The sequence below is a fragment of the Actinomadura sp. WAC 06369 genome (genome assembly GCF_003947565.1).
GTDB lineage: Bacteria > Actinomycetota > Actinomycetes > Streptosporangiales > Streptosporangiaceae > Spirillospora > Spirillospora rifamycini.
Genome location: NZ_QHJN01000010.1, coordinates 57,086 through 104,526, shown reverse-complemented (window position 1 = coordinate 104,526; position 47,441 = coordinate 57,086). Strand labels below are relative to the sequence as shown.

Below are 47,441 nucleotides of genomic sequence, written 5' to 3'. Positions count from 1 at the left end.
GGCGGGGGCCGAATATTCTTCGGGGGCAACGGCTCTCGGGCGTGGATGCGCGTGCGAGGGTTCGGCATCGGACCAGGGAACGAGGGATGCGACATGGACGCGGTCGACCAGGCGATCCTGCGGCGCCTGCAGCGGGACGGACGGCAGACGAACCGGGAGCTCGCCGAGGCGGTGGGGGTCGCGCCGTCGACGGCGCTCGAGCGGACGCGGGCGCTGCGCTCGCGGGGCGTCATCACCGGGGTCCACGCGGCGGCCGACCTGGAGCGGCTCGGCCGGGGCGTGCAGGCGCTCATCTCGATCCGGATCCGGCCGCAGTCGCGGGAGGCGATCGAGTCCGCGCGGGACGGGATGGCGGCGATGCCCGAGGCGGTCGGGGTGTTCGTCGTGACCGGGAACGAGGACCTGCTCGTCCACGTGGCGGTGCCCAGCACCGCGTACCTGCGCGACTTCGTGCTCGACCGGCTGGCGCGGCGCAAGGAGTTCGTGGACGTGCGCACCACCGTGGTCTACGACTACGTCCAGCCCGTCGAGCAGTCCGAACTTCCGGCGGCTGGCGAGCGTGCGCGCCGAACGTCGTACGCGTGACGGCGACCGGGTGGGGATCTCGCCGAATAGGTAGCGGACGGTGATGGCACAACCGAATGAATGACTGGTCGCTGTGCGCTATCGCCGTATGAGCTTCTAGCTTCGTCCGCATGTACCGGTGGAATGGCATGTCGGGGACGTTGCCGGTGCTGGCCGCGGGCGTCCTGTGGGGGACGGTCGGGCCGGCGCAGGTGCTCGCGGCGGCGGACGCGAGCCCCGTGGCGGTCGGGGGCGCGCGGATCCTGTTCGGCGGGGCGATCCTGGCCCTGTTCACCCTCGTGGCCGATCGCGGTGCGTTCGCGGTCCGGCGGGACGCGTGGCGGCCGGTGCTCGCGGCCGCGGCGGCCACCGGGACCTTCCAGGCGGCGTTCTTCAGCGCGGTGGACCGGACCGGCGCGGCCGTCGCGACGGCCGTGGTGTTCGGGCTGGTGCCGGTGTCGACGGGGGTGTGCGAGCGGCTGGTGCTCGGTGCCCGCCCGGGGCGCGGCTGGTGGGCCGGGACGGCGTGCGCGGTCGGCGGTGTCGCCCTGCTGGCGCTGCCGCAGGGCGCGGTGCGCGTCGACCCGGCGGGCGTCGCGCTGAGCCTGGCGGCGGGGTGCTGCTTCGGCGTCTACACGGTCGCGGCCAAGCGGATGGCCGGGAGCGGCGCGGGCACGGCGGCGGCCGTGTCGGTGACGCTGCTGGCCGGCGGGGCGGTCCTGGCGCCCTGGACGATCGCGGCCCTGCCGGCGCTCGCGGAGCCGCGCGCGGCGGCGCTGGTCGGCTGGCTGGGCGTCGCGGCGACGGCGGTGGCCTACATGTGCTTCGTCACCGGGCTGGGACGGGTCGGCGCCGCGACCGCGGGGACCCTGAGCCTCGTGGAGCCGCTGGTCGCGGTCGTCCTCGCCGTGCTCGTGCTGGGCGAGTCCATGTCCGGCCCGGTGGCCGCCGGGACGGCGCTGCTGCTCGGCGGGCTCGCCGTCGTGTCGGTGCCCGCGCCGCGCCGGCGGGCCGGTCGGTATGATGACGTCCACGCGACTGGCGCAGTCAAGGTGGAGACGACCACCGGGGAGCGACCGTAGTCCGCGCACCGCGCGCCTGGGTGTTCGGGCCCCCTTCACCGGGGCGCCCTGCCGCCCCGGCCGACAGCGCGGAGAGCGACATGCACGAACCCGCCGTACCCCATCTGCGCGGCAGCGACCCCGACATCGCCCGGCTCGTCGAGGACGAGGCGCGCCGCCAGTTCGAGAAGATCCGGCTGATCGCGTCCGAGAACTACGTCTCGCCCGCGGTGCTCGAGGCTACCGGGTCCGTCCTGACGAACAAGTACTCCGAGGGCTATGCGGGCCGCCGCTACTACGAGGGCCAGCAGAACATCGACCCGCTGGAGGAACTGGCGGTCGACCGGGCGAAGTCGCTGTTCGGCGTCGAGCACGCGAACGTCCAGCCGTACTCCGGGTCGCCCGCGAACCTCGCCGTGTACATGGCGTTCCTGCGGCCGGGCGACACGGTGATGGGCCTGTCGCTGCCGATGGGCGGCCACCTGACGCACGGCTGGTCGGTGTCGGCGACCGGCGCCTGGTTCCGGCCCGTCCGGTACGAGGTGCGGGCCGACACCGGGCGGATCGACATGGACCAGGTGCGCGACCTCGCCCTGAAGGAGCGGCCGAAGCTGATCTGGTGCGGCGGGACGGCCGTGCCCCGGACGATCGACTTCCCGGCGTTCGCGGAGATCGCCCGGGAGGCCGGCGCGGTGCTGGCGGCGGACGTCGCGCACATCGCGGGGCTGATCGCGGGCGGCGCGCACCCCTCGCCGGTCGGGCACGCCGACGTCGTCACCACGACCACGCACAAGACGCTGCGGGGACCGCGGGGCGCGATGGTCATGTCGACGGCCGAGCACGCGAAGGCGATCGACAAGGCCGTCTTCCCGGGGCTGCAGGGCGGCCCGCACAACCACACGACGGCGGCGATCGCGGTCGCGCTGCGGGAGGCCGCGCAGCCCGGCTTCGCCGGCTACGCCCGGCAGATCGTCGCGAACGCGAAGGCGCTCGCCGCCGCGCTGGTCGAGCGCGGGTACGACCTGGTGTCCGGCGGCACCGACAACCACCTGATCCTGATCGACCTGACGAACAAGGGCGTCGCGGGCAAGCCCGCGGCGAAGGCCCTCGACCGGGCGGGCATCGAACTGAACCACAACGCCGTCCCGTTCGACCCGCGCAAGCCGTTCGACCCGTCGGGGCTGCGCCTCGGCACCGCCGCGATCACCACGCGCGGCCTCACCGAGGAGCGGATGCCGCAGGTCGCGGCGTGGCTCGACGAGGTCGTGCAGGCCGTGGCGAAGGACGACGCGGACGCGGTCGTCGAGCGGGTCGCGGCCGAGATCCGCGAGTTGCTCGCCGGCTACCCGATGCCCGGCTGGGCGCCCGCGGGCTGACCGGCCCGCAGGATCGTGATCATGCGCCAGGCTTCGGGGTCGGTGAGGGCGACCGCGTCCGCGCCGTCCCCGAAGTCGCCGTACCGCGCGACGGCCGTGAGGCCGCCCGCGAGGCGGATCGCGGCGTCGAGCTCCCCGGCCGTCCAGAACCGGTAGGGGACGACGTCGCGGACGGTGCGGGCGCCGCCCGGCTCCTCGATCGCCACCGTGACGCGGTCGTCGGCGATCTGGGTGACGGGGTCGAGCCGGTCGCCGGGCTCGCCCCACCGGACGGACGCGCGCACGCCGTCGCGCTCGACCGTCCACGCGGTGCCGACGCTCGGGTCGTCGTCGCCCAGCCGGTCCCGGGGGTGCGACATCTCGACGATGTACAGGCCGCCGGGCGCCAGGTGGGCGGCGACGCGGCGCAGGTGCGCGACGAACGCGTCGAGCGTCATCAGGTGCGACGTCGAGTCGAGCATGGTGACGACGAGGTCGAACCGGCGGCCCAGGTCGAACGCGGTCATGTCGGCGCGGACGACGTCGAGGCCGACGCCGTCCCGCGCGGCCGACTTCGCCGCGTACCCGCACATCGCGGCGTTCAGGTCGAGCGCGGTCGCGGCGAGGCCGCGCCGGGCGAACCCGCGGGCGTGCTCGGCGGGCCCGGCGGCGAGCTCCAGGACGGTCCGGACGGGCGGGGCCCCCGGCGCGCGGTGCCGGGCGCACCACGCGAGCAGGACGTCGACCTCCGCGGCGACGTCGCGGAACGAGCACGCCAGCTCGTAGGCCCAGGGGTCGTCGTAGATGCCGGTCACCCGTCCATCCTGCCAGCGCGGGCCCCTGCCGTGATCGACAGGTCGGCACCGCGTCACGGTTCCATATTGCGGACGGGTCTTGAGCGGCCCGCGCCGACCGCCTACCGTGCGGTACGTGATCGACCCCGTGAGCGGTGAGCACGTCGCCGACCGCCAGCGCCGCGAGCCGTCCGCGTCGCGGCTGCCCCTGCTGCCGCCCGGCGCGCTCGCCGACGAGCAGCGGGCCGTGTACGAGGCGGTGACGGGCGGGCCGCGCTCCGGCCGGTCGCCCGCGTTCCGCTTGACCGACGAGGACGGGCGGCTGCTCGGCCCGTTCAACGCGATGCTGTACAGCCCGTCGGTCGGCCTCCCCCTGCAGGACCTCGGCGCCGCGCTGCGGTTCCGCACCGCGTTCACCAAGCGGGAGCGGGAGATCGCGACGCTGGTCGTCGCGGCGCACCTGCGCTCGGACTTCGAGTGGTACGCGCACGAGCGGATCGGGCTGCGCGCGGGACTGGACCAGGAGGAGATCGACGCCCTGCGCGAGGGGCGCGCGCCGATGCTCGGCGACGTCCGGGAGCGGGTGGTGTACGAGGCGGTGCGGCAGCTCGCCGCCGAGCAGGACGTGTCGGACGCGGTGTACGCCGAGGCGGTCGCGACGCTCGGCCGCTCCGCGGTGGTCGAGCTGGTCACGCTCGTCGGGTACTACACGGCGCTGGCGATGCAGCTGCGCGTGTTCCGGGTCGGGGTGCCGGAGGGGGAGCCCGCGCCGGAGTGGCCGCAGGACGGGGACGGGCATGCGTGAACTGCTGCGCACCGAGCGGCTGGCGCTGCGACCGGTCAGCATGCGCGACCACCGGCCGCTGCTGGCGCACTGGACGCGGCCGCCGGTCCGCCGCCACCTGTTCGGCGACGCGGCGGTGTCGGCCGTGCAGGTCACCGAGATCATCGCGGCGAGCCGGCGGGACTTCGCCGCGCTCGGCTACGGGCTGTGGACGCTGCGCCCCGCGCGGCCGGCGGACGAGCCGCTGATCGGCGTCGCGGGGCTGACCGGCCGGGACGGGCCGGGCGCCGGCGTCGAGATCGTCTACAGCCTGGAGCCGGAGCGGTGGGGCGAGGGCCTGGCCGCCGAGGCGTCCCGCGCGGTGCTCGACTACGCGTTCGGCGTGGTGGGGCTGCGCCGCGTCGCCGCCGAGATCGACCCGGACAGCGCGGTGTCGGTGCGGGTCGCGGAGCGGCTCGGGATGCGCCCGGTGCCCGACGGCCCGGCCGGGCCGGACGGCGCGTCGTTCTACGCGGCCGACCGGTCCGGCTGGACCGCCGCGCGGATCCCGGCGGACGGCGTGGACGCCGTCCGCCCGGTCACGCCAGCAGCGACGTCAGCGGGGTGAGGTCGTCCAGGCGGGCGAGCCCGTAGACGAGCTCGGTGATCCGCCCGGCGCGCTCGGCCGGGACGGCCCGGGACGCGTTCAGCCGAAACTTCGTCGCCAGCTCGTCGGCCGACAGCGGGTTGCCGGGGCCGCCGCGGTTGGCGTCGACGCGCTCCTCCAGGACGGCGCCGCCGCGGGTGCGGACGCGCAGCACCGCGGGGAACTGGTGCGGGAAGATCTCGTCGCAGCGCGGGTCGGGGACGCACCGCACCTTCGCCGCCAGGGCGAGCCGCGCCGGGTCGGCGGCGGCCTCGTCGGTGAAGTCCTCGTGGAAGACGCCGAGCCCGCCGCCGCCGAGCAGCGCCGCCGCGACCGTGTACGGGCCGGAGAACGCCGCGTGGTACCCGGACTTCGGACGGATCTTGTCCTCGTGGGGTTCGCCGATCGTGCGGAGCACCGGCGCGGGGGCGCCCAGCTCGATCCCGTCGACGTCGGACGGGTCGAGCCCCCGCGCGCGCAGCGCCAGCGCGGCGTCGACGCCCGCGTGGGTGAAGTGGTTGCACGGGTACGGCTTGAAGAAGATCCCCGGCAGTTCCCAGTGCTCCCCGAGCCGGTCGGTGAGCGCGTCGAGGTCGACCCGGTCGCCGCAGAACGCCTGCAGCAGCCCGAACCGCCCCTCCAGGACGGTCGGCGGGCCGGTGAGGCCGGCGCGGGCGAGCCCGGCGGCGGTCACGGCGGCGTGCGCCGCCCAGCCGCAGTGCACCCGCTTGACGGTGCCGCCGGTGCGGTTGGCCTCCAGGATCCCCGACCCCATGCTGGCGGCGATGCCCATCGCGTCGGCGATCCCGGCGGCGTCCAGGCCGGACAGCATCGCGGCGGACGCGGCGGCGCCGACGGCCCCGCAGATGGCCGTGGCGTGCTGGCCGCGCTCGAAGAACACCGAGTTGCCGAGCTCCCGGTCGTACCCGGCCATGCCGATCCGGACGGTGATCTCGACGCCGACGGCGATCGCGTCGAGCAGCCGCGCGCCGGACGCGCCGTGCGCCTCGGCGGCGGCGAGCGCGGCGGGCACGACGGACGCCGACGGGTGCAGCACCGACGGCAGGTGGGTGTCGTCGAAGTCGAGGGAGTGCGCGAGGGTGCCGTTGAGCAGCGCGGCGCTCGGCTCGGGCAGCCGGGCGGCGGTGCCGATCCCGGTGGCGCGGCCCGCGCCGCCCCACTCGGCGACGAGCTGCCCGACGGCGCGGGCCGGGGGCTCCCCGGTGGCGGCGAGGCTGTTGCCGAGCGCGTCCAGCACCCGGCGGGCGGCGTCGTCGCGCAGTTCGGCGGGCAGGCCCTCGGCCCGCACGCGGTCGGCGAGGGCGGCGAGCCGCTGGACGGGCGTCGCCGCGGTCCGCGTCGTGGTCACGCCGACTCCTCCCCGCGCGGCGCCGTCCCCGCGGAGACCGCGGCGAGCGGCCGCACCGGGGAGCCGGTGCCGCCCTTGATCCGCAGCGGGGCCAGCACGAACACGAACTCGTGCCGTCCCTCGGCGGCCAGGGCCTCCAGGTTCAGGTGCTCCATGATGAAGATGCCCGACTCGACGAGCAGGACCCGGTGGACGGGCAGGACGGCGTGGCCCGCGCCCGCCGCGATCTGCTCGTAGGCGGTGGTGTCGGCGCCGGTCGCGACGATCCGGCGGTCGGCGAGCCAGCGGGCCGCCTCGGGCGTCGCGCCGGGCACGCCGGTCTCCTTGCCCAGGTAGGCGGTGGTGTCGCCGAAGTTGCGCGCCCATCCGGTGCGGATCAGCGCGACGTCGCCCGCGCCGGGCTCGGCGCCCGCCCGCTTCGCGGCCAGGTCGAGGTCCTCGGCGGTCACGCCGTAGCCGGGCGGCAGGACGTCCACGCCGTGCACGGCGGCGACGTCCAGCAGCACGCCGCGGCGCAGCAGGCCGGGCAGGTTCTCGGCGCCGTGGCTGGTGAAGGCGCCGCCGCGCTGCGCCTCCGCCGCGTCGATCCCGCCGTGCAGCTCGCCGTCGTGGCTGACGTGCGACAGCGCGTCGATGTGGGTGCCGACGTGCCCGCCGGTCACGATGATCTCGTTGGCGGCGGAGCCGCCGTCGGGGCGCATCATGTCGCCGTGCCGCCGGATCAGCGTCATCCGGAAGCCGGGGTGGTTCGGCGAGCACGGCATGCCGGTGAAGAACGGCTGGCCCAGCTCGATCAGCCGGACGCCGCCGGCGACCGCGGCGAGCAGCGGGTCGGGGGAGCTCATGGACGTGTTCCTTCCTTGGGGGCTGTTCCGGCGGCGGCTTTCGCGGCCTCGAGAATGGCGAAGGCGCGTTCCACGACGGCCTTGTCGACGAACCGGCCGTCCGCGTCGAGCCACGCGGCGTCCGCGTCCGGCGCGTCGCCGCGCTCGGCGAGGCGGCCGGTCAGGTCGCGCGCCCAGGCGACGTCCGCCGGGTCGGGCGCGCACGCCTCGTGCACGACGGGGATCTGCGCGGGGTGGATCACCGACCGGCCGAAGAATCCGGCGCGCTGCCCGGCGCGGGTGTCGGCGGCCAGGCCGTCCAGGTCGCGGACGGCCGTCCAGACGCTCTGCGGCGGGCTCGGCAGCCCGGCGGCGCGGGCCGCCACGACGATCCGGGAGCGCGGCCACGCGAGCGCGTCCCCGCCCGCCCGCAGGTCGGCCGACAGGTCGGCCTCGCCGAGCGAGATGCCCGCGACCAGCGGGTGCGCGGTGGCGAGCGCGAACGCCCGCTCGACGCCGAGGGCCGACTCGACGACGGGCAGGACGGGCGCCCCGAGGGCGTCGGCGACGCGGCGCAGCCCGTCCGGGTCCTCGCACTTGGGGATGCGGACGCCCGCGAGCGCGCCGGGCGACGCGGCGAGGGCCCGGACGTCCGCGTCGCCGTCGGCGGTCCCGGGCGCGTTGATCCGGACGTACGCCGGGCGGCCCTCGGCGAGGACGCCGACGACGGTGCGGCGCGCGTCCGCCTTCGCGGCGGGCGCCACGGCGTCCTCGAGGTCGAGGATCACCGTGTCGGCGGCGGAGCCGAGGGCCTTGGCGACGCGGTCGGGCCGGTCGCCGGGCACGTACAGCCACGTGCGGGGCGTCACCTGACGACGCCCTTCGCGCGCAGCTCGTCCAGCTCCGCCTCGCCGACCCCGTAGCGGCCGAGGATCTCGGCGGTGTGCGCGCCGAGCGGCGGGCCCGCCGACTCGATGCGGCCGGGCGTCCGCGACAGCCGGAACAGCACGTTCTGCATCTTCACCGGGCCGAGCTCGTCGTCGGGGACGGTCGCGATGGTGCCGAGCGCGTCGAACTGCGGGTCGGTCATCACGTCGGCGGCGGTGTAGATCGGCGCGACGGCGGCCTCGGCCTCCTCGAACGCCCGGACGACCTCGTCGCGGTCGCGTTCGGCGATCCACGAGCCGACGGCCTCGTCCAGCTCGTCCGCGTGCTTCGCGCGCTCGGCGCCGGACGCGAACCACGGCTCGTCGATGAACTCGGGGCGTCCGACGAGGCGCATCACCCGCTCGGCGATCGACTGGGCGCTGGTGGAGATCGCGACCCAGCCGCCGTCGCGGGTGCGGTAGGTGTTGCGCGGCGCGTTGTTGTGCGACCGGTTGCCGGTGCGGGCCTGCAGCTCGCCGAGCTGGTCGTAGGTGATGATCTGCGGACCGAGCAGGGTGAGGATCGGCTCGATGATCGCCAGGTCGACGACCTGGCCCTCGCCGGTGGCCTCGCGCGCCCGAAGCGCCGTCATCACCGCATACGCTGTGGTCAGGGCGGCGATTCCGTCGGCGAGGCCGAACGGCGGCAGCGTCGGCGGCCCGTCCGGCTCACCGGTGATCGCGGCGAACCCGCTCATCGCCTCGGCGAGCGTCCCGAACCCGGGCCGCCGCGCGTACGGGCCGGTCTGCCCGAATCCCGTGACGCGGGCCAGCACGAGCCCGGGGTTGATCTTCTTCAGCTCGTCGTAGCCCAGGCCCCACCGCTCCAGCGTCCCGGGCCGGAAGTTCTCGATCACCACGTCGGCGTCGGCGGCGAGCCGGCGGAACAGCTCCTGCCCCTCGGGGGACCCGAGGTAGAGCGTGACCGCCTTCTTGTTGCGGCCGAGCATCTTCCACCACAGCCCGACGCCGTCGCGCTGCGCGCCGTGGCTGCGCACGGGGTCGCCCTTCGGGTGCTCGATCTTGACGACCTCGGCCCCGAAGTCGGCGAGCAGCGTCGCCGCGAGCGGCCCGGCGAAGAGCGTGGCCGCGTCGAGCACGCGGACTCCGGACAGGGCGTCGGTCATGGGCTACCGCCTTCGGTCGGATTGTTTCCGGTGTGTTTCGCTTAGAGGAACGATAGTCGATGTGCGATCGAGATGACCCTCGGTTCCGATGCTCACAAGTTGGCACCGGCCATCGAGTTCAGTCAAGTTTCACCTAGATATTGACCCGATTGCGTGACGGGTGCCACCATGACGCATCGGTTGTCCGGCGTTTCTCCAAGCGGAACAAGAAAGATCGCGGGGGGCGAACGGCGCCGGACACGTTGGGCGGGAGAGGTGAATGTCGGCTCGAAAGCTCGTCGCCGGGCTCGGCGCCTGCGCGGTCCTGCTGGCCGCCGCGGGCTGCGGCGGCTCGGCGCCTTCCGGCGCCGCCGGAGCGGCGGCCGGACGCGACCGGGGACCCGTCAAGATCGGTGCGCTGCATCCGGTCAGCGGCGCCTACGCGGTCGACGGCCAGCAGATGCGGCGCGGCGCCCGGATGGCGGTGGAGGCGATCAACGCGAACGGGGGGATCAAGTCCCTCGGCGGCCGCAATGTCGAACTGGTCACCGGGGACACCCAGGGCAAGGCCGAGGTCGGCCAGAGCGAGGCCCAGCGGGTGATCTCCGAGGGCGCCGTCGGGCTCGTCGGCACCTACCAGAGCGCCGTCAGCACGAACGTCGCGGTCGTCGCCGAGCGCAACGAGGTCCCGTTCGTCATGGACGTCACCGCGTCCGACGAGATCTTCGCGCACGGCTACGACCACTCGTTCCGCGTGCAGCCCGGCAGCGAGGTCATCTCGGTGGCCGCCGCGAAGTACCTCAAGGAGGTCTCGGAGCAGGCCGGCGAGCCGGTGAAGAAGGTCGCGTTCCTGCACGAGCAGAGCGACTTCGGCAGCGGCGCCGCCGAGGCGTTCGCCGCCGCGGCCGAGGGCCTCGGGATCGAGGTCGACCCGGTCATCAGCTACGACGCGGCGACCGTCTCCGACCTCACCGCGCAGGTCACGCAGGTCAAGGCGTCCGGCGCGGACGTGCTGGCGGTCGCCGGCTACTACCGCGACGGGCTGCTCGCCGCGAAGGCGATCAACGCGGTCAAGCCGGACCTGAACGCCGTCTGGGGCGTCTCGAACGGCGCGTTCGACCAGCCCAAGTTCGTCACCGACGTCGGCGCCCTCGGCGAGCGGTACTTCAGCACCAACTACCACTTCGACGCGCAGGACCGGGAGACGCGGAAGCTGCGCGCCGAGTACGAGCGGCGCTACGGCGCCCCCATGCGCACGGGCGCGGTCCTCGCCTACGACGCGGTCCAGGTGATCGCGGCGGGCGTCGAGCGCGCGGGCGGAACCGACCCGGAGAAGGTCCGCGACGCCATCGCGGCCTCTGAGGTCGAGCCCCTCACGGTCGGGTCCGGCCCGATCTCCTTCGCCCCCAACGGAGACAACGAGAACGCCCTCCCGGTTCTCATGCAGGTGCAGAACGGCAAGGTCGTGCAGGTCTATCCGCAGGAGAAGGCCGAGGCCGAGCCCAACTACTCGGTGACGTGGCGGTCATGAGCGACATCAAGAACGGCGGGGCGGCACCCGCCCTGAACCCCGCAACCCCCGAATCGGCATCGGCGCTCCGGCGCCTCGCCCGCTCCGACGGGACCGGCGCCCTGCTGCGGCGCGCCGGCGTCGTCGGCGGACTGGCGGCGGTCGCGATCGCGATCGCGCTGCTCAAGTCCGGCAGCGGCCTGGTCGTCTGGCAGTCGGTCGTCACCGGCCTGCTGATGGGCGGGCTGTACGGGCTCATCGCGATGGGCCTCACGCTGATCTTCGGCGTGCTGGACATCGTCAACTTCGCGCACGGCGCCCTGCTGGCCATCGCGATGTTCATCGCGTTCGGCGTCGTCCAGGGCACCGGGCTCCACCCCTACCTCACGCTGCTGGTGGCGGTGCCGGCGCTCTTCCTCATCGGCGCCGCGGTCCACCGCGGCCTGCTGTCCGGGACGGGCGGCGCGTCGCTGGAGAACCAGCTGCTGATCACCCTCGGGCTCTCGCTGCTGCTGGAGAACGGCCTGCTGATGTTCTTCGGCGCCGAGCCCAAGAACGTCTCGCTGCCCGGCGACTTCCAGTTCTCCCTCTTCGGCGCGGTCGTCGCCGGGGGCCGGCTGTACGCGTTCCTCGGGGCGCTGCTCATCGGCGGGCTGCTGTTCTGGCTGCTGCGCCGCACCCGGTTCGGGACGGCGATCCGCGCGGTCGCCGCGAACGGGCAGGGCGCGGAGCTCGTCGGGCTGAACGTCCGGCGCATCCACACCCTCACGTTCGCGATCGGGACGGCCTGCGCCGGCGCCGCCGCCGTCCTGGCCGCGCCGCTCGTCACCGTGACGCCCACGCTCGGCGAGCAGTTCAACATCACCGCGTTCGTCGTGGTGGTGCTCGGCGGCATGGGCAACGTCGCGGGCGCGCTCGTCGGCGGCCTGCTCATCGGGCTCGTCGAGCAGCTCACCACGATCTACATGGACGGCCAGAGCTCGCTGCTCGGCGTGTTCGCCGTCTTCCTGGTCGTGCTGTTCCTGCGGCCCCAGGGTCTGTTCGGGAGGCGCGCATGACCGGCATCACCATCACCGGGGGGCGGGACGCGGCCGCCGCCCGCTCCGCCAAGGCGCCGCCGCTGCGGCCGCAGTACCGGCAGCTCGCCGTGCTCGGGGTGCTGCTGCTCGCCGCGATCCCGCTGCCGCTGCTGCTGCCGTCCGCGCAGGGCGCCGTCGCCGTCCGCATCCTGATCTTCGCGATCATGGCGATCGGCTGGAACACCATGAGCGGCTTCGGCGGCATGTTCAGCTTCGGGCACGCCGCGTTCTTCGGCCTCGGCGCCTACACCAGCGCCTACCTGCTGGTGAACCACGGCGTCTCGCCCTGGATCGGGATGCTCGCGGGAATGGCCGTCGCCGCGACCGCCGCGGTGGTCATCGGCTACTTCGCGTTCCGGTACAAGCTGCAGGGCGCCTACTTCGCGCTGGCGACGTTCGCGTTCGCCGAGATGCTGCGGCTCATCGTCACCACCAGCGAGTTCACCAACAAGGCCGTCGGGTTCTCGATCCCGCTGATCGACGGCTCCTCGCTGTGGAAGATCCAGTTCCCCGCGGACTCGCCCGCCTACTTCTGGGTCGCGCTCGCCCTCGCCGGCGTCGCCGCGCTGGTCAGCATCCTGTTCCTGCACTCGCGGACCGGGCGGTACGTCACCGCGATCCGCGACGACGAACTGGCGGCCGCGTCCCTCGGCACCCCCGTCATGCGCTACAAGCTGATCACCGTGGCGCTGTCCGCCGCGATCACCGCGGTCGCCGGGGCGTTCTACACGCAGTACTACCTGTTCGTGAACCCCGAGCTGGCGTTCGGCTCGTCGGTGTCGGTCCAGGCGATCGCCACCGTCGTGATCGGCGGGATCGGGACGATCTGGGGCCCGGTCGTCGGCGCGGTCATCGTCGGCTCCCTGTCCGACGTCACCGCGACGCTGCTGCGCACCCCGCCGGAGTTCCTGAGCTTCCTGCAGGGCCGCAGCGGCCTCGACGTCGCGCTGTACGCGGTCCTGCTGATCGTGATCGTCCGGGTGCTGCCCAAGGGCATCGTCGGCACGCTGACCTCGAAGATCTCGGCGAGGAGGAGACGATGACCATTCTCGAGGCGACCGGCGTCGGCAAGGACTTCCGGGGCCTGCGGGCCCTCTCCGACGTGGACTTCCGCGTGGAGCAGGGCGAGATCCTCGGCATCATCGGCCCCAACGGCGCCGGCAAGACCACCCTGTTCAACGTCGTGTGCGGCGCCCTCGCGCCCGACACCGGCAGCGTCAAGCTGAGCGGCGCGGACATCACCGGCGCGAAGCCGCACCGCATCGCCCGCGCCGGCATGGTCCGGACGTTCCAGCTCATGCGGCCGTTCGCGAGCATGACCGTGCAGGAGAACGTCGCCCTCGCCGCCCAGCACCGGCGCCTGTCCGCCCGCCGGCTCCGCGACGCGTCCATGGAGATCGCCGAGCGGGTCGGCCTCGGCGACTGGGCGCACCGGCCCGCGACCGAGCTGCCCACGGCCGGGCTCAAGCGCCTCGAACTCGCCCGCGCCCTCGCGATGAGGCCGCGCGTGCTGCTCCTGGACGAGGTGCTCGCGGGGCTCGTCCCGTCCGAACGCGAACCCGTCCTGGACCTCCTGGCGGACCTGCGCGAGAAGGACGGCACGACCCTGCTGTTCATCGAGCACATCATGGCCGCGGTGATGCGGCTGTCGGACCGCGTCCTCGTCCTCGACCAGGGCACGGTGCTCGCCACCGGGTCGGCCGAGGAGGTCACCTCCGACCCCCGCGTGATCGAGGCGTACCTCGGAGAGGAGCCCGGCGATGCTGAAGCTTGAGCGGGTCTGCTGCGGCTACGGCCGCATGCAGATCCTGCACGACGTCGACCTGCGCCTGGACGAGGGCGAGATCGTCGCGCTCGTCGGCGCGAACGGCGCGGGCAAGACCACCACCCTGCGCGCCGTCTGCGGGCAGCTCCGCCCCGGCTCCGGGACGATCACGTTCGACGGGAAGTCGACCCTCGGGCGCCGCCCCGACGAGCTCGTCCGGGACGGACTCGTGCACGTCCCCGAGGACCGCGCCCTGTTCGGCACCCTCACGGTCGAGGAGAACCTCCGCATGGGCGCCTGGACCCGCACCTCCGAGGAGTGCGAGGAGTCCATGCGCGAGGTGTTCGACCTCTTCCCCGTCCTGGCCGAGCGGCGCCACCAGGTCGCGCAGACCTTCAGCGGCGGCCAGCAGCAGATGCTCGCGATCGCCCGCGCGCTGATGGCCCGCCCCCGGCTGCTCATGCTGGACGAGCCGTCCACGGGCCTGTCGCCGAAGCTGACGTGGACGATGCTCGACGCGGTCAAGCGCATCCGCGACACCGGCGTCGCGGTCCTGCTGGTGGAGCAGAACGCCAAGCAGGCGCTCGGCATCGCCGACCGCGCGTACGTGATGGAGAGCGGCGCCACCGTCCTGCACGGCACCGGCGCCGAGCTGGCCGGCTCGGCCGAGGTCCGGAAGGCGTACCTGGGGCTGTGACGGACGTGAACACCGGTCAGGGCACGGACACCAAGGCCCGCGCGCGGGAGGGCACCGCGCGGCTGGGGGAGTGGGTCGCCGGGCTCGACGTCGCGGACGTCCCGGCGCCGGTCGCGGCGCGGCTGTCGCTCGTCCTGCTCGACACGCTGGGCGTCACCGCGCTGGGCGCCGCGCTGGACGAGCAGCGGGCGCTGCGCGCCGCCTGGAACGCCCCCGACGGGCCCGCCCCGCTGATCGGCGGCGGCCGGTCGGCGACCGTGGACGCCGCCGCCTGGCTGAACGCGAACGCGCTGGTCGCGCTCGAACTGGACGAGGGCAACAAGTACGCCAAGGGGCATCCGGCGGCGCACGGCTTCCCGGCCGTCCTGGCGCTGGCCGCCGAACGGGACGCGTCCGGCGCCGACACGGCCGCCGCGCTGCTGGCGGCCTACGAGGTCGCCGCCCGGTTCGGCCGCGCCGCCCGGCTCCGCGCGGGCGCCCACCCGCACGGCAACTGGGGCGTGGCGGGCGCCGCCGCCGGCTGCGCGCGGCTGCTCGGCCTGGACGCGGGCGCGGCGGCGGCCGCGATCGACGCGGGCGCGGGCATGCCGATCGCCGGGCACTTCGCGTCCGCGACCGACGGGAACCCGGTGCGGAACGCGTGGATGGGCGCGTCGAACGTTGCGGGCCTCGCGGCGGCCCGCATGGCGGCGGCCGGGATCGCCCGCAACACCGGCACGGCCGCCCTGACGCTCGGCGACCTGCTCGGCGAGCTCGACCCCGGCGAACTGACCGGCGGGCTCGGCGAGCGCTGGGACGTGACCCGCGGCTACTTCAAGCGGCACGCGTCCTGCTCGTTCACCCATCCGGCCGCCGACGCCGCCCTCGACCTGCGCGGCGACCTCGACCCGTCCCGCGTCGCGGCGGTCCTGGTGGAGACGCACGCGCTCGGCGCGGGCCTCGCGTCCGCCGAGTGGGACAACCGGCTGTCGGCGATGTTCTCCACCCCGTTCGCCGTCGCCGCCGCGCTGCTCGACGGCGAGGTCGGCCCCGGCGCGTCCGGCCCGGACCGGCTCGCCGACCCGGCGCTGCGCGGGCTCGCCCGCCGCGTCCGGGTGGTGGCCGCCGACGATCTGACCGCGCGCCTCCCCGACGAGCGCCCCGCCCGCGTCACCGTCGAGCTGGACGACGGCACGCGGATCGTCCGCGAGGCGCCGAACCCCGTCGGGGACGCCGACCACCGCCCCCTGGACGAGCGCGACGTCGTGCGGCTGCTGCACCGGTGGCTGCCCGGCGGGTCCGCGCTGATCGACCGGGCCGCCGGGTTCGCCCGCGACCTGCCCGCCCTGCCGCGCGTCGGCGCGCCCCTGCGCGGGCTCGCCGGCGCGCCCGACGGCACCGAGAAGTGAAGTGAGGAGATGAGCGGATGCGCGCCCTCGCGGTGACGCCGATCCATCTGCCGCCGGACGAGGTCCGGCGGCGGCAGGCCCGCTACGACCGGCTGGCCCCGCCCGGCCTGACGGTCGAGCTGCGCGACGTCGGCCCCGCCGCGCCCCCGTCGCTGGAGGACGAGGCGGCCGTGCGGGCGTCCGAGAGCGCGGTGGCGGCCGCCCTCGCCGAGGCGGGGGACGGCTTCGACCTCGCCTTCCCCGACTGCGTGCTCGACCCGGCCGTCCCGGACGGCGCGGCGGCCCCGGGCGGCGGCGTGCCGGTGAACGGCCTGCTCAAGCTGAGTAGTATGCACCTCTCTGCGCTGAACGTCCGGTTCGGTGCGGTGGTGCGGAACGAGGCGATCGCCGCGGAGCTGGACCGGCGCCTGCGGGCCTACGGCCTCGCCGGGAACCTCGCCGGGATCGCGATCCTCGCGCTGCCGTTCGACGCGATCGCCGACACGGCCGCGTGGAACGCCGCGCTCGGCGACGCCGTCGCCGTCCTGGCGGAGGCCGGGGCGACCGCGGTGATCAACGGCTGCTCGGCCGTGGACGTCGAGGACGCGGCCCTGGCCGCCGCCGTCGTCGACCCGACGGCCCTCGCGCTGCGGCTCCTCGTCGCCCGCGCCGAGGCGGACGCGGCGGTCACCGGAAAGAAGGACGCATGAGCGACGGACCCGACCTCGTCGTCGCGGGTGCCGGCGGCGGCCTCGCCGGAGCCCTGCGCGCCGCCGAACTCGGCCTCGACGTGCTCGTGGTCGAGGCCGACGAGCACTTCCGGCGCGGCAACAACACCTCGATGTCGACCGCGATGTTCCCCGGCGCCGGCTCGCGCTGGCAGCGGGACGCGGGCATCGACGACTCCCCGGACCGGTTCGTCGCCGACATCGACGCCAAAACCGGCGGGACGGCCGACGCGCGGCTCGCCCGCACCCTCGCCGACGTCAGCGCGCCGCTCGTCGAGTGGCTCGCCGACTCGGTGGAGCTGCCGCTGTCGCTGGTCACCGACTTCAACTACCCGGGCCACGCGGTCCCGCGCTGCCACTCCGTCCCCGGACGGCACGGCTCCACCGTGATCGACCACCTGGCCCGCCGCGTCCGCGCGCACCCGGGCATCGACCTGCTCGTCCCGGCCCGCCTCGCCGACGTCGCGACCGGCCCGGACGGCGCCGTCCGCGCGGCGGTCGTCCAGTACCCGGACGGGACGCGCGAGGAGATCCCGACCCGTGCGGTGCTGCTCGCGACCAACGGGTTCGGCGCCGACCGCGACCTCGTGGCCGAGCACCTCCCGGAGATCGCGGGCGCCCTCTACCACGGCGGCGAGCACTCGCGCGGGGACGCGTTGCGGATCGGCGGCGGCCTCGGCGCGGCCACCGGCTACCTGGACGCCTACCAGGGCCACGGGGCCGTCGCGCCCGGCGCGGGCACCCTCGTCGGCTGGGCGACGATCATCCACGGCGGGTTCATCGTGGACGCCGGCGGGCGCCGGTTCGGCAACGAGACCCGCGGCTACTCCGAGTACGCCGCCGAACTCGCCGCCCGGCCGGGCGCCACCGGCTGGATCGTCCTCGACAAGACCGTCCACGACCAGTGCAGCGCGTTCCAGGACTTCCGCGACACCGTCGAGTCGGGCGTGCTGGTGTGGGCCGACGACGCGGCGGGGCTCGCCGAAGCCGCGGGCCTCCCCGCGGACGCCCTCGCCGACGAGATCGCCCGCACGGCCGCCGTCGCGCGCGGCGAGACCCCCGACGCGCACGGGCGCACGAACTGGGAGCGCCCGCTCGAACCCCCGTACGCCGCCGTCCGCGTCGTCCCGGCCCTGTTCCACACCCAGGGCGGCCTCATCGTGAACGAGGACGCGGCCGTCGTCCGTCCGGACGGCACCCCCGTCCCGGGCCTGTACGCGTCGGGCGGCGCGGCGGCCGGGATCTCCGGGCACGGCGCCGCCGGCTACCTGCCCGGCAACGGCCTGCTGCCCGCGTTCGGGCTCGCGTACCTGGCGGCCGGCGCCGCCGCGCGCGGGCGCACCGCTCCCACCCCGCACACCGAAGGAGAATGAGATGGCCACGACCGAACTGCTGATCAAGAACGTGCGGGTGGTCCGTCCCGACGCCGCCGACGGCACCGAGCCCGAGGCTCTGGACATCGCCGTCAACGACGGCAAGATCGTCCGCCTCGCCCCGGACCTGCCGGACGACGACGCCGCGACCGTGGTCGACGGCGGCGGCCTGCTGGCGTTCCCCGGCGTGGTGGACGCCCACCAGCACTGGGGCATCTACAACGAGCTGGCCACCGACACCCGCACCGAGAGCCGCGCGAGCGCGCAGGGCGGCGTCACCACGTCGCTGACCTACATGCGGACCGGCCAGTACTACCTGAACAAGGGCGGCCCCTACCGCGAGTTCTTCCCCGAGGTGCTGGCGGCCTCGCAGGGCAACGCCTACGTCGACTACGCGTTCCACCTGGCGCCGATGATGGCGCAGCACATCGACGAGATCCCCTACCTCGTCGAGGAGCACGGCGTCACCTCCTTCAAGATCTTCATGTTCTACGGCAGCCACGGGCTGCACGGCCGCTCCACCGGCCAGAGCGACTTCCTGATGACGCCGCCGGACGAGCGCTACGACATCGCGCACTTCGAGTTCGTCATGCGCGGGATCCAGAAGGCCCGCGAGGAGCTGTCCGACTACGCCGACCACATCTCCCTCTCGCTGCACTGCGAGACCGCCGAGATCATGACGGCGTACACCAAGCTCGTCGAGCAGGACGGCTCCCTCACCGGCCTGCGCGCCTACAGCGCGTCCCGCCCGCCGCACTCCGAGGGCCTCGCGGTCACGATCGCGTCCTACCTCGCGCACGAGACGGGCCTGCCGAACATCAACCTGCTGCACCTGTCGTCGGAGAAGGCGCTGTCGGCCGCCCTCACCATGAAGGCCGCCTTCCCGCACGTCGACTTCCGCCGCGAGGTCACCATCGGGCACCTGCTCGCCGACGTCGACACCGCGCACGGCCTCGGCGGCAAGGTCAACCCGCCGCTGCGCGACCGCGACGACGTCGAGGCCCTCTGGCGGCACGTCCTGGCGGGCGAGGTCGACTGGGTGGTCAGCGACCACGCCTGCTGCCGCGACGAGATGAAGTTCGGCGCCGACCGCGACGACATCTTCCTCGCCAAGTCCGGCTTCGGCGGCGCCGAGTACCTGCTGCCCGGCCTCGTCGGCGAGGGCACCAAGCGGGGCCTGTCCCTCCAGCAGGTCGCGCGTCTCACCTCGTGGAACCCGGCCCGCCGGTACGGCCTGGTCGGCAAGGGCGCGATCGCGGAGGGCTTCGACGCCGACATCGTCCTCGTCGACCCCGACGCGTCCTGGACGGTCCGCGCCGCCGACTCCGAGTCCACCCAGGAGTACACGCCGTTCGAGGGCTTCGCGATGTCGGCGAAGGTCACCGACACGTTCGTCCGCGGCAACCGCGTCTACACGGGCGGAAAGGTCGTCGGCGACCCCGTCGGCCGGTACGTCCCGCGCGGCCGATGAGGTTCCCTAGGATCTTCGCGTGACCAACCAGACCGCCGCACCGCCCGCCGGCGGCACCGAGGTGGCGGGGCGCGTCGCCGACGTCCTGCTGCTGTTCGCCGGCGGGCCCGAGTACCTCGGCGTCAGCGCGATCAGCCGGGAGCTCGGCATCTCCAAGGCCGTGGTGCACCGCATCCTGCAGTCGCTGCTGTCGCGGGAGATGCTGGAGACCGACCCGGGCACCGCCCGGTACCGGCTCGGCCCCGCCGCCGTCGCGCTGGGCGTGAGCGCGCTCCGCCGCTTCAACATCCGCAACGCCGCGGCGCCCGCGCTGCGCAGGCTGCGGGACGAGACGGGCGAGACGACGACGCTGTCGGGGCTCGTCGGCGACGAGCGGGTCTACCTCGACCAGTTCGAGAGCCCGTACGAGGTCAAGATGACGGTCGAGGTCGGGCGCCGGTTCCCGCTGCACGCGGGGTCGTCGAGCCGGGTGATCCTGGCGTTCCTGCCCGAGGAGCGGCGCGAGGCGATCCTCGGCCGCCCCCTCGCCGCCCTCACCGACCGCACGGTCACCGACGGGGCGGTCCTGCGCGACCGCCTCGCCGAGGCCGCCCGCGAGGGCGTCGCGGTCTCCCTCGGGGAACGCCAGGCCGACGCCGGCTCGGTCGCGGCGCCGCTGTTCGGCCCGGACGGCGAGGTGCACGGCGCGATCAGCGTCTGCGGCCCCCGCCACCGCTTCACCCCCGAGGCCGTCGACCGCTACCGCGTCCTCGTCCGCGACGCCGCCGACGAGATCACCCGCAACTGGACGACGCGGCGCTAGAACGTCCGGAAGTGGGTGGTGAGGCGCCCGCCGTCGAGGACGTGCAGGGCCGCGCCCGGCGGCGCGGCGGGGTCGATCACCTCGGCGCGCTCGGCGGGCAGCCGCAGCGTGGACGCGACGCCGGGCGCCACCGCGAGGGGGCGCCCGGCGAACGCCGTCGCCGCCGCGGTGTGCGCGTGCCCGGTCAGGACGGCCACGACCCGCGGATGCCGCGCCAGCAGTTCGGCGAGCCCGTCCTCGCCGGACGACCGGATCTCGTCCACGTACGGGATCCCCAGCGGGGCGGGCGGGTGGTGCATGCACACGACCGCCGGCCCGGTCTCCCCGCCGAGCACCCGCTCGAGCCACGCGAGCGTCGCCGCGTCCAGCCGGCCGTGGTGCTTCCCGGGGACGGTCGAGTCGCACATCGCGACCAGGACGCCCCCGGCGCGCCCGACCCGGTTGATCGGCCCGCCGGCCGGCTCCTCGCCGAGCAGCGCCTCCCGGTAGGTCTCCCGCACGTCGTGGTTCCCGGGGCACATCAGCACCGGGTGCGGCGACCTCAGCACCTTACGCGCCTGCGCGTACTCGGCCGGATCGCCGTGGTCGGCGATGTCGCCGGTGACGAGGACGGCGTCGAGCGGCATCGCGTTCAGGTGCTCCATCACCCGCCGCGCACGTTCCAGGCGGTGCCCCCCGCCGTCGAGGTGCAGATCGCTGAGCTGGGCGAGAACGGTCATGCCGCCGAACCTAGCGATGCCCGGGATCCCCGGTAAGAGCCGCTTGCGCGCCGAAAACCCGCAAGGGTGGCCCGGTCGCGCCCGGCGAAGGGGGAGAGGGCCGGACGGCCGGCGGCGGCGTCCGGCGGGCCGGTGAGCGGGCCGCCGCCGTGCCCGGCCCGTGCGCTCAGGGGGCGGTCGGCCCGTGCGCCCGGACGAGGGCCCGGCGGGTCAGGTCGGCCATCGTCCGTCCGGCCGTGCGGACGGGCTCGGGGGCGCGGGCGGCGCGGGCGAGGACGAACGCGCCCTCCAAGATCATGATCATCGAGTACGCCAGTTCGCGGGCGCGGGCCCGGTCGGGCACGTGGCGGGCGAACCACTCGGTGCCGGAGGCGATCCACGCGTCGAACACCTCGGCCGTGGCCGCCCGCAGCACCTCGTCGGTGCTCGCGACCTCCAGGGCGATCGTGGCGATCGGGCACGCGTCGGCGTAGCCGGTCGCGGACAGCTGCACCGCGGCGACATCGAAGGCGTGCTCGACGGCTTCGACCGGGTCGTCCGCGCTCTCCAGCAGGGCCAGGACCATCCGCATGTACTCGGGTCCCGATGTGCGGATCGTCTCCTCCGCCAGTTGCCGCTTCCCGCCGGGGAAGAAGTGGTAGATCGACCCGAACGGGGCCTGCGAGGCGGCCGCGATGGCCTTGAGGCCGGTGCCCGGGTACCCGTTCCGGCGGAACAGGGTCCCGGCCGCCTCCCGGATCCTGCGCCGGGTGTCCGGCTGCTCGGCCATCGTCGCGTCCCTTCCGCCGCGGGGGACATTGCCCGGTCGGCGACCCCGGGCTAGCCTACATTAGAACGATCTATCTAGAGGGGGCGGCGATGCCGCGGCTCGAACTCTCCGCCGGCCCGATCGACTACCAGGACACCGGCGGGGACGGTCCGGTGCTGGTGTTCGGGCACGGCCTGCCGATGAACGGGAAGCAGTGGCGCAAGGTGGTGCCGCTGCTGCCGGGGTACCGGTGCGTGCTGCCCACCCTGCCGATGGGCGCGCACCGCAGCCCCATGAACCCCGACGCGGACCTGTCGCAGACCGGCATGGCGCTGCTGCTGGGCGAGTTCATCGACCGGCTCGGCCTGGACGACGTCACCCTGGTGCTCAACGACTGGGGCGGCGGCCAGTTCCTGGTCTCCGAGGGGCGCGCCCAGCGGATCGGACGGATGGTCCTGGTCGCCTGCGAGGCGTTCGACAACTTCCCGCCCGGGGCGGCCAAGGCGATGGTCCCGCTCCTGAAGGTCCCCGGCGGTGCCCGGCTGGCCCTGCGGATGATGGTGCTGAGCAGCCGCACCCGCGGCGGCTACGGGGCGATGAGCCGCCGCGGCCTCCCCAGGGAACTCATGGACGAGTGGGTCGCCCCGGCCGTCCGCGACAAGGCCGTCCGCCGGGACTTCGTCAAGTTCGCGACGGGAGCGCCCGACCGCAAGACCCTCCTGGCCTACAGTGAGCGGCTGCGCGACTTCGACCGTCCGGTCCTGGTCGTCTGGGCCGCCCACGACAAGCTGATGCCGCGGGAGCACGGCCCGCGGCTGGCCGAGCTGTACCCGCGGGGCCGGCTGGTCGAGATGGCCGACTCGTCCACGCTCGTTCCGGAAGACCAGCCCGAACGGCTCGTCGAGGTCATGACCGGGTTCCTCGCCGCGACCGGCGTGCGGCCGGCCTGACCCGCGCGGACGCTCGCGGTGGTCGCGAGCGCCCGCACGGGGGGAACGGGACGGTCAGTGCTCCGGGCGCTCCAGCGCGACCCTGGGCAGGACGCGGGCGAGGGGAGCGGGGAGCCACCAGGCGCGGTCGCCCAGCAGGCGCATGACCGCCGGGACGATCAGGCAGCGGATCACGACCGCGTCGAGCAGGACGGCGACGGCGAGGCCGAGGCCGAACTGCTGGAGCATCCGGTCGGGGCTGAGGATGAACGCGCCGAACACGACGATCATGATGGCGCCGGCGGCCGTGATGACCTTGCCCGTGGCGGCGAGGCCCTCGCGGACCGCGTGCGCCGAGTCGCGGGTGCGCTCCCACTCCTCGTGCATGCGGGACACGAGGAACACCTCGTAGTCCATCGACAGCCCGAACACGATCGCGAAGATCATCACCGGGATGAAGGACTCGATCGGGCCCGGCGGGACGCCGAACCGGCCGTCCTGGAAGACGAGGGCGATCGCGCCGAGCGCGGCGGCGATCGACAGCAGGTTCAGCGCCGCCGCCTTGAGCGGGATCAGCAGCGACCGGAACACCACCATGAGCAGCAGCGCCGACAGCCCGACGACGACGGCGACGAACAGCGGCATCCGGTCGGCGACGGAGTCGGCGAAGTCCTGCGCGGCGGCCGTCGGGCCGCCGACGAGGTACTCGGCGCCGGTGCGGTCCGCCAGGGACGGCAGGACGCCGTCGCGGAGGTCGTGGACCAGGTCGGCCGTCCGCTCGTCCTGCGGGGACGTCTCCGGGTAGGCGATCACGGTGTGCGCCCCGCCGTCGGCCGAGGGGAACGCCGGGCTCGCCGAGGCGATGCCGGGGGCGTCGCGCAGCGTCTCGCTCAGGTCCGCGGGCGAGCCCTCGGTGACCACGATCAGCGGCCCGTTGAAGCCCGGCCCGAAGCCCTCGGCGAGCAGGCCGTACGCCTGGCGGCTGGTGCTCGAGGCGGCGCCGTTGCCCGCGTCGGCGAAGCCGAGCCGCAGGTCGAGCGCGGGCGCCGACAGCCCCAGCAGCAGGACGACCGGGATCAGCAGCGCGGGCCACGGGCGGCGCTGCACCGCCGCGCCGAGCCGCCGCCACCGCTCGTCCCGCACCTTGTGCGCCCGCTTGCGGACGTGCCGCCGGATGCGGCCGCCGAACACGGCGAGCAGCGCGGGCAGCATCGTCAGCGCGGCCGCCATCGTCATCAGGACGGTCAGCGCGACGGCGAGCGCCACGCCCTGCAGGGCGCCGAGGCCGAGCACGATCAGGCCGAGCAGCGCGATGATCACGGTGCAGCCGGCGAAGAAGACGGTGCGCCCGGCGGCGTCGAGGGCGGTGCGGGTCGCGGCGGCGGGGTCGGCGCCGCGGATCAGCTCGTGCCGGAACCGGTAGAAGATCAGCAGCGCGTAGTCGACGCCGACGCCGAGCCCGATCAGCATCATGATCGGCGGGGTGAAGTCGGCGACGGTGAACACGTGCGAGGCCAGCGCGATCAGCCCGACCGCGCCGCCGACCGCGAACAGCGCCGTGGCCAGCGGCAGCGCCGCCGCGACGAGGGAGCCGAACAGGAACACGAGGATCACCAGGGCGGCGAGCATCCCGGCGCCCTCGGCGGCGCCGCCCCCGCCCTCCTCGGCACCCCGCACCGGGTCGCCGCCGAGCTCGATCCGCAGCCCGTCGCCCGCGGCGCCCTGCGCCGTCTCCATGATCTCGGTGACGTGCTCCTTCGGGACGTCCTCGGCCGACCCGTCGAGGGTGACGGCCGCGTACCCGATCGTCCCGTCCTCGCTGAGGCCCCCGCCGCCGCCGCGCGGGTCGAACGGGCCGCCGACCTCGGCGACGCCCGGCAGTTGCCGGACCTCGTCGAGCATCGGCTCGACGACCGCCCGGTCGCCGCGCAGTCCCGCGGCGTCCTGCATGACGATCTGGACGGTCGCGCCCGCCTGCACGGACCCGTGCCGCTCCATCAGGTCCGACGCGGCCTGCGAATCCGTCCCCGGGAGCGAGAAGTCGTTGTGGTAGGCGCTGCCCGCGGCCTGCGAGCCGGCGGTGATCCCGGCGACGACCACGACCCAGAGCAGCAGGGCCGTCCAGCGGTGCCGCTGCGACCAGGACGCCAGCCGCCCGAAGACGCCCGGACGCGCGTCCTGCGACCCCGCGCGGGCCGATTCGGCGGTGTTCGCGCTCATCCGGCTCACCGCCCCGCCCCGCCGCGGCCCGCGACCCGGGCGCCGACGACCGCGCCCGCGACGGCGCCGGCGAGCGGCAGACCGGCGAACAGGGCGAGCAGGGCGGCGTCGCCCTCGACGTCGAGGGTGGTGTCCAGCACGAAGTGGAAGAAGATGGCGATGGTCTCGGTCAGGACGAAGCCGACCGCCCCGCCGACGAGGAAGCCGACGAGCGCGGCGCCGGCCTTCTTGCTCGCAGTCGATGTCATGCCCCCACGGTGGAGGCGCGGAGTCCCCCGCGGCATCGGCCTGCGGACGGCATCGGCGCTACCGCCCCGGTTGCGCGGGGCCCGCCGCGGCTACCGCCCCGGTTGCTGCCCGCTCATCCAGCGGGGGCTGACCATCGCCGACTCGTAGGCCATGACGACGAGCTGCGACCGGTCCCGCACGTCCAGCTTCGACATGATCCGGCTGACGTGCGTCTTGGCCGTCGCGGGGCTCAGCACGAGCTTCGCGGCGATCTCGTCGTTGCTCAGCCCGGCCGCGACCAGCAGCATCACCTCGCGCTCCCGGTCGGTGAGCGCGTTCAGCCGCGGGCCGGGCGCGGGCGCGGTGACCCGCCCGGCGAACTCCGCGATCAGCCGCCGGGTGACCGACGGGGTGATCAGCGCGTCGCCGCGCGCCGCGACCCGGACGGCGTGGATCAGCTCCTCGGGCTCGGTGTCCTTGAGCAGGAACCCGGCGGCGCCCGCGCGCAGCGCCCCGTACACGTACTCGTCGAGGTCGAAGGTGGTGAGGATGACGACGCGGACGTCGTCCAGCCGCCGGTCCCGCGCGATCCGCCGGGCCGCCTCGAGGCCGTCCATGCCCGGCATCCGGATGTCCATCAGGACCACGTCCGGGCGCAGCTCGCGGCACGCGGCGAGGGCCCGCTCCCCGTCGGCGGCCTCGCCGACGACGGTGATGTCCTCCTCGTCGTCGAGGATGGAGCCGAACCCGGCCCGCACCAGCCGCTGGTCGTCCGCCAGCAGGACCTTGATCATCGTTCGTCTCCGTTCCGGTACGGGAGGCGGGCGCGGACCAGGTGGCCGCCGTCCGGCCCCGGGCCCGCGGTGAGGTCGCCGCCGAGCGCGCGGGCGCGCTCGCGCATCCCCAGGATGCCGCTGCCGGGGACCGCGGCGTCCGCGTCGGCGGGGGCGGCGCCGCGGCCGTCGTCGGCGACCTCGACCAGCACCTCCCGGGCGCCCCGCTCCACGCGGACGGTCACGTGCGCGGCGCCCGCGTGCCGCACCACGTTCGTGAGGGACTCCTGGACGATGCGGTAGGCGGCCAGCCCGACCTCGGTGGGCACCGGGCGGTCCGCGCCGTCGACGCGGGTGCGGACGTCCAGGCCCGCGGCCCGCGCGGGCTCGACCAGCTCGCCGATCCGGTCCAGGCCGGGGAGGGGCGCGGTGGGCGCGTCCTCGTCGGCCTGCCGCAGCACGCCGAGCGTCGCGCGCAGCTCCCGCAGCGCCTCCCGGCTCGTCTCCTTGATCGCCGCCAGCGCCGCCTCGGCCTGCGCCGGGTCGCGGTGGAAGCGGTGCAGCGCGGTGCCCGCCTGCACGTTGATCAGCGAGATGTGGTGCCCCGTGACGTCGTGCAGCTCCCGGGCGATGCGCAGCCGCTCGTCGCCCGCCGCCCGCCGCTCGGCCTCGGCCAGGAAGACGCGGCGGCTGTGCCGCACCCAGCCGAGCGCCACCATCGCCACCACCCAGCCCGCCAGCATGAACAGCGCGACACCGTTGACGTCGCCGTTGCCGGACAGCGTACCGAGCGCGGTGCCGATGACGATCAGTGCCGCGATGCCCGACGCCGCCTGCAGCCGTCCCCGGGACGCCAGCAGGTACAGCGCCAGGACCGGCGCGATCATCAGCGGCCCGTCGTAGGTGCTGACGACGTAGTAGACGCCCGTCGCGACGGTCGACACGATCGCCGCGGCGAGTCGCGCCCGCCGGGCGAACAGGACCCCGCAGGCGATGTAGATCAGCACCCAGCCGGCCGCGGTCTGCGCCCACGGCTCCTCGCGCGCGCCGATGAGCGACCGCATGCTGCCGACGGCGACCACCACCAGCACCGCGACGGCGAGCGCCTCGTCCGTCACACGCCATCGAGCACGCATGCGGCCAGCCTAGACGGCCGGACGGCCGCGGCGGCTCGGCGCGAAGATGCGACCCGCCATGCGACCGGCGGTGTACGCGCGCCCCGCCGCCCGCAACTCGCGCGGTAGGGCCGCGCCCGATAGTTAGCCTTTGCGTTAACCATCGCCTGCCTGTAATACTTAGCTTCGTGGCACAGTATTCGGCACAACTGGACGGGGTGTTCGCGGCGCTCGCGGACCCGACCCGGCGCGCCGTCGTCCGGCGCCTCGGCCGCGGGCCCGCGAGCGTCGGCGACCTCGCCGGCGAGTTCCCGATGACCCTTCCCTCGTTCATGAAGCACGTGCGGACGCTCGAGGCGAACGGGCTGATCCGCACGATCAAGACCGGCCGGGTGCGCACGTGCGTGCTCGACCGCGAACGGCTCGCCCTGATCGACGACTGGCTCGCGGAGCAGCGTCGGCTGTGGGAGGAGCGCACCGACCGCCTCGAGCGGTTCGTCACCGACCCGGAGGAGGACCCGAAGTGAATCCCGATCTCGATCTCGGCCTGGAGCGGATCATCCGCGCCCCCCGCGCCGCCGTGTGGCGGGCGTGGACCGACCCGTCCCGGCTCGAACGGTGGTGGGTCCCGGCGCCGGCACGCTGCCGGGTGGAGCGCTTGGACCCGCGGCCCGGCGGCGCGTTCGTCACGCGCTACAGCGACGACGGGGCGGCGTTCGTCCCGCACATGGACGCGTGCTTCCTCGCCGCGGAGGAACACGAGCGCCTCGTGTTCACCAACGCGGTCGACAGCACGTGGGCGCCCGTGACTCCCGAGCCGGTCGCGATGACCGCGACGATCACGCTGGCCGACCACCCGGACGGCACGGCCTACCGGATCGTCGTCCGGCACGGCGACCCGGAGGCCCGCGCCCTGCACGAGAAACTCGGCTTCGCCGAAGGCTGGGGCACCGTCGCCGCCCAGCTCGCCGCGTTCGCGGAGGGCACCCGATGAGACTCGCCCTCACCCAGTTCCTCACGCTCGACGGCGTCGGCCAGGGCCCCGGCTCGCCGGACGAGGACCCCTCGGACGGGTTCGCCGGCGGCGGCTGGCTCGTCCCGCACATGGACGGCGCGTTCGCCCGGCGGGCGTCCGAATGGCTCGACCTCGCCGACGGACTGCTGTTCGGACGGCGGACCTACGAGGCGTTCGCGCGCGACTGGCCGCGGATCACCGACCCGGCCGACCCGTTCGCCGAGCGGATGAACTCCCTGCCGAAGTACGTCGTGACCGGCACCCTCACCGAGGGGTCCTGGCACCCCACGACCGTTCTCGGGGGCGACCCGGTCCGGACGGTGGCCGAGCTCAAGGCGCGGCCGGGCCGGGAACTCCAGATCCACGGCAGCGCCCGCCTCGGCGACGCGCTGCTGGCGGCGGGCCTGGTCGACACGCTCCGCCTGGTGGTCGCCCCGGTCGTCCTGCGGTCCGGTCGGCGGCTGGTGTCCGGCGCGGGCGAGTCGTCCGGGCTGCGCCTGCTCCGCCACGAGGCCACGCCGAACGGCCTGCTGCTCCTGGAGTACGAGGTGGCCGGCCGTGCGCGCCGGGGCGCGTACGAGGGCGTCGCCGCGCTCGTCTAGGACCGGAGGCGGCCGGGGGAGGCGCGACTCCGGTCGCCGTAGCCGTCGACGAAGCGGGCCGGGAGGCGGGCGGACCCGGCGCGTTCGGCGTCGGTGGCCGGCCGCCGCCGGCGCGCCCCGTCAGAGGCGCGACTCCACCTTCGCCAGGATGGCGAGGATCGCCGTGCGGGCGTCCTCGGCGACGTCGTCCAGGGCCTCCCGGGCGAGGTCGAGGTGCTCGCGCGCCAGTTCCATGGTCCGGTCCAGGCCGCCGGACGACTCGATGAGCGCGCGCACGGCCGGCAGGTCGCCGGCGGTGAAGGACGGCGACAGCAGGAGTTCGGCGAGCGCGCCCGAATCGTCGGCGGCGAGCGCCGACAGCGTCGGCGCGCCGAAGAGACCCAGCATGTGGTCGGTTCCGACGGACTTGTCGAGGTCGCCCGGGGTGAGGTCGAGGCAGTCGTCGAGCATCTGGAAGGCGATCCCGAACTCGCGGCCGAACAGCGAGAGCGCCCGGACCTCCCGTTCGGCGCGGGCGGCCTCCGCGGCGCCCAGCAGGCAGGTCATCTGGAAGAGGACGCCGGTCTTGCGCTCGGTGAGCTCGAGGTAGTCCTGGAGCGCGTAGGTGGTGTCGAAGGTCCGCTCGATGTCGAGGAGCTGGCCGTGGGCGAGCTCGCTCAGCGTGCGGCTGACCAGCATGGCGACCCCGGCGCCGAGGTCGGCCGATTCGGTGCCGGCCAGCGCGAACGCGGCCAGTCCGGCGAGGGAGGCCCGTTCGGGGCCGACGAGCGTGTGCGCGGTCGGTTGCCCGCGCCGCAGCGCCGCCCGGTCGACCACGTCGTCGTGGATCAGCGACGCCAGGTGGACGAGCTCCACCAGGGCGCCGAGCCTGACCAGCCGCGCCGGGTCCACCGGGACGTCGCCCACGCATGCCGCCAGCAGACCCGAGCGCAGGCTCTTGCCCGGGTTGGCGGCCAGTGCGGCCACCGGGCCCCGCAGGGACGGCCCGAGCCCCGCGGCGAGCTCGTCCACCCTCGCCAGGACCCGCGCGGAATAGCCCAGCTCCGCGCCGGGGGCCGGGCTCTGGACGGCGGTCATTCGGTCGGCTCCGGTTCCATGTGCTTGAACGGCGCGTTCATCTCGATGTCGGGGGCCGCCGCCACGGCGTCGTGAACCTGGCCGTACACCGCGGGATTGTTCATGTAGGCGTGCACTTCCCGCCTGTTCATCCCCAGTGTGGGTACGAGCGAATCCCGGTACAGCGTGAGGGCGAGCTTGGATTCGTCGGCGGTCAGAACGGTCTGTACGAGGCCGGTGATGATGAAGGACGCGTCGTCGAGGTGTTCCTGGGTGACGACCTCGGGCGAATCGGGATCGTCGAGCACGCCCGCCATGAAGTCGCGGTACTTGGTGTAGTACTGGTTCGCGTACGCGACTTCGTCCGCCCTGCCCTGCCGGTCTTTCAAGCGATCCACGAGTGACTGGGAGTTCACGTAGGTGAGTTCGACCAGCAGCTTTCCGGTCAGGCTCTCCAGGAAGAACTCGTCGCGCACTTTGTCCGCGAGCGGGTTTTCCTCCCTGAGCGGAAGGCGGTAGTAGTCCGACAGCGACCCCAGTACGACGCATTCGAGCATGACCCCGCCCGGAACTTGGGTCTTCCCGTCGCCGCCCACGAAAACGACCGACCCGGAGTCGCCGGCGCTGCTGAAGAACTCGGTGTAGATCAGGTCCTGGTACATGACGGTCCCGATCGGTGTGCTCACGGGCGCCTGGACTCCGATCGCCACGATCGTGCTGGAGGTGTACCCGGTCGTCCGCCCGACCTTCTCGATCGCCATCCCCGGCTGGGGGTCGGCGATCCCCGTCCCCGGCCCCGCGCACGGCAGGGCGGCGGCGGACGTGGACGCGGACGCCTGGCCGATCGGGAGGCGCACGTCGAGGGCGTCGAGCGTCAGGTCCATCCGGGTCAGCAGGCAGGCGCCGAACGAGTCGCCCGCGGCGACCATGCCGACGACCGGGTGGTCGGCCGAGACCGGGGGCATCAGGTCCTGCGCCACCTCCAGGGTGTAGGCGTCCTGGTCGGTCAGCTGCGCGATGGCCCCGTCGACCTTCGTCCCCGCCGCGGGCATGGGGGCCCAGCGCTTCAGGGTCGCGATTTTGTCGCGCGATGTGCCGCCGTCGTAGGCGCCGGGCTGGATGATCGCCTCGCCCACCTTGCCGCGCCCCATCCGCGCGATCACGTGGTTGCAGGTCAGCACGCAAACCGTGTCGTCGGTGTTGTCGACCACGAAGAGGCCGAGCGTGCCGGCCGTCACGCCGTCGACGGGGTTGGAGACGCTGGCGCCCTGCCGCGGCGGGCGCATCCGCTCGGTGATCTCCTGCCCGGCCGCCGCCCGCGCCGGCGCGAGGGCCGTCTGCGCCCCCGACGAGAACGGGCCGGCCTGGATCACGTCGACCTGGTACGTCGTGGAGTCGACCTCGACCGTGCGCGGCAGCAGCCGGCGGCGCGATACCAGGGCCTCGCGGCGCTTCTTGGCGACCAGGACGACGACGGCGGGCTCTCCCGTCGTGACGCCGGCCCGGCGGCGGAAGCCGATCCCGACCCCGGTGACGTTCGGGTCCGAGCCGTAAGCGTCGTAGATCTGCTGCCTGGCGCGTTCCAGCTTGCTTTGGTCGTCCCCGCAGTAGTTCATGGTCCTCCGTCGTCAGTTCAAAGGGGGAATCGGCTGCGGCTGGCGGCCGCGACGCTGCAGGTCGCTGAGCCCGCCGAGCCAGATCTCCGCCACATGGTCGTCGGCGGGGTCGAAATGGGGGGACAGGGTCGCGACGCCGAGCGCGACGAACGCCAGCAGGTCCCGCTTCCCGTCGGCGTCGGCCTGCGCCGCCTGCCGTCCGATGCCCGCCAGCATCCTGCCCTGCGCCGCGCCCAGCAGGCCCAGCGCGATCAGCGCGTCGGCGCCCGCCCAGGCCCGCGCCAGGCGCTCGGGGTCGAGCCTGCGCTCGGCCGCCCGCAGGCGGGCCGGCGTGGCGCGCTCCGCTCCCTCGGCGGACTCCCCGAAGCCGCGGAACTCCACCGGATAGACGGCGCCGACCCGCGCGACCTGGAGCAGCATCTCCCGCCGCCGGGAGAGCGGTGCCGCGGCGGCGCCGGACCGCCCGCCCGAGGCCCCGGCGTCCGGTGCCCCCGCGGCGGCCGTCGGGTCCGCCTGGGCGGAGCCGGACCCGCCCAGCATCGTGGCGGTCACGGCCGTGACCGAGCCGGCGACGGCCGTCTTCCCGAGGAATCCGCGTCGGGAGACCTGGGGGGATCGCTTTCCGTAATCGGGTCGTGCGGTATTTTCAGCAGAAGTCATCGGACCACCGTTTCGTAGCTGAACGATCCGCAGAGTTGATCACCAGCGGCACGTTAGCCCGAAGCCCGGTAAACGCTCGAAAAATGGCCGCATCCGGCCAGGGGTCTTTGGAACCGGGCCTGATCTAACGGAACTCGCCAATTCAGGACCGGCGGTTCCGGCCGTTTCTGCCAATCGCGCTTCGGAGCATTGACACCAAGATCGTCGCGTGTTGCGATCATGGCGATCAACGTCCGGGGGCGTTCGCATACCACGTGTGCGGACGCCCTTCTCCTGGGTGGGGAAGTGAAATGCGACAACGCGGCCTTTTCATCGCGGGAACCTGCTTCACCGTTCTCGCGGCCTCGTCGGCGGTGGCGCCGGCGGCACCGGCCGCGGCGCCGGGCCGGTGGGTCGCGATGGGCGACTCCTACCAGGCCGGCGTCGGCGCGGCCGACTACTACCCCGACAGCGGCGACTGCCACCGGTCGCAGTACTCGCACCCGGCGCTGCTCGACGCCGACGGCGTGCTCGGCGGCGACTTCACCTTCGTCGCCTGCAGCGGCGCCACCACCCAGGACGTCCACGACGGCAAGTCGGGCGAGCCGTCGCAGTTCGAGGCGCTCGGCACCGACGTCTCCCACGTGACCCTCGGCATCTCCGGCAACGACATGGGGTTCGCCGACGTCGTCACGGCCTGCGTCAAGGCATCCGCGCTGAAGACCTGCGAGGGCGATCAGGACGCCAAGCTCCAGACCGCCTTCGACAGGCTCAACGAGGGCACCACGGCGAACACCAACCGTGTGCAGGAGATCTTCAAGGAGATCATGCGGCGCGCTCCCCAGGCGCGGATCTTCGTGCCGACCTATCCGAAGTTCTTCCCCGACGAGGGCGGGAGGGACGGCACGTCGAACGTGCCGTGGCCCACCCAGCGCTGCCAGATGATCCGGCTCACCGACCAGTTGTGGATGAACAGCTGGGTCCAGCGGCTCGACAACTACCTCGTCACCTCGGCCACCATCGCCGGGGCCGTGCCGATCGACCTCTACGACTCGAGCGACGGCCACGAGATCTGCCCCCCGCAGGGCGCGGAGCGGTTCCTCAACGGAATCGTGCCCACCAAGCGCGAGGAGTCCTTCCACCCGACCCGGGCCGGCTACGCCAACACCGCGTGCATCGTCCGGGAGGCGTTCCTGCGGCCGGCCCCGGCCGCCCGGGTGGCCGGCGACGCCGGGGTGACCCGGAAGGCGAACGATGTCACGGTCCAGCCGGGCCAGACGGTCCAGGTCCCGGTCGCGCTGGCGGGCGGCGGTCTCGGCGCGGGGTTCGGCGCGACCTGGCAGGAGGGGGACGTCACGATGCGGGTGGTGTCGCCGAACGGCGAGCGGACGTCCGAAGCGCGGCACCGCCGGAACGGCACCAAGCGGGCCTCCTACGACAGCGTGTACGTGCCCGGCGCCGCGGCCGGAGGCTGGAAGGTGGAGCTGACCGGCGGCGACCGGCCGACGCGGGTCCGCGTCACCACGACCGAGCTCGCGCGGCCCAAGAGCCCGCCGAAGGCCGAGATCACCATGAAGCGGACCGGCCCCAACACCGTGGTTTTGGACGCCTCCAAGTCGACCGGCTCGGGTGGCGGCGAGGTCGAGAAGTACCTGTGGGAGTTCGCCGACGGGACGCTGGCCACCGGTGCGAAGGTCACCCACACCTACGCCGAGCCCGGCACCTACACCGTCAGCCTCGCCATCACCGGCGACGACGGCCAGATGGGATTCGGCGCGGCCGAGCCCGTCACCGTCACCGAATGATCCGCGCCGAAGGAGACGGGACGTGGGCGTGCCGGCGAGGCCGATGGCGCTGACGGTGCCCGGCTGCGTGCTGGTGGTCGTCGGAGCAGTGCTGCTGCTCAAGGGCCTGTACGACTGGTCCGGCCGCACCGACCTCGCCGCCGCGCGGCCGCTGCAGGGCGAACGCGTCGCGGTGTTCCCGGCCGCCGCGCTCGTCGCCGCGGGCGCGTTGCCACTGCACCTGGCCGGCGAACGCGGGCCCGCCCTGGTGGTCCTGGTCACCGCGCTCGTCCCCGTGCTCCTGGTCATACCGGGGATCTCCGGGGGCTCCATGGCCCTCTATGCGTGCCTGGCCACGGTGCCGGTCGGCGCGGCGCTGGCGCTGCGCGCGGTACTGGCGCCGAAGACGCCGGTCACCGTCCTCGCGATGCTGGTGTTCGCCCTGGTCGCCGTGGCCGGGAGCCTCCTGCTGGCCGGTCTTGCGGACGCCGTGCCGTTCATGGCGGCGTTCAGCGAGGAGGAGGCGCGCCGGGCGGCGGCCGGACGCCTGACGGCGGGGCTGGCGGGCCTGGCCCTGGCGGCGGCGCCGGTGCTGCTGCTGCTCGCCGACCGCAAGGTCGCCGCGGGGCTCGCCGCGCCGTTCGCGCTGGTGGCGCTCATCGTCGTCCTGGACTCCCAGACCCTGGCGGCGTGGGCGGCCTACCTCGTCGCCGGGCCGCTCGCCATGGGCACCTCGGTCCACCTCCTGTTCACCGACCGATGACGACCGACCACACTTTGGAGACGCCCGTGACCGAGCAGGTCGATGTCCTCGTCGTCGGCGGCGGCCCCGCCGGCACCGCGGCGGCCGCCGCCCTCGCCCGCCGGGGCCTGCGGACGGCGCTCTGCGACGACCCGCCGGGGGGAACGTTCCACGACGTCATCGTCAGCGGCCCCGCCCGCCATGCCCTGGGGACGCTCGGCGGATGGGACGAGGCGTCCACGCGTCCGATCGAGACGCTCGACCTGTGGTTCGGCGCCCGCACCCGGCGCGTGATCGACGACGCGGGGATGGCCGTGTGCGACGGCGCCCGCCTGACCGCGTCGCTCCGCGGTGCCGCCGCCGAGGCGGGGGCCGTGCCGCTGGGCGGACGGGTGACCGGCCTGGACCGCACCGGCGACGGCCACCGCGCGACACTGGCGGACGGCTCGGTCGTCACCGCCGCGCACGTCGTCCTCGCCACCGGAGCCGCCTCGAGCCGCCGGCATGCCGGCGGCGATGCCGGCGCCGCCGGCGCGCGGTCGCAGTGCGCGCGCCGCTTCACCGGTGTCGAGGCCGATGACCGGATCCTGCTCCAGCTGGTCACTCCCGACGCCGCCGACCCCAAGGCCCAGCCGTCCTGCGTCTGGGTGCTGCCCGCCTCCGGCGGCGGGGTCACGATCAGCGTCACCGGAGGCGGCCGGGACCCGGAGGCCCTGATGGCCGGGGCCCTCCAGGGGCTCGCCGAGGCCGATCCGCGGTTCGCCGGAGCACGCCCGGACGGCCCGCTCTCGTGGGGCCCGGTCGACAGCGGCTTCGCCCCCGAGCAGGCGGTGGACGACGGCCGCCTGGTGGTCGGCGACGCCGCCGGCCTCGTCAACCCGTTCACGGGCGAGGGGCTGAGCTACGCGGTGCAGAGCGGGCTGCTGGCCGCCGAGTCCATCGCCCGCCACCCCGGCGACCCCGAGGCGGCGGCGCGCTCCTACGGCAGGGCGCTCGCCCGGGCGTTCGTCGGCTACTTCGAGACGGCCCGGCACGCCGCCCGGCGCTACCACCTCGCCTGGCGGGTGCTCGCGGCGACCGCCGAGAGCGACCACCCGTTCTTCTCCAAGGGCCGCCGGGCGGTGCTGCTGCCCGAGGGCATCGCGGGCGTGACCGCCGCCGAGCCCTTCGACGCGGGCGCGGAGGAGTCGCTGCTGCTGCAGCCCTTCCTCGCCGGCTGCGACGAGGTGTCGGTCGCGGCCGTCCGGCGGGAGTGGCCGTTCATCGCGCGGATGCTCATCACCGGCGGCGGGCCCACCCACCGCAGCCTCCGGCCGGCGGTGCTGCTGTGCGCCGGCCTCATGAGCGCCGGCGCGTTCCCCGACATCGGACGCGTCACGACCGGCTCGGCCATCGAGCTGGCCTCGCTCGGCGGGCTGGCCTTCCTCGGCCCGGCGGCGCCCGCGCTGCCCGGCGGCCGGGGCGTCGACTGGTCGTCGGCCACCACGGTCCTCGCCGGGGACTTCCTCCTCGCCCAGGCGTGCACGCTGGTCGCCAAGCACGCACCCGAGCTGTCGTGGTCGTTCTCCGACTGGCTCGCGGAGCTGACGGTGCTGCGGGCCCGGTACCTGGACGCCGCCCCGGGCACCTCGGCCACCGACGTGTTCGCCGCGATGTTCGAGTATCCGCTCCGGGCGGGGGCGCTGCTCGCGGACGCGCCCTCCGGGGCCGTCGCCCCGCTCCGCGAGTTCGGCCGGCACTGCGGCCGCGCCTTCGTGCACGCCGAGGACCTCCTCGCGCTGCGCGGGGAGCGCACCCGCCTGGACACCTCCCTGGCGGCGCTGCTCGACGGGCGGGTCTCGGCCCTCCCGGAGCTGCTCGACGAGCCCGGACTCACCGCCGCGCGGCTCGCCGCCGACGCCGGGCTGCGCGATGCGGCGCTCGCCGCGGCGGCCGCCGCCTGCCTGGAGGAGCGCGGCCTCGCGCGGAAGGCCGCCGCCGAGCTGACGGAGGACCTGCCCGCGCGTGTCCTGCTCGGCTTCGCCGACGCGGTGGCCGCGCCCGCCGCCGCGTCCGGAGGGCACCGGTGAGGGACGCTTTCGAGGTGCTGCACGCCCTGTGCGTGAAGGGGACGGCGGGAACCGCGCACCTGACGCTGATGACCGGCCGCCCCGAGCCCGCCGTCCGGCGCGCCGCGCAGGACCACGCCGCCGCGGGCACGGCGGTCTTCGTGGCCGCCCGCGAGGCGTGGCGGGTCACCGCCCGGGGACGGTCGCTGCACGCGGCGGAGCTGCGCGCGGACCTCGCGCCCGATGCCGCCGGGGTGCTGCGCGCCTGCCACGAGCGGTTCCTGCCGCTCGACCACCGCGTCAAGGACCTGTGCACCCGCCGGCAACTCGGGGAGACGGCCGAGGCGGCCGCCCGCGCGGAACTGGCGGAGCTGCACCGGGACCTGCTCGCGGTGGCGGAGCGGATGGCCGGCGCACGGCCCCGCTACGCCAGGTACGCGAGCCGCCTCACCGCCGCGCGCGACCGCTTCGAGTCCGGGGACTCCACCGCGCTGACCGGCGTGCTCTGCGACTCCTACCACGAGGTCTGGATGGAACTGCACCGCGACCTGCGGCTCACCCTGGAGCTGCCGTGACCGCCGGGCTCCTGGAATGGCTCGACGCGCCGTCGGCGTCCGAAGGACTGCGGTACCTGACCGACGACGGCACCTGGGAGTCCGTCCCGTACACGCGGCTCGCCGGGCTCGTCCGCGCGACCGCCCGCGACGTGCGCGACCACGGGCTCACCACCGGGCAGGCCGTCGCCGTCCTGCACCGGACCGGGCCCGGGTTCGCCGCCGCGTTCTTCGGGGTCCTCGCGGCCGGCGGCACCCCGGCGCCGCTCGCCCCGCCCGCCGCCCTCGGCGACACCCGGCGGTGGCGTGCGCACGCGGCGCACGTGATCGAGGAGTGCGGCGCCGCCCTGGTCCTCGCGGAACGGGACCTGGCCGAGGTCGCGGCCGACGTCGCCGGGCCGTCCCGCGCGGTCCTCCCGCCCCCGGACGCGCGCGACGCCGAGCCCGGACCGTGGGCGCCGGCGGAGACGGCCCTCCTGCAGTTCACCTCGGGTTCGCGCGGCAGGGCCCGCGGCGTCAGGGTGAGCCGGGGCAACCTGGAGGCCAACATCGCGATGATCGGGCAGCGCTGGGCCGACCGGGCGGCGGGCACCGGCGTGTCCTGGCTGCCGCTGTACCACGACCTCGGTCTGATCTTCGGGTTGCTCACCCCGGTGGTCCGGGGGGAGTCCGTCGGGCTGATGCGGCCCGAGCAGTTCGTCCAGCAGCCGCTGCGCTGGCTGCGCGAGCACCACGGCCGGCCGGGCACGGTCATGCTGGTGCCCAACTTCGGCCTGGAGTACGTCGTGCGGCGCGTCCGGCCCGACCGGCTCGGCGGGCTGGACCTGTCGGGGGTCGAGGCGATCGTCACCGGCGCCGAACGGGTCCGCCTGGACGCGGCCGCCGCGTTCCTGGAGCTGCTGGGCCCCTGCGGCCTGCGCCCGTCGGCGCTGAGACCCGCCTACGGGCTGGCGGAGGCCACGCTCGGCGTCTCCTGCGCACCGCTGGGCCGGGTCGCGAGAGCCGTCGCGGTCGCCCCCGGACCCGTCCGGATGGGCGAGCCGCTGCCGCTGGTCGGCTCGGCGACGGTCTCGCGCCGCCCGCCCGCCGGACCCGGGACCTGGCACGTGGGCTGCGGGACTCCGCTCGACGGGCTCACGGTGCGGATCGTCGACGACGCCGGCCGCGCTCTCCCGGACGGGAGCCTCGGAGAGATCGCCGTGCGCGGGCCGTCGGTGGCGCTGGGCCACACCAGCGAACAGGAGGACCGGGCCACCCGGTTCGAGGACGGCGAGCTGTTCACCGGCGACGCGGGCTTCCTGCTCGACGGGGAGCTGTACGTGGTGGGCCGCATCGGCGACAGCCTCCAGGTGCGCGGGCGCAACGTGTACGTGGAGGACCTCGAAGCGGCGCTCGCGGAGGAAGGGCTGCTCACCCGGCAGCGGACCGCCGTGCTCGCCGGGTATCTGGGTGACGAGCCGACCGTGTGCGTGCTCACGGCGGCGCCGTCCGCGGAGAACGTCGTCGCCTGCCTCGCCCCGCTGGTGGGTCCGGACGTGACCGTCCGCGTCGTGCGGGTGAAGGCGGGCGTGATCGCGCTGACCTCCAGCGGCAAGCCCCGCCGCCGCACGATGTGGCGGCGGCTGCTGGCGGGGGAGATCGACGGCCCGCTGCTGGCCTCGTCCGAGCACGCGGGGGCCCGGCCGTGACGCCGCCGCTGTACGGGGCCGGCCTCACCGGCCCGCACGTGGACGCCTTCCGCGACCGGGTCCGCGCCGCCGTGGACGACGGGATCATGCCGCTGGTGCCGGCGGCGGAGGAGGCGGGCGAGTTCCCCCGCGCGGCGCTCGCCGCGCTGGGCCGCACCGGGCTGGTCCGGGAACGCTGGACGCCGGGTCCGGGCGGCGATCCGGGGCGCGCCGCGATCCTGGCGGAGGAACTGGCCCGGGCGGGCGGTGTCGGCATCGGCGTCGGCATCGTGGTGGAGACCGTGGCCGCGGCCCTCACCCGGTACGGCCGGTCGGACCTGCTCGCGGGCACGCTGGAGGGCGTGCTGAGCGGCGATCTGGTCGGCTGCTTCGGCGCTTCCGAGCCCACCGGCGGCTCGGATCTGAACGGCATCGCGACCACGGCGGTCCGGGACGGGACGGGCTGGCGGGTGCGCGGTGAGAAGAAGTTCCTGTCGCTGGGGCGTGCCGCCGACTTCGCCCTGCTCCTGTGCCGTACGGGCGACTCGGGCCTCGCCGCCCTCAGCCTGGTCCAGGTCCCCGCCGAGGGCCTGCGCGAGGTCCGCAGGCTGACCAAGCTGGGCACCGCGTCGCTGGACACCACCTGGACGGCGGTCGACACGTGGGTCCCCGGCGAGGCGATGGTGGGCCGCCCCGGGCTCGGCCTGACCGTGGCGACGTGGGCGCTGAGCCACGAGCGGATGGCCGTCGCGGCGCACGCGGTCGGGGTGTGCGAGCTGGCGATCGGGCTGGCCTGCGCGCACCTGCACCGCCGCGAGCAGTTCGGCCGGCCGCTGATCGAGCACCAGGCGCTCCGCCTGCGGCTGGCGCGGCTCCAGGCCGAACTGGTCGTGCTGCGCTCCGGGGTGCACGGCGCGGCCGCGACGGCGTTCCAGCCGGGCGGCGCGGGCGCGCGGGAGGCGGCCGCGCTGAAGGTCACCGCCGTCCGGTTCGCGGAGAAGACGGTCACCGAATGCATGCACCTGTTCGGCGGCGCCGGATACCTGGAGGACGAGACACCCATGGCGAGGATGTGGCGGGACGTCCGGATCGGCCGGGTCGGCGGCGGGACGGACGAGATGATGTGGGAGATGGTGGCGTCCGGGCTCGTCCCCGACTTCGCCGCCTACGACGCCACCGTCGGGACCGGCGAATGAGGCTCCTGGTGGCGGGCGCCACCGGTCAGCTCGGCGCCGGCCTGCTGGAGACGATGGGCGAGGCGGGCTGCACGATGATCCCGCTGCTGCGCGTCCCGGAGCCGGGACGCCGGACGGCGGGGCGGCTGCGGCCGCCCGATCCGGCGCTGGTCGGCGAACCCGTGCGGGGCGATGTGCGGGTGCACCGCTGGGGCCTGGACGAGGCCGCGGTCCGGCGGCTCGCGGACGAGGCCGACGCCGTCGTGAACCTCGCCGGCCAGACCAACTGGGCCGGACGCGGCAGCGACATCTACGCCACGCACGTGCTGGGCGCCGAGCACGGGTACCTCCTGGCCCGGGAGCTCACCGCGCTGTCCGGGCGCCGCATCCCCTACCTGTACGCCGGGTCGGTCTACGCGGCGGGGGGCGCGGTCGGCGCGGTCGCCGAACAGCCGTACCCGCGCCGTGCCGACCGGACGGTCTACGAGCAGGCCAAGCTGCTGGCGGAGCGGCGCCTGACGGCGCTGGCCGGCGAGGACTCCCCGCTGCTGATCCTCCGGCTGTGCGCGCTGGTGGGCAACAGCGCGACGGGGCGGACGCTCCGCCGCAACTCCCTCTACATGCTCGCGGACCGCTGGGACGACCTGCCCGGCGGGGTGCTGCCCGCGATGCCCGCCGCGCGGGTGGACGCGCTCCCCAGGGACGTGGCCGCGCGCACGCTGCTGCGGGCGGTGCGCCGGCTGGCGGGGCTGCCGGGCACCGAGGCGCTGATCTGCCATCTCGGCTTGGGCGAGACGGCTCCCAGCGTCCGCGGCCTGCTGGACGCGGCGTTCACCGCCGATCCGGAGCGGTTCCGGCGCGCGCCCCGCGTCGTCTCCGCGTCGGCCCGCCAGATCGTCTGGACGAGCCAGAACGCCCACCGGTTCCTGCCGCTGACGCCGACGGCGCACAACGCGCTCATCGGGCTGCGCTACGTCGGGCTGGACCGCGTCTTCGACCGGTCGCGGCTGGCGGCCCTGCTCGGCGGCGGGCTCCCGGAAGCCGGCCTCGGCCTGCTCGCCGGGCTGCTGTTCGGGCCGCCGCGGCGGCCCGACGCCGTGGCCGCCGGCGGCTCGATGGCGAGGTTCCCCGGATGAAGGTCCTCGTCGTGGGCGCCTCGGGCTACCTGGGCGGCGCGGTGTGCGCCCGCCTGGAGCGGGCCGGCCACGAGGTGATCGGCCTCAGCCGCTCCGGCGGCGGACCCGCGCGGCGCACCCTGCGGGGCGACGTGACCCGGCCGGCGCTCGCGCTGGCGGGCGCGGCGCTCGAGGAGGTCAGGGCCGAGGTGACCCACATCGTGACCGCCTTCGGCAGCGTCGACTGGGACTGCGGGCCGGACACGGCCCTGGACCTGCACGCCGCGGGGATCCGCAGCGTGCTCGGCCTGGCCCGCACGTGCGACCGGTTCACCGGGCTCGTCCACGTCTCGTCGCTGCTCGCGCTCGGACGCGCGTCCGGCCGGGTCGGGAACCGCGAGCTGTACGTCGGCCAGACGTTCCGGAACTGGTACGAGTACGGCAAGTACGTCGCCGAGAGTCTCGTGCGGGCGGCCCGTGACGTGCCGTCCACGAGCGTGCGGTTCGGCCCGCTCCTGGGCGTCCCCCCGGCGGCGGGCGCCCTGTCGGCGCGGCACGGCCTGCTCGCCGTCCTGCCGCCGCTGCTCCAGGGATACCCGGTCCACCTGCGCGAGGGCGGGGACTTCCCGTGCTACGCGGGCGAGGTGACGGGTGCGGCGGAGGTGGTGCACCGCGCGGTCGAGACGCCCGCCTCGGGACGCACCTGGACCTGGTTCGACCCCGCGGACCCCACGCTCGCGGAGGTGCTGCGGGCGCTGTGCCGCCCCCTCGGCCGCGTCCCGCGCATCGTCGACAGCGCGACGGTGGGCCGCCTGCAGCGCCTCCTCGCGTCCCGCACCGGGACGCCGGACGCCCTCCTCGGCTACGCGGAGCCGTGGTTCGACCTGGACCCGTCCGTCCTGGACGCCGTCCCGGGCGGTCCGCCGCGCTGCCCGGCCGGATACCTCGAGGCGACGGGCCGGGAGGTCTTCGCATGAACCCGCGCTTCCCGCCGATCGACGTCGACCCGAACCCGGCGTTCCCCGTCTACAGCGCCGGGAACTTCGGGGAGGTCGCGCCGGACCGGATCTCGCCCGTGTCCTGGTCGCTGGTCGGCACGCCCATGGAACGGGCCACCCGGCGCCTGGTCCGGCGCTGCTGGGGGGAGCGCCCCTGGGCCCAGGGCGGCCACTACGTCTTCGTCGGCTACTTCGCGTGCAAGCCCTACCACAACCTGTCCGCCTACACGCGGCTGGCGAGCCGGTTGCCCATGGTGAGCCCCGAGGACGTCACCGCCGCCTACTTCGAGGGGACCCGCCCGCCGCGGCTCGGGAAGGCGCGGGAGGGCGGGCTGCGGCAGGCCGCCGCGCTGCCGCGGCTGATCCGCGAGCTGACCCGGCTCGGCCCGTCGCTGCTGCGGCTGGAGGAGGAGGTCGCCGACCTGGAGATGCTCGCCCGTACCGCCGTGTCGCTGCGCAGCGAGGCGGGCATGGTGGAGGTCCTCACGCGCGCCGCGCCGATCCTGGACGACGCCTGGGACGCCCACATCGTCGCCGCCACGGGGCTGGTGCCGCTCGCCGTCGTGCAACGGCGGGTGAACGGCCTGATGGTCCCGCACGCCGAGACCGTCACCCCGTGGCTCAACCGGCCCGGGGAACTGGTGTGGGACCGGCTGCACGCCTTCACCGGCGACCTCGCGCCCGGCGAGTTCCTGGGCACCTCGTTCTACGAGGTGGCCGAGGGGCGGGAGCCGTGGTCCCGGTTCGCCGTCCGGCGGGGCACCGGACCCGGCTCCGAGCCCGGCGGCGGCCCCGGCACCGATCCCGTCGTCGACCCGGCCGAGGCCGCGATCGGCATGCTGAGCCGGCGGCGCCGTCGCCCGGTCGGCGCGCTCGCCCGGATCATGGCGGAGATGATGGCCTCCAGGGAGCACTCGAAATCCCTGGTCATGCGGACGCTCCACGTTCACCGCAGGGTGCTGCCGGAGCTGGCCCGCCACTGGTCGCTGGACGATACGGAATGGCCCTACCTCACGATCGAGGAGCTCCGCCGCGTCCACCTCGCTCCCGGCCTCGCCGACCGCGCGGCCGACCGCGCGGCCGCCTGCGCCGAGGCGGTCGGGACGCCGATGCCCGACCGCCTCGACTTCTCCGGCGGGGCGGGGCCGGTGCGGCCCGGCGCGGCCCGCGCCCGGGGAGTGTCGCCCGGCCGCGTGACGGGCGTGGTGGTGCACCCGCCCGCCGACGACGTCCCCGAGGACGGGGCCGCGATCCTGGTCTGCGAGTCGGCGGACGCCGATGCCGCGCCCCTGCTGGGCCTGGTCGGCGGGGTCGTCACGGGGCGGGGCAGCGCGATGTCCCACATCGCCATCCTGGCCCGCGAGCACCGGCTGCCCGCCGTGGTCGGCCACCCCGACGTCTCCGCGCTGCGCCCGGGGGATCTGATCACCATCGACGGAACGACGGGAGAGGTCCATGTCGAGTCGGCCTTCGCTGGATGAGTTCCTCACCGTCCTGGAGGACGCCTACGAGACCGCCAAGCGGATCCGGCGCACGATCCGCCCGGAGGACGATATCGCGCGCGGACTGGGGCTCGACTCCCTCGACGCCCTGGAGCTGCTCGTCGTCCTGGAGCTGACCTACGGCACGTCGCTGATCGATGTGCCCGCCATCGTCGACGTGGAGACCGTGGGGGACCTGTACGAATTGCTCATCGCCCAGTCACCCTGACGACGCCGGCGCCCCCGTCGACCGTGACGCGCGTTCCGTCGCCCAGCCTCAGGAGCGCGTCCCGGACCCCGGTGACGCAGGGGACGCCCAGCTCGCGGGCGACGATGGCGGCGTGGCACAGATTCCCGCCGACGGTGGTGACCATGGCGGCCGCCTCCGCCATGAGCGGCACCCAGTCCGGACCGGTGTCGGCGACCACCAGTACCGACCCGGGCCGCCAGGACGGGTCGTACGGATCGGCCGGGCGCGCCACGGTGCCCGTCACGACGCCCGGTGACGCGGGGACGCCGGTGAGCGGCCCGGCGTTCTCGACCCGTTCGGGCACCGGCCGGGTGACCGGCCGGTACTGCACCCAGGTCAATCCCGACTCCAGGACGGCGAACTCCAGGTCCGCCACGCCTCCGAGAGCGCGCTGCACTCCGAGGCAGGCCCGCCCGGCGGGCCCGGTGCCGCTCCCGCCGGTGCACTCCTCGGCCTCGCCGGACGCCCACTCCAGGCGGCCGGCGTCCGGCGTCCGTCCGATCCACACTCCGGCCGCCCGGGGCGGCTCGTACCGCTGGAGCACGACGGCCACCTCGACGTCCCGGACGGCGAGGCCGGCCCTGGCCTGGTAGGCCCGGACGCGCTCGGCCGCCCCGGAGCCGGCGACCCGGGCGATGGCGCCCGGCAGGCCGTCGAACGGGACTCCCAGTTCGGTGCGGAAGAGCCCGGCGAAGGAGTGCCCCGGCCCGTCCTCGACGGCGGCGGAGCTGCGGACGGCCCACGAACCCGGGCCGGCGAGCCCGCCGAGGTCGGCGCCGCCGAGATCGGCCGGGGACGGTCCGGCCGGAAGCACCCATGTCGCGGGCACGCGGAACCCGTGGCGCCGCAGCACGGCGAGGCCGCGGCACTTCCCGCCCAGCGCGGTCCGCGTGTCGTCCGGGTCCACTTCATCGAGCTCGAGCGGCTTCACCGGACGGAGGATACGCCCGGCCCGTCGGCCCGGTCCATCGCCGCCGCCGGTTCACCGCCTCGCCCGGCGCCGTACGGGCTCAGCCGTCGTAGCCGTCGACGAAGCGGGCCAGGAGGCGGGCGAACTCGGCGCGTTCGGCGTCGGTCCAGTCGCCCATCGCCCTCGCGAAGTGCTCCTGGCGGGTGCGGCGGGTGGCCTCGACGACCGCGCGGCCCGCGTCGGTGAGCTCCAGGTGGATGCGGCGCCCGTCTTCCTGGGAGGCGACCCGCCGGACGTAGCCGGACTTGACGGCCTCGGCGACGATGCGGCTGCCGCGCGAGGCGTCCACGCCGAGGCGGGCGGCGACGAGCCCGACGCTGACCTCCTGGCCGGGCCGGTCCGGGCCCTCGTCGACGATGTCGACCACGTGCAGGACCTGCACGTCCACGGGGAGGTTGTGCTCCCGGACCGCCGCCTTGCCGAGCCGCTGCCGGGACATCCCGCGGCGCAGCCGCACCATGCTCCGCTCGACGGCGTCGATCGCCTCCTCGCTCATGGCAGGAGAGTCTAACGCCGCCGTTGCGTCGCTCATGTATGTGCGTCTAGCATTCATTTGACTTTCGCACATGAATGTGAGGTGCACGGATGGCCGTGACAACGGATGGGCGGGCGCCGGGGGACGGCATGACCCCCCGGCGCCGGGTGCTGGTGTTCGGGGGCCTCATGCTCGCGGGCCTGATGTCGTCGCTGGACGCGACGGTGCTCGCGACGGCGCTGCCCACGATCGCCGGGGACCTCGGCGGCGCCGACCGGCTCGCGTGGGTCTCGACCGCGTACATCCTGGCGACGAGCGTCACGGTGCCGCTCTCCGGACGGCTCGGCGACCTGTTCGGCCGCAAGCCCGTCTACCTGATCGGGCTGCTGGCCTTCCTCGCCGGCTCGGCGGCGTGCGGGGCGGCGCCGTCGATGGGCTGGCTGATCGTGTTCCGGGCGGTGCAGGGCGCCGGCGCGGGCTGCCTCATGGGCTCGACGTTCGGGCTCACCGGCGACCTCTTCGAGCCCCGGGAGCGGGCCCGGTACCAGGGCTACTCCGCGGTCAACTTCGCGGTCGCGACCGTCGCGGGGCCGATCCTCGGCGGCTTCCTCACCGACCACGCGTCCTGGCGGTGGGCCTTCTACCTGAACCTGCCGCTGGGCGTCGCGGCGGCCGTCGTGATCGTCGCGTTCCTGCGGCTGCCCGCGCCCGACCGCGAACCGCGCGTCGACTACCTCGGCATCGTGCTGCTCGGCGCCGCCGTCACCTGCTTCACCCTGTTCACGAGCCGGGCCGGGACGCACCACGCGTGGACGTCGCCGGTGGTGCTCGGCCTCGCCGCCGGGGCGGCCGTCCTGTTCGCGGCCTGGCTCCTCGCCGAGCGGCGGGCCGCCGAACCGGTCGTGCCGCCGCGGCTGTTCCGCGACCGCTCGTACGCGGCGGCCTGCGCCGTCGCGGCCGTCGGCGGCGCCACCGGCTTCGGGCTCGCGACCTACCTGCCGATGTTCTTCCAGGTCGTCGGGGGAGCGGACGCCACCCGCTCCGGACTGCTCGTGCTGCCGATGATGCTCGGCCTGCTCGCGTCCTCCCTGCTGGCCGGGCGCTACATCGCGCGGACCGGCCGCTACCACCGGCTCCCCGCCGCGAGCATGGCCGTCAGCGCCGCGGGCGTCGCGCTGCTGGCGGGCATGGACGCCGGCACGGGCATGCTCGCCGCCGGGCTGTACATGGCGGTGCTGGGCTTCGGCGCCGGCCTGTCGCAGCAGGTCGTCGTGCTCATCGCGCAGAACGCGGCGCCGCGGCGCGACCTCGGCGCGGCCGGTTCCGGGGTGTTCGCGACGCGGATGCTCGGCACCGCGGCCGGGACGGCCGTGTTCGGCGCGATCGTGACGAACCGGTTCGCCGCGGAGGCCGCGGACCGGATGCCCGGGGACGCGCCGCCGCTGCGGGACGCCGTCCGCCCCGAGGTCCTCGAAACGCTGCCCGCGCCCGTCCGGGACGGCGCGGCCGACGCCTTCGCGCACGCGTTCTCGGCCGTGTTCCTGTCCGCGCTGCCGCTGCTGGCCGTGGGCTTGGCGGCCGCGCTCGCGCTGCGGCACGTCCCGCTGGAGCCGCGCGGTCGCTGAAACTACTCGCCGAGGTCGGCGTCGTGGACGAGCAGCGCGACCTGCACCCGGTTGTTCAGTTCGAGCTTGGTCAGCAGGCGGGAGACGTACGCCTTGACCGTCGCCACGCTCAGCGACAGCTCGCGGCCGATCTCGGCGTTCGTCCGGCCCCGGCCGACCAGCAGCGCGACGGCCCGCTCGCCGTCGCTGAGCCGGCCGAGCAGCCCGCGGGCGCGGTCGCGGGCCGGGTCGACCCCGGAACCGGCCGCGTACGACATCAGCCGCCGCAGCACCGTCGGCGACATCATCGGCTCCCCGGCGGCGACCTGCCGGATCGCGCGGATGATCTCCGGGGGAGGGGTGTGCTTGAGCAGGAACCCGCTCGCGCCCGCCCGCATCGCCCGCACGATGTGGTCGTCGGTGTCGAACGTCGTCAGGATGATGATCTCCGGCGGATCGCGGCGGGACCGCAGCAGCTCCGTCGCGGCCAGCCCGTCCAGCCGCGGCATCCGGATGTCCATCAGCACCACGTCGGGCCGGTGCTCGTTCACCGCGGGCACGACCTCGGCGCCGTCGGCGACGTCCGCGACGACGTCGAGGTCGCCCGCGTTCGACAGCATCATCGACAGGCCCGCGCGGACGAGCGCGTCATCGTCCACGATGAGCACGCGGAGGGAATCCATGCCGCAGACTCTACGGGGCCGGAGGGGCGTCAGGA

At 74.9% G+C, this 47,441-nt stretch carries 47 protein-coding genes, 1 pseudogene and 1 riboswitch (1 of these 49 cut by a window edge); of the genes and pseudogenes, 30 read left to right on the top strand and 18 right to left on the bottom strand.

Annotated features, from left to right (window positions below; all coding sequences use genetic code 11):
- The 3 genes and pseudogenes from DMH08_RS04835 to glyA all read left to right on the top strand — a co-directional run.
- Nucleotides 1–585, top strand: a 585-nt coding sequence (locus DMH08_RS04835; RefSeq protein ID WP_325052907.1) for an Lrp/AsnC family transcriptional regulator, incomplete at its 5' end; no start/stop codon positions are given.
- Between the two features lie 110 nt (nt 586–695).
- Nucleotides 696–1,541 (top strand): annotated as a pseudogene (locus DMH08_RS42745) (DMT family transporter); the annotation flags it as partial.
- Between the two features lie 47 nt (nt 1,542–1,588).
- A riboswitch (ZMP/ZTP riboswitch) is annotated at nt 1,589–1,675 on the top strand.
- 51 nt (nt 1,676–1,726) lie between these two features.
- Nucleotides 1,727–3,001: a serine hydroxymethyltransferase gene (gene glyA / locus DMH08_RS04825; RefSeq protein ID WP_026406092.1), complete on the top strand. Its 1,275-nt coding sequence runs from the start codon at nt 1,727–1,729 to the stop codon at nt 2,999–3,001.
- On the opposite strand, the gene DMH08_RS04820 is transcribed toward glyA, so the two are convergent.
- Nucleotides 2,968–3,795, bottom strand: a complete 828-nt coding sequence (locus tag DMH08_RS04820; RefSeq protein ID WP_026406091.1) for a class I SAM-dependent methyltransferase — start codon at nt 3,793–3,795, stop codon at nt 2,968–2,970. The two genes, glyA and DMH08_RS04820, sit on opposite strands and share 34 nt — an antisense overlap.
- Before the next feature lie 115 nt (nt 3,796–3,910).
- Between DMH08_RS04820 and DMH08_RS04815 the strand changes: the two genes are divergently transcribed.
- Both DMH08_RS04815 and DMH08_RS04810 read left to right on the top strand, forming a co-directional pair.
- Nucleotides 3,911–4,579, top strand: a complete 669-nt coding sequence (locus DMH08_RS04815) for a carboxymuconolactone decarboxylase family protein (protein WP_051301640.1) — start codon at nt 3,911–3,913, stop codon at nt 4,577–4,579.
- A complete protein-coding gene (locus DMH08_RS04810) occupies nt 4,572–5,165 on the top strand; it encodes a GNAT family N-acetyltransferase (RefSeq protein ID WP_034521825.1) in 594 nt (197 codons plus the stop codon). Before DMH08_RS04815 ends, DMH08_RS04810 begins: the two co-directional genes overlap by 8 nt.
- Here DMH08_RS04810 and DMH08_RS04805 read toward each other — a convergent pair.
- The 4 genes from DMH08_RS04805 to DMH08_RS04790 are packed head-to-tail and all read right to left on the bottom strand — an operon-like array spanning nt 5,137 to nt 9,429.
- Complete coding sequence (locus DMH08_RS04805; RefSeq protein ID WP_125611964.1) at nt 5,137–6,552, bottom strand: MmgE/PrpD family protein; 1,416 nt, start codon at nt 6,550–6,552, stop codon at nt 5,137–5,139. The two genes, DMH08_RS04810 and DMH08_RS04805, sit on opposite strands and share 29 nt — an antisense overlap.
- Nucleotides 6,549–7,397, bottom strand: a complete 849-nt coding sequence (locus DMH08_RS04800; RefSeq protein WP_125611962.1) for a cyclase family protein — start codon at nt 7,395–7,397, stop codon at nt 6,549–6,551. The genes DMH08_RS04805 and DMH08_RS04800 overlap by 4 nt, the downstream gene beginning before the upstream one ends.
- Complete coding sequence (locus DMH08_RS04795) at nt 7,394–8,245, bottom strand: HpcH/HpaI aldolase/citrate lyase family protein (protein WP_026406087.1); 852 nt, start codon at nt 8,243–8,245, stop codon at nt 7,394–7,396. Before DMH08_RS04795 ends, DMH08_RS04800 begins: the two co-directional genes overlap by 4 nt.
- Nucleotides 8,242–9,429: a CaiB/BaiF CoA transferase family protein gene (locus tag DMH08_RS04790; RefSeq protein ID WP_125611960.1), complete on the bottom strand. Its 1,188-nt coding sequence runs from the start codon at nt 9,427–9,429 to the stop codon at nt 8,242–8,244. The genes DMH08_RS04795 and DMH08_RS04790 overlap by 4 nt, the downstream gene beginning before the upstream one ends.
- Nucleotides 9,430–9,688: 259 nt before the next feature.
- Between DMH08_RS04790 and DMH08_RS04785 the strand changes: the two genes are divergently transcribed.
- From DMH08_RS04785 to DMH08_RS04740, 10 genes are read left to right on the top strand one after another with little or no spacing between them, the layout of a single operon-like run.
- Entirely contained in the window at nt 9,689–10,939 is a 1,251-nt protein-coding gene (locus DMH08_RS04785) for an ABC transporter substrate-binding protein (protein ID WP_125611958.1), read from the top strand.
- Nucleotides 10,936–11,976 carry a branched-chain amino acid ABC transporter permease gene (locus DMH08_RS04780; protein ID WP_051301639.1) on the top strand — a complete coding sequence of 347 codons (1,041 nt, stop codon included), beginning with the start codon at nt 10,936–10,938 and terminating at the stop codon, nt 11,974–11,976. The genes DMH08_RS04785 and DMH08_RS04780 overlap by 4 nt, the downstream gene beginning before the upstream one ends.
- Complete coding sequence (locus DMH08_RS04775; RefSeq protein WP_125611956.1) at nt 11,973–13,040, top strand: branched-chain amino acid ABC transporter permease; 1,068 nt, start codon at nt 11,973–11,975, stop codon at nt 13,038–13,040. Before DMH08_RS04780 ends, DMH08_RS04775 begins: the two co-directional genes overlap by 4 nt.
- Nucleotides 13,037–13,771, top strand: a complete 735-nt coding sequence (locus tag DMH08_RS04770) for an ABC transporter ATP-binding protein (RefSeq protein ID WP_026406082.1) — start codon at nt 13,037–13,039, stop codon at nt 13,769–13,771. Before DMH08_RS04775 ends, DMH08_RS04770 begins: the two co-directional genes overlap by 4 nt.
- A complete protein-coding gene (locus tag DMH08_RS04765) occupies nt 13,758–14,459 on the top strand; it encodes an ABC transporter ATP-binding protein (RefSeq protein WP_026406081.1) in 702 nt (233 codons plus the stop codon). Before DMH08_RS04770 ends, DMH08_RS04765 begins: the two co-directional genes overlap by 14 nt.
- Nucleotides 14,456–15,847, top strand: a complete 1,392-nt coding sequence (locus DMH08_RS04760) for an MmgE/PrpD family protein (RefSeq protein ID WP_199747620.1) — start codon at nt 14,456–14,458, stop codon at nt 15,845–15,847. Before DMH08_RS04765 ends, DMH08_RS04760 begins: the two co-directional genes overlap by 4 nt.
- Nucleotides 15,848–15,864: 17 nt before the next feature.
- Nucleotides 15,865–16,536, top strand: a complete 672-nt coding sequence (locus DMH08_RS04755; protein WP_051301604.1) for an aspartate/glutamate racemase family protein — start codon at nt 15,865–15,867, stop codon at nt 16,534–16,536.
- Nucleotides 16,533–17,927, top strand: coding sequence for an FAD-dependent oxidoreductase (locus DMH08_RS04750; RefSeq protein WP_125611954.1), 1,395 nt, complete (start codon nt 16,533–16,535; stop codon nt 17,925–17,927). The genes DMH08_RS04755 and DMH08_RS04750 overlap by 4 nt, the downstream gene beginning before the upstream one ends.
- 1 nt (nt 17,928) lies before the next feature.
- Nucleotides 17,929–19,398, top strand: coding sequence for a dihydroorotase (locus DMH08_RS04745; protein WP_125611952.1), 1,470 nt, complete (start codon nt 17,929–17,931; stop codon nt 19,396–19,398).
- A gap of 19 nt (nt 19,399–19,417) precedes the next feature.
- Nucleotides 19,418–20,200 (top strand): IclR family transcriptional regulator, encoded by a 783-nt coding sequence (locus DMH08_RS04740; protein ID WP_125611950.1) that lies wholly within the window; start codon nt 19,418–19,420, stop codon nt 20,198–20,200.
- Here the strand turns inward: DMH08_RS04740 and DMH08_RS04735 are convergent.
- Nucleotides 20,197–20,919, bottom strand: a complete 723-nt coding sequence (locus DMH08_RS04735; protein WP_125611948.1) for a metallophosphoesterase — start codon at nt 20,917–20,919, stop codon at nt 20,197–20,199. The two genes, DMH08_RS04740 and DMH08_RS04735, sit on opposite strands and share 4 nt — an antisense overlap.
- 166 nt (nt 20,920–21,085) lie before the next feature.
- Nucleotides 21,086–21,688, bottom strand: a complete 603-nt coding sequence (locus DMH08_RS04730) for a TetR/AcrR family transcriptional regulator (RefSeq protein WP_125611946.1) — start codon at nt 21,686–21,688, stop codon at nt 21,086–21,088.
- 89 nt (nt 21,689–21,777) lie between these two features.
- On the opposite strand from DMH08_RS04730, the gene DMH08_RS04725 reads away from it, so the two are divergent.
- The gene (locus DMH08_RS04725) at nt 21,778–22,617 is read left to right on the top strand and encodes an alpha/beta fold hydrolase (protein ID WP_125611944.1); all 840 of its coding nucleotides are present in this window, start codon (nt 21,778–21,780) and stop codon (nt 22,615–22,617) included.
- 54 nt (nt 22,618–22,671) lie between these two features.
- Here the strand turns inward: DMH08_RS04725 and DMH08_RS04720 are convergent, their stop codons facing one another.
- The 4 genes from DMH08_RS04720 to DMH08_RS04705 form a co-directional block, all read right to left on the bottom strand.
- Entirely contained in the window at nt 22,672–24,816 is a 2,145-nt protein-coding gene (locus tag DMH08_RS04720; RefSeq protein ID WP_125611942.1) for an MMPL family transporter, read from the bottom strand.
- Nucleotides 24,817–24,821: 5 nt separating this feature from the next.
- The gene (locus DMH08_RS04715; RefSeq protein WP_125611940.1) at nt 24,822–25,064 is read right to left on the bottom strand and encodes a hypothetical protein; all 243 of its coding nucleotides are present in this window, start codon (nt 25,062–25,064) and stop codon (nt 24,822–24,824) included.
- Nucleotides 25,065–25,154: 90 nt separating this feature from the next.
- On the bottom strand, nt 25,155–25,838 hold the full coding sequence (locus DMH08_RS04710) for a response regulator (protein WP_125611938.1): 684 nt from the start codon (nt 25,836–25,838) through the stop codon (nt 25,155–25,157).
- Nucleotides 25,835–26,953, bottom strand: coding sequence for a sensor histidine kinase (locus tag DMH08_RS04705; RefSeq protein ID WP_125611936.1), 1,119 nt, complete (start codon nt 26,951–26,953; stop codon nt 25,835–25,837). Before DMH08_RS04705 ends, DMH08_RS04710 begins: the two co-directional genes overlap by 4 nt.
- Before the next feature lie 167 nt (nt 26,954–27,120).
- On the opposite strand from DMH08_RS04705, the gene DMH08_RS04700 reads away from it, so the two are divergent.
- From DMH08_RS04700 to DMH08_RS04690, 3 genes are read left to right on the top strand one after another with little or no spacing between them, the layout of a single operon-like run.
- The gene (locus tag DMH08_RS04700; protein WP_026406070.1) at nt 27,121–27,459 is read left to right on the top strand and encodes an ArsR/SmtB family transcription factor; all 339 of its coding nucleotides are present in this window, start codon (nt 27,121–27,123) and stop codon (nt 27,457–27,459) included.
- Nucleotides 27,456–27,926, top strand: a complete 471-nt coding sequence (locus DMH08_RS04695; protein ID WP_026406069.1) for an SRPBCC domain-containing protein — start codon at nt 27,456–27,458, stop codon at nt 27,924–27,926. Before DMH08_RS04700 ends, DMH08_RS04695 begins: the two co-directional genes overlap by 4 nt.
- A complete protein-coding gene (locus DMH08_RS04690) occupies nt 27,923–28,549 on the top strand; it encodes a dihydrofolate reductase family protein (protein WP_125611935.1) in 627 nt (208 codons plus the stop codon). Before DMH08_RS04695 ends, DMH08_RS04690 begins: the two co-directional genes overlap by 4 nt.
- Nucleotides 28,550–28,669: 120 nt before the next feature.
- Here DMH08_RS04690 and DMH08_RS04685 read toward each other — a convergent pair whose 3' ends face one another.
- Genes DMH08_RS04685 through DMH08_RS04675 form a run of 3 tightly spaced genes read right to left on the bottom strand, consistent with a single transcriptional unit; the run spans nt 28,670 to nt 31,773 of the window.
- The gene (locus tag DMH08_RS04685; RefSeq protein WP_125611933.1) at nt 28,670–29,626 is read right to left on the bottom strand and encodes a polyprenyl synthetase family protein; all 957 of its coding nucleotides are present in this window, start codon (nt 29,624–29,626) and stop codon (nt 28,670–28,672) included.
- The gene (locus DMH08_RS04680) at nt 29,623–31,221 is read right to left on the bottom strand and encodes a hypothetical protein (RefSeq protein WP_125611931.1); all 1,599 of its coding nucleotides are present in this window, start codon (nt 31,219–31,221) and stop codon (nt 29,623–29,625) included. The genes DMH08_RS04685 and DMH08_RS04680 overlap by 4 nt, the downstream gene beginning before the upstream one ends.
- A gap of 12 nt (nt 31,222–31,233) precedes the next feature.
- On the bottom strand, nt 31,234–31,773 hold the full coding sequence (locus tag DMH08_RS04675; RefSeq protein WP_158642249.1) for a hypothetical protein: 540 nt from the start codon (nt 31,771–31,773) through the stop codon (nt 31,234–31,236).
- A gap of 398 nt (nt 31,774–32,171) precedes the next feature.
- Between DMH08_RS04675 and DMH08_RS04670 the strand changes: the two genes are divergently transcribed.
- From DMH08_RS04670 to DMH08_RS04630, 10 genes are read left to right on the top strand one after another with little or no spacing between them, the layout of a single operon-like run.
- Nucleotides 32,172–33,665, top strand: a complete 1,494-nt coding sequence (locus tag DMH08_RS04670) for a PKD domain-containing protein (protein ID WP_125611926.1) — start codon at nt 32,172–32,174, stop codon at nt 33,663–33,665.
- Between the two features lie 22 nt (nt 33,666–33,687).
- Nucleotides 33,688–34,407 (top strand): hypothetical protein, encoded by a 720-nt coding sequence (locus DMH08_RS40845; protein ID WP_199747619.1) that lies wholly within the window; start codon nt 33,688–33,690, stop codon nt 34,405–34,407.
- 26 nt (nt 34,408–34,433) lie between these two features.
- The gene (locus DMH08_RS04660; RefSeq protein WP_158642248.1) at nt 34,434–36,455 is read left to right on the top strand and encodes a lycopene cyclase family protein; all 2,022 of its coding nucleotides are present in this window, start codon (nt 34,434–34,436) and stop codon (nt 36,453–36,455) included.
- Nucleotides 36,452–37,009, top strand: a complete 558-nt coding sequence (locus DMH08_RS39945) for a hypothetical protein (protein ID WP_026406062.1) — start codon at nt 36,452–36,454, stop codon at nt 37,007–37,009. Before DMH08_RS04660 ends, DMH08_RS39945 begins: the two co-directional genes overlap by 4 nt.
- A complete protein-coding gene (locus DMH08_RS04655; protein ID WP_158642247.1) occupies nt 37,006–38,676 on the top strand; it encodes an AMP-binding protein in 1,671 nt (556 codons plus the stop codon). The genes DMH08_RS39945 and DMH08_RS04655 overlap by 4 nt, the downstream gene beginning before the upstream one ends.
- Nucleotides 38,673–39,851, top strand: a complete 1,179-nt coding sequence (locus DMH08_RS04650) for an acyl-CoA dehydrogenase family protein (protein WP_199747618.1) — start codon at nt 38,673–38,675, stop codon at nt 39,849–39,851. The genes DMH08_RS04655 and DMH08_RS04650 overlap by 4 nt, the downstream gene beginning before the upstream one ends.
- Complete coding sequence (locus DMH08_RS04645) at nt 39,848–40,966, top strand: SDR family oxidoreductase (protein WP_125611920.1); 1,119 nt, start codon at nt 39,848–39,850, stop codon at nt 40,964–40,966. Before DMH08_RS04650 ends, DMH08_RS04645 begins: the two co-directional genes overlap by 4 nt.
- The gene (locus DMH08_RS04640) at nt 40,963–41,922 is read left to right on the top strand and encodes an NAD-dependent epimerase/dehydratase family protein (protein ID WP_125611918.1); all 960 of its coding nucleotides are present in this window, start codon (nt 40,963–40,965) and stop codon (nt 41,920–41,922) included. The genes DMH08_RS04645 and DMH08_RS04640 overlap by 4 nt, the downstream gene beginning before the upstream one ends.
- The gene (locus DMH08_RS04635; protein ID WP_125611916.1) at nt 41,919–43,424 is read left to right on the top strand and encodes a PEP-utilizing enzyme; all 1,506 of its coding nucleotides are present in this window, start codon (nt 41,919–41,921) and stop codon (nt 43,422–43,424) included. Before DMH08_RS04640 ends, DMH08_RS04635 begins: the two co-directional genes overlap by 4 nt.
- The gene (locus tag DMH08_RS04630; protein ID WP_125611914.1) at nt 43,399–43,653 is read left to right on the top strand and encodes a phosphopantetheine-binding protein; all 255 of its coding nucleotides are present in this window, start codon (nt 43,399–43,401) and stop codon (nt 43,651–43,653) included. Before DMH08_RS04635 ends, DMH08_RS04630 begins: the two co-directional genes overlap by 26 nt.
- Here DMH08_RS04630 and DMH08_RS41420 read toward each other — a convergent pair.
- Nucleotides 43,634–44,605, bottom strand: coding sequence for a PEP-utilizing enzyme (locus DMH08_RS41420; protein WP_125611912.1), 972 nt, complete (start codon nt 44,603–44,605; stop codon nt 43,634–43,636). The genes DMH08_RS04630 and DMH08_RS41420 overlap by 20 nt on opposite strands.
- A 79-nt stretch (nt 44,606–44,684) precedes the next feature.
- Entirely contained in the window at nt 44,685–45,140 is a 456-nt protein-coding gene (locus DMH08_RS04620) for a MarR family winged helix-turn-helix transcriptional regulator (RefSeq protein WP_125611910.1), read from the bottom strand.
- A gap of 89 nt (nt 45,141–45,229) precedes the next feature.
- Here DMH08_RS04620 and DMH08_RS04615 point away from each other — a divergent pair, with 89 nt between their 5' ends.
- The gene (locus DMH08_RS04615; protein ID WP_125611908.1) at nt 45,230–46,744 is read left to right on the top strand and encodes an MDR family MFS transporter; all 1,515 of its coding nucleotides are present in this window, start codon (nt 45,230–45,232) and stop codon (nt 46,742–46,744) included.
- A 2-nt stretch (nt 46,745–46,746) separates the two neighbouring features.
- Here the strand turns inward: DMH08_RS04615 and DMH08_RS04610 are convergent, their stop codons facing one another.
- Both DMH08_RS04610 and DMH08_RS04605 read right to left on the bottom strand, forming a co-directional pair.
- Nucleotides 46,747–47,406 carry a response regulator transcription factor gene (locus DMH08_RS04610; protein ID WP_125611906.1) on the bottom strand — a complete coding sequence of 220 codons (660 nt, stop codon included), beginning with the start codon at nt 47,404–47,406 and terminating at the stop codon, nt 46,747–46,749.
- Between the two features lie 29 nt (nt 47,407–47,435).
- On the bottom strand, nt 47,436–47,441 hold the 3' portion of the coding sequence (locus tag DMH08_RS04605; RefSeq protein ID WP_026406054.1) for a pyridoxamine 5'-phosphate oxidase family protein. The gene runs 423 nt beyond the window's last position; only the last 6 of its 429 coding nucleotides appear in the window; its start codon lies off the right edge, out of view — the gene reads right to left on this strand; its stop codon occupies nt 47,436–47,438.

Bases quoted from the DNA above. Each gene is read 5' to 3' on its own strand.
- glyA (WP_026406092.1), top strand. From the start codon at position 1,727: ATGCACGAACCCGCCGTACCCCATCTGCGCGGCAGCGACCCCGACATC.
- DMH08_RS04810 (WP_034521825.1), top strand. From the start codon at position 4,572: ATGCGTGAACTGCTGCGCACCGAGCGGCTGGCGCTGCGACCGGTCAGC.
- DMH08_RS04800 (WP_125611962.1), bottom strand. From the start codon at position 7,397: ATGAGCTCCCCCGACCCGCTGCTCGCCGCGGTCGCCGGCGGCGTCCGG.
- DMH08_RS04790 (WP_125611960.1), bottom strand. From the start codon at position 9,429: ATGACCGACGCCCTGTCCGGAGTCCGCGTGCTCGACGCGGCCACGCTC.
- DMH08_RS04785 (WP_125611958.1), top strand. From the start codon at position 9,689: ATGTCGGCTCGAAAGCTCGTCGCCGGGCTCGGCGCCTGCGCGGTCCTG.
- DMH08_RS04780 (WP_051301639.1), top strand. From the start codon at position 10,936: ATGAGCGACATCAAGAACGGCGGGGCGGCACCCGCCCTGAACCCCGCA.
- DMH08_RS04775 (WP_125611956.1), top strand. From the start codon at position 11,973: ATGACCGGCATCACCATCACCGGGGGGCGGGACGCGGCCGCCGCCCGC.
- DMH08_RS04770 (WP_026406082.1), top strand. From the start codon at position 13,037: ATGACCATTCTCGAGGCGACCGGCGTCGGCAAGGACTTCCGGGGCCTG.
- DMH08_RS04765 (WP_026406081.1), top strand. From the start codon at position 13,758: ATGCTGAAGCTTGAGCGGGTCTGCTGCGGCTACGGCCGCATGCAGATC.
- DMH08_RS04755 (WP_051301604.1), top strand. From the start codon at position 15,865: ATGCGCGCCCTCGCGGTGACGCCGATCCATCTGCCGCCGGACGAGGTC.
- DMH08_RS04750 (WP_125611954.1), top strand. From the start codon at position 16,533: ATGAGCGACGGACCCGACCTCGTCGTCGCGGGTGCCGGCGGCGGCCTC.
- DMH08_RS04745 (WP_125611952.1), top strand. From the start codon at position 17,929: ATGGCCACGACCGAACTGCTGATCAAGAACGTGCGGGTGGTCCGTCCC.
- DMH08_RS04735 (WP_125611948.1), bottom strand. From the start codon at position 20,919: ATGACCGTTCTCGCCCAGCTCAGCGATCTGCACCTCGACGGCGGGGGG.
- DMH08_RS04730 (WP_125611946.1), bottom strand. From the start codon at position 21,688: ATGGCCGAGCAGCCGGACACCCGGCGCAGGATCCGGGAGGCGGCCGGG.
- DMH08_RS04725 (WP_125611944.1), top strand. From the start codon at position 21,778: ATGCCGCGGCTCGAACTCTCCGCCGGCCCGATCGACTACCAGGACACC.
- DMH08_RS04720 (WP_125611942.1), bottom strand. From the start codon at position 24,816: ATGAGCGCGAACACCGCCGAATCGGCCCGCGCGGGGTCGCAGGACGCG.
- DMH08_RS04715 (WP_125611940.1), bottom strand. From the start codon at position 25,064: ATGACATCGACTGCGAGCAAGAAGGCCGGCGCCGCGCTCGTCGGCTTC.
- DMH08_RS04710 (WP_125611938.1), bottom strand. From the start codon at position 25,838: ATGATCAAGGTCCTGCTGGCGGACGACCAGCGGCTGGTGCGGGCCGGG.
- DMH08_RS04705 (WP_125611936.1), bottom strand. From the start codon at position 26,953: ATGCGTGCTCGATGGCGTGTGACGGACGAGGCGCTCGCCGTCGCGGTG.
- DMH08_RS04690 (WP_125611935.1), top strand. From the start codon at position 27,923: ATGAGACTCGCCCTCACCCAGTTCCTCACGCTCGACGGCGTCGGCCAG.
- DMH08_RS04685 (WP_125611933.1), bottom strand. From the start codon at position 29,626: ATGACCGCCGTCCAGAGCCCGGCCCCCGGCGCGGAGCTGGGCTATTCC.
- DMH08_RS04680 (WP_125611931.1), bottom strand. From the start codon at position 31,221: ATGAACTACTGCGGGGACGACCAAAGCAAGCTGGAACGCGCCAGGCAG.
- DMH08_RS04670 (WP_125611926.1), top strand. From the start codon at position 32,172: ATGCGACAACGCGGCCTTTTCATCGCGGGAACCTGCTTCACCGTTCTC.
- DMH08_RS04645 (WP_125611920.1), top strand. From the start codon at position 39,848: ATGAGGCTCCTGGTGGCGGGCGCCACCGGTCAGCTCGGCGCCGGCCTG.
- DMH08_RS04640 (WP_125611918.1), top strand. From the start codon at position 40,963: ATGAAGGTCCTCGTCGTGGGCGCCTCGGGCTACCTGGGCGGCGCGGTG.
- DMH08_RS04635 (WP_125611916.1), top strand. From the start codon at position 41,919: ATGAACCCGCGCTTCCCGCCGATCGACGTCGACCCGAACCCGGCGTTC.
- DMH08_RS04630 (WP_125611914.1), top strand. From the start codon at position 43,399: ATGTCGAGTCGGCCTTCGCTGGATGAGTTCCTCACCGTCCTGGAGGAC.
- DMH08_RS04620 (WP_125611910.1), bottom strand. From the start codon at position 45,140: ATGAGCGAGGAGGCGATCGACGCCGTCGAGCGGAGCATGGTGCGGCTG.
- DMH08_RS04615 (WP_125611908.1), top strand. From the start codon at position 45,230: ATGGCCGTGACAACGGATGGGCGGGCGCCGGGGGACGGCATGACCCCC.
- DMH08_RS04610 (WP_125611906.1), bottom strand. From the start codon at position 47,406: ATGGATTCCCTCCGCGTGCTCATCGTGGACGATGACGCGCTCGTCCGC.